At 73.2% G+C, this 54562-nt stretch carries 59 protein-coding genes, 1 tRNA gene and 3 pseudogenes (2 of these 63 cut by a window edge); 25 read left to right on the top strand and 38 right to left on the bottom strand.

The features are described from left to right. The 5 genes from SM452_RS15025 to SM452_RS15005 form a co-directional block, all read right to left on the bottom strand. On the bottom strand, window positions 1-507 hold the 5' portion of the coding sequence (locus SM452_RS15025) for a polysaccharide deacetylase family protein (RefSeq protein ID WP_262015969.1). It extends 282 nt beyond the left edge of the window; the window shows 507 of its 789 coding nt (coding positions 1-507); the start codon lies at window positions 505-507; its stop codon lies off the left edge, out of view. A 76-nt stretch (window positions 508-583) separates the two neighbouring features. Next, entirely contained in the window at window positions 584-1531 is a 948-nt protein-coding gene (locus SM452_RS15020) for a MerR family transcriptional regulator (RefSeq protein WP_463840118.1), read from the bottom strand. Further along, complete coding sequence (idi, locus tag SM452_RS15015) at window positions 1521-2114, bottom strand: isopentenyl-diphosphate Delta-isomerase (RefSeq protein WP_355513465.1); 594 nt, start codon at window positions 2112-2114, stop codon at window positions 1521-1523. Before idi ends, SM452_RS15020 begins: the two co-directional genes overlap by 11 nt. Next, window positions 2111-3592, bottom strand: coding sequence for a phytoene desaturase family protein (gene crtI, locus SM452_RS15010; protein WP_194802179.1), 1482 nt, complete (start codon window positions 3590-3592; stop codon window positions 2111-2113). Before crtI ends, idi begins: the two co-directional genes overlap by 4 nt. A 29-nt stretch (window positions 3593-3621) precedes the next feature. Further along, complete coding sequence (locus SM452_RS15005; RefSeq protein WP_463840117.1) at window positions 3622-4776, bottom strand: polyprenyl synthetase family protein; 1155 nt, start codon at window positions 4774-4776, stop codon at window positions 3622-3624. Between the two features lie 64 nt (window positions 4777-4840). On the opposite strand from SM452_RS15005, the gene SM452_RS15000 reads away from it, so the two are divergent. Together SM452_RS15000 and SM452_RS14995 are read left to right on the top strand one after the other, a co-directional pair. Continuing rightward, a complete protein-coding gene (locus tag SM452_RS15000) occupies window positions 4841-5767 on the top strand; it encodes a phytoene/squalene synthase family protein (protein ID WP_262015965.1) in 927 nt (308 codons plus the stop codon). After that, window positions 5764-7086 carry a cryptochrome/photolyase family protein gene (locus SM452_RS14995; protein WP_355513469.1) on the top strand — a complete coding sequence of 441 codons (1323 nt, stop codon included), beginning with the start codon at window positions 5764-5766 and terminating at the stop codon, window positions 7084-7086. Before SM452_RS15000 ends, SM452_RS14995 begins: the two co-directional genes overlap by 4 nt. A 270-nt stretch (window positions 7087-7356) precedes the next feature. On the opposite strand, the gene SM452_RS14990 is transcribed toward SM452_RS14995, so the two are convergent. Then, complete coding sequence (locus SM452_RS14990) at window positions 7357-8457, bottom strand: serine hydrolase domain-containing protein (protein ID WP_463840116.1); 1101 nt, start codon at window positions 8455-8457, stop codon at window positions 7357-7359. Between the two features lie 92 nt (window positions 8458-8549). Between SM452_RS14990 and SM452_RS14985 the strand changes: the two genes are divergently transcribed. After that, on the top strand, window positions 8550-10034 hold the full coding sequence (locus tag SM452_RS14985) for a dihydrolipoyl dehydrogenase family protein (RefSeq protein ID WP_463840115.1): 1485 nt from the start codon (window positions 8550-8552) through the stop codon (window positions 10032-10034). Between the two features lie 4 nt (window positions 10035-10038). On the opposite strand, the gene SM452_RS14980 is transcribed toward SM452_RS14985, so the two are convergent. The 3 genes from SM452_RS14980 to SM452_RS14970 are packed head-to-tail and all read right to left on the bottom strand — an operon-like array spanning window position 10039 to window position 11475. Further along, on the bottom strand, window positions 10039-10803 hold the full coding sequence (locus tag SM452_RS14980; RefSeq protein WP_262015962.1) for a crotonase/enoyl-CoA hydratase family protein: 765 nt from the start codon (window positions 10801-10803) through the stop codon (window positions 10039-10041). 40 nt (window positions 10804-10843) lie between these two features. After that, complete coding sequence (locus SM452_RS14975) at window positions 10844-11269, bottom strand: PIN domain nuclease (protein WP_194802172.1); 426 nt, start codon at window positions 11267-11269, stop codon at window positions 10844-10846. Continuing rightward, entirely contained in the window at window positions 11266-11475 is a 210-nt protein-coding gene (locus SM452_RS14970) for a type II toxin-antitoxin system VapB family antitoxin (RefSeq protein ID WP_355513478.1), read from the bottom strand. Before SM452_RS14970 ends, SM452_RS14975 begins: the two co-directional genes overlap by 4 nt. A gap of 110 nt (window positions 11476-11585) precedes the next feature. Here SM452_RS14970 and SM452_RS14965 point away from each other — a divergent pair, with 110 nt between their 5' ends. After that, window positions 11586-12437 carry a Rieske (2Fe-2S) protein gene (locus SM452_RS14965; RefSeq protein ID WP_463840114.1) on the top strand — a complete coding sequence of 284 codons (852 nt, stop codon included), beginning with the start codon at window positions 11586-11588 and terminating at the stop codon, window positions 12435-12437. Window position 12438: 1 nt separating this feature from the next. Here the strand turns inward: SM452_RS14965 and SM452_RS14960 are convergent, their stop codons facing one another. The 12 genes from SM452_RS14960 to SM452_RS14905 form a co-directional block, all read right to left on the bottom strand. Then, on the bottom strand, window positions 12439-13455 hold the full coding sequence (locus SM452_RS14960) for a LysM peptidoglycan-binding domain-containing protein (protein ID WP_463840113.1): 1017 nt from the start codon (window positions 13453-13455) through the stop codon (window positions 12439-12441). A gap of 15 nt (window positions 13456-13470) precedes the next feature. Next, entirely contained in the window at window positions 13471-13902 is a 432-nt protein-coding gene (locus SM452_RS14955; protein ID WP_355513485.1) for a pilus assembly protein TadG-related protein, read from the bottom strand. Further along, complete coding sequence (locus tag SM452_RS14950) at window positions 13899-14372, bottom strand: TadE/TadG family type IV pilus assembly protein (protein WP_262015958.1); 474 nt, start codon at window positions 14370-14372, stop codon at window positions 13899-13901. The genes SM452_RS14955 and SM452_RS14950 overlap by 4 nt, the downstream gene beginning before the upstream one ends. Next, window positions 14369-14851 (bottom strand): TadE family protein, encoded by a 483-nt coding sequence (locus tag SM452_RS14945; protein ID WP_228532557.1) that lies wholly within the window; start codon window positions 14849-14851, stop codon window positions 14369-14371. The genes SM452_RS14950 and SM452_RS14945 overlap by 4 nt, the downstream gene beginning before the upstream one ends. Beyond that, window positions 14851-15060 (bottom strand): hypothetical protein, encoded by a 210-nt coding sequence (locus tag SM452_RS14940; RefSeq protein WP_194802167.1) that lies wholly within the window; start codon window positions 15058-15060, stop codon window positions 14851-14853. The genes SM452_RS14945 and SM452_RS14940 overlap by 1 nt, the downstream gene beginning before the upstream one ends. A gap of 25 nt (window positions 15061-15085) precedes the next feature. Next, complete coding sequence (locus SM452_RS14935; RefSeq protein ID WP_436798932.1) at window positions 15086-15931, bottom strand: type II secretion system F family protein; 846 nt, start codon at window positions 15929-15931, stop codon at window positions 15086-15088. Window positions 15932-16001: 70 nt separating this feature from the next. Next, on the bottom strand, window positions 16002-16955 hold the full coding sequence (locus tag SM452_RS14930) for a type II secretion system F family protein (protein ID WP_463840112.1): 954 nt from the start codon (window positions 16953-16955) through the stop codon (window positions 16002-16004). After that, window positions 16898-18439 carry a CpaF family protein gene (locus SM452_RS14925; RefSeq protein WP_262015955.1) on the bottom strand — a complete coding sequence of 514 codons (1542 nt, stop codon included), beginning with the start codon at window positions 18437-18439 and terminating at the stop codon, window positions 16898-16900. Before SM452_RS14925 ends, SM452_RS14930 begins: the two co-directional genes overlap by 58 nt. After that, entirely contained in the window at window positions 18429-19262 is an 834-nt protein-coding gene (locus tag SM452_RS14920; RefSeq protein WP_262015954.1) for a P-loop NTPase family protein, read from the bottom strand. The genes SM452_RS14925 and SM452_RS14920 overlap by 11 nt, the downstream gene beginning before the upstream one ends. Beyond that, entirely contained in the window at window positions 19262-19930 is a 669-nt protein-coding gene (locus SM452_RS14915; RefSeq protein ID WP_262015953.1) for an SAF domain-containing protein, read from the bottom strand. The genes SM452_RS14920 and SM452_RS14915 overlap by 1 nt, the downstream gene beginning before the upstream one ends. Beyond that, window positions 19927-20880: a hypothetical protein gene (locus SM452_RS14910; RefSeq protein WP_463840111.1), complete on the bottom strand. Its 954-nt coding sequence runs from the start codon at window positions 20878-20880 to the stop codon at window positions 19927-19929. Before SM452_RS14910 ends, SM452_RS14915 begins: the two co-directional genes overlap by 4 nt. Beyond that, a complete protein-coding gene (locus SM452_RS14905; protein ID WP_402810508.1) occupies window positions 20874-21440 on the bottom strand; it encodes a hypothetical protein in 567 nt (188 codons plus the stop codon). Before SM452_RS14905 ends, SM452_RS14910 begins: the two co-directional genes overlap by 7 nt. A 559-nt stretch (window positions 21441-21999) precedes the next feature. On the opposite strand from SM452_RS14905, the gene SM452_RS14900 reads away from it, so the two are divergent. Both SM452_RS14900 and SM452_RS14895 read left to right on the top strand, forming a co-directional pair. Continuing rightward, on the top strand, window positions 22000-22776 hold the full coding sequence (locus tag SM452_RS14900) for a prepilin peptidase (RefSeq protein WP_463840110.1): 777 nt from the start codon (window positions 22000-22002) through the stop codon (window positions 22774-22776). A gap of 108 nt (window positions 22777-22884) precedes the next feature. Then, window positions 22885-25260 carry a glycoside hydrolase family 65 protein gene (locus SM452_RS14895; protein ID WP_463840109.1) on the top strand — a complete coding sequence of 792 codons (2376 nt, stop codon included), beginning with the start codon at window positions 22885-22887 and terminating at the stop codon, window positions 25258-25260. Here SM452_RS14895 and SM452_RS14890 read toward each other — a convergent pair. Continuing rightward, the gene (locus SM452_RS14890; protein WP_463840108.1) at window positions 25233-25715 is read right to left on the bottom strand and encodes a hypothetical protein; all 483 of its coding nucleotides are present in this window, start codon (window positions 25713-25715) and stop codon (window positions 25233-25235) included. The two genes, SM452_RS14895 and SM452_RS14890, sit on opposite strands and share 28 nt — an antisense overlap. A 115-nt stretch (window positions 25716-25830) precedes the next feature. On the opposite strand from SM452_RS14890, the gene SM452_RS14885 reads away from it, so the two are divergent. Then, window positions 25831-26604 (top strand): SAM-dependent methyltransferase, encoded by a 774-nt coding sequence (locus SM452_RS14885; RefSeq protein ID WP_315985953.1) that lies wholly within the window; start codon window positions 25831-25833, stop codon window positions 26602-26604. A 6-nt stretch (window positions 26605-26610) separates the two neighbouring features. On the opposite strand, the gene SM452_RS14880 is transcribed toward SM452_RS14885, so the two are convergent. Next, window positions 26611-26904 carry a hypothetical protein gene (locus SM452_RS14880; protein ID WP_355513506.1) on the bottom strand — a complete coding sequence of 98 codons (294 nt, stop codon included), beginning with the start codon at window positions 26902-26904 and terminating at the stop codon, window positions 26611-26613. Between the two features lie 26 nt (window positions 26905-26930). Further along, window positions 26931-27812, bottom strand: a complete 882-nt coding sequence (locus SM452_RS14875; RefSeq protein WP_463840107.1) for an RNA polymerase sigma-70 factor — start codon at window positions 27810-27812, stop codon at window positions 26931-26933. A gap of 167 nt (window positions 27813-27979) precedes the next feature. Here SM452_RS14875 and SM452_RS14870 point away from each other — a divergent pair, with 167 nt between their 5' ends. Beyond that, complete coding sequence (locus SM452_RS14870) at window positions 27980-28465, top strand: carboxymuconolactone decarboxylase family protein (RefSeq protein ID WP_463840106.1); 486 nt, start codon at window positions 27980-27982, stop codon at window positions 28463-28465. Between the two features lie 94 nt (window positions 28466-28559). Then, window positions 28560-29024, top strand: coding sequence for a DIP1984 family protein (locus SM452_RS14865; RefSeq protein ID WP_262015946.1), 465 nt, complete (start codon window positions 28560-28562; stop codon window positions 29022-29024). A gap of 231 nt (window positions 29025-29255) precedes the next feature. On the opposite strand, the gene SM452_RS14860 is transcribed toward SM452_RS14865, so the two are convergent. After that, window positions 29256-30347 carry an epoxide hydrolase family protein gene (locus SM452_RS14860; RefSeq protein ID WP_463840105.1) on the bottom strand — a complete coding sequence of 364 codons (1092 nt, stop codon included), beginning with the start codon at window positions 30345-30347 and terminating at the stop codon, window positions 29256-29258. Between the two features lie 94 nt (window positions 30348-30441). Between SM452_RS14860 and SM452_RS14855 the strand changes: the two genes are divergently transcribed. From SM452_RS14855 to SM452_RS14820, 8 genes are all read left to right on the top strand, one after another. Beyond that, complete coding sequence (locus tag SM452_RS14855) at window positions 30442-30903, top strand: MarR family winged helix-turn-helix transcriptional regulator (protein WP_463840104.1); 462 nt, start codon at window positions 30442-30444, stop codon at window positions 30901-30903. A gap of 78 nt (window positions 30904-30981) precedes the next feature. After that, complete coding sequence (locus SM452_RS14850) at window positions 30982-31584, top strand: helix-turn-helix domain-containing protein (protein ID WP_262015989.1); 603 nt, start codon at window positions 30982-30984, stop codon at window positions 31582-31584. Next, the gene (locus SM452_RS14845) at window positions 31584-31955 is read left to right on the top strand and encodes a hypothetical protein (protein WP_262015943.1); all 372 of its coding nucleotides are present in this window, start codon (window positions 31584-31586) and stop codon (window positions 31953-31955) included. The genes SM452_RS14850 and SM452_RS14845 overlap by 1 nt, the downstream gene beginning before the upstream one ends. Then, on the top strand, window positions 31952-32857 hold the full coding sequence (locus SM452_RS14840) for an ABC transporter ATP-binding protein (RefSeq protein ID WP_463840103.1): 906 nt from the start codon (window positions 31952-31954) through the stop codon (window positions 32855-32857). Before SM452_RS14845 ends, SM452_RS14840 begins: the two co-directional genes overlap by 4 nt. Next, window positions 32854-33648, top strand: a complete 795-nt coding sequence (locus tag SM452_RS14835; RefSeq protein ID WP_355514650.1) for a GumC domain-containing protein — start codon at window positions 32854-32856, stop codon at window positions 33646-33648. The genes SM452_RS14840 and SM452_RS14835 overlap by 4 nt, the downstream gene beginning before the upstream one ends. Before the next feature lie 111 nt (window positions 33649-33759). Next, window positions 33760-34752, top strand: coding sequence for an endonuclease domain-containing protein (locus SM452_RS14830; RefSeq protein WP_355514653.1), 993 nt, complete (start codon window positions 33760-33762; stop codon window positions 34750-34752). Next, complete coding sequence (locus SM452_RS14825; RefSeq protein WP_355514656.1) at window positions 34739-35380, top strand: hypothetical protein; 642 nt, start codon at window positions 34739-34741, stop codon at window positions 35378-35380. Before SM452_RS14830 ends, SM452_RS14825 begins: the two co-directional genes overlap by 14 nt. After that, a complete protein-coding gene (locus SM452_RS14820; RefSeq protein WP_463840102.1) occupies window positions 35380-38544 on the top strand; it encodes an ATP-binding protein in 3165 nt (1054 codons plus the stop codon). The genes SM452_RS14825 and SM452_RS14820 overlap by 1 nt, the downstream gene beginning before the upstream one ends. Here the strand turns inward: SM452_RS14820 and SM452_RS14815 are convergent. Then, complete coding sequence (locus SM452_RS14815) at window positions 38526-39440, bottom strand: alcohol dehydrogenase catalytic domain-containing protein (RefSeq protein ID WP_450066123.1); 915 nt, start codon at window positions 39438-39440, stop codon at window positions 38526-38528. The genes SM452_RS14820 and SM452_RS14815 overlap by 19 nt on opposite strands. A 116-nt stretch (window positions 39441-39556) precedes the next feature. On the opposite strand from SM452_RS14815, the gene SM452_RS14810 reads away from it, so the two are divergent. Together SM452_RS14810 and SM452_RS14805 are read left to right on the top strand one after the other, a co-directional pair. Continuing rightward, the gene (locus SM452_RS14810) at window positions 39557-39988 is read left to right on the top strand and encodes a winged helix-turn-helix transcriptional regulator (RefSeq protein WP_463840101.1); all 432 of its coding nucleotides are present in this window, start codon (window positions 39557-39559) and stop codon (window positions 39986-39988) included. Window positions 39989-40277: 289 nt separating this feature from the next. Then, window positions 40278-41762, top strand: a complete 1485-nt coding sequence (locus SM452_RS14805; protein WP_463840100.1) for an endo-1,4-beta-xylanase — start codon at window positions 40278-40280, stop codon at window positions 41760-41762. Between the two features lie 83 nt (window positions 41763-41845). Here SM452_RS14805 and SM452_RS14800 read toward each other — a convergent pair whose 3' ends face one another. Then, window positions 41846-42364 (bottom strand): cupin domain-containing protein, encoded by a 519-nt coding sequence (locus SM452_RS14800; protein WP_463840099.1) that lies wholly within the window; start codon window positions 42362-42364, stop codon window positions 41846-41848. Between the two features lie 192 nt (window positions 42365-42556). Then, window positions 42557-42845, bottom strand: a pseudogene (locus SM452_RS14795) (hypothetical protein). 31 nt (window positions 42846-42876) lie between these two features. Between SM452_RS14795 and SM452_RS14790 the strand changes: the two are divergent. Continuing rightward, window positions 42877-43368: pseudogene (locus SM452_RS14790) on the top strand (XRE family transcriptional regulator); the annotation flags it as partial. Here SM452_RS14790 and SM452_RS14785 read toward each other — a convergent pair. From SM452_RS14785 to SM452_RS14765, 5 genes and pseudogenes are all read right to left on the bottom strand, one after another. Next, window positions 43369-43936, bottom strand: a pseudogene (locus SM452_RS14785) (NUDIX hydrolase). Window positions 43937-44045: 109 nt separating this feature from the next. Further along, window positions 44046-44417 carry a hypothetical protein gene (locus tag SM452_RS14780; RefSeq protein WP_262015675.1) on the bottom strand — a complete coding sequence of 124 codons (372 nt, stop codon included), beginning with the start codon at window positions 44415-44417 and terminating at the stop codon, window positions 44046-44048. 629 nt (window positions 44418-45046) lie between these two features. Next, window positions 45047-45436, bottom strand: a complete 390-nt coding sequence (locus tag SM452_RS14775) for a hypothetical protein (RefSeq protein WP_355514603.1) — start codon at window positions 45434-45436, stop codon at window positions 45047-45049. A gap of 11 nt (window positions 45437-45447) precedes the next feature. After that, window positions 45448-46383: a methyltransferase domain-containing protein gene (locus SM452_RS14770; protein ID WP_463840098.1), complete on the bottom strand. Its 936-nt coding sequence runs from the start codon at window positions 46381-46383 to the stop codon at window positions 45448-45450. Next, the gene (locus SM452_RS14765; protein ID WP_262015672.1) at window positions 46383-46676 is read right to left on the bottom strand and encodes a hypothetical protein; all 294 of its coding nucleotides are present in this window, start codon (window positions 46674-46676) and stop codon (window positions 46383-46385) included. The genes SM452_RS14770 and SM452_RS14765 overlap by 1 nt, the downstream gene beginning before the upstream one ends. Before the next feature lie 55 nt (window positions 46677-46731). On the opposite strand from SM452_RS14765, the gene SM452_RS14760 reads away from it, so the two are divergent. After that, complete coding sequence (locus SM452_RS14760) at window positions 46732-47376, top strand: TetR/AcrR family transcriptional regulator (protein WP_262015671.1); 645 nt, start codon at window positions 46732-46734, stop codon at window positions 47374-47376. A gap of 353 nt (window positions 47377-47729) precedes the next feature. Here the strand turns inward: SM452_RS14760 and SM452_RS14755 are convergent. Next, window positions 47730-47801: transfer RNA gene (locus SM452_RS14755), tRNA-Lys, on the bottom strand. A gap of 130 nt (window positions 47802-47931) precedes the next feature. On the opposite strand from SM452_RS14755, the gene SM452_RS14750 reads away from it, so the two are divergent. Beyond that, a complete protein-coding gene (locus tag SM452_RS14750; protein ID WP_463840097.1) occupies window positions 47932-49098 on the top strand; it encodes a sensor histidine kinase in 1167 nt (388 codons plus the stop codon). Beyond that, window positions 49095-49757 (top strand): response regulator, encoded by a 663-nt coding sequence (locus SM452_RS14745; RefSeq protein WP_463840096.1) that lies wholly within the window; start codon window positions 49095-49097, stop codon window positions 49755-49757. The genes SM452_RS14750 and SM452_RS14745 overlap by 4 nt, the downstream gene beginning before the upstream one ends. 76 nt (window positions 49758-49833) lie before the next feature. Here SM452_RS14745 and SM452_RS14740 read toward each other — a convergent pair whose 3' ends face one another. After that, window positions 49834-50202 carry a DUF6223 family protein gene (locus SM452_RS14740; RefSeq protein WP_262015638.1) on the bottom strand — a complete coding sequence of 123 codons (369 nt, stop codon included), beginning with the start codon at window positions 50200-50202 and terminating at the stop codon, window positions 49834-49836. Between the two features lie 183 nt (window positions 50203-50385). On the opposite strand from SM452_RS14740, the gene SM452_RS14735 reads away from it, so the two are divergent. Continuing rightward, window positions 50386-50538 carry a hypothetical protein gene (locus SM452_RS14735; protein ID WP_357211042.1) on the top strand — a complete coding sequence of 51 codons (153 nt, stop codon included), beginning with the start codon at window positions 50386-50388 and terminating at the stop codon, window positions 50536-50538. Window positions 50539-50575: 37 nt separating this feature from the next. Next, the gene (locus SM452_RS14730) at window positions 50576-51658 is read left to right on the top strand and encodes an NAD-dependent epimerase/dehydratase family protein (RefSeq protein WP_463840095.1); all 1083 of its coding nucleotides are present in this window, start codon (window positions 50576-50578) and stop codon (window positions 51656-51658) included. 437 nt (window positions 51659-52095) lie between these two features. Here SM452_RS14730 and SM452_RS14725 read toward each other — a convergent pair whose 3' ends face one another. The 3 genes from SM452_RS14725 to SM452_RS14715 form a co-directional block, all read right to left on the bottom strand. Further along, the gene (locus tag SM452_RS14725; RefSeq protein WP_463840151.1) at window positions 52096-53244 is read right to left on the bottom strand and encodes a hypothetical protein; all 1149 of its coding nucleotides are present in this window, start codon (window positions 53242-53244) and stop codon (window positions 52096-52098) included. Window positions 53245-53386: 142 nt separating this feature from the next. Further along, window positions 53387-54136, bottom strand: coding sequence for a ZIP family metal transporter (locus SM452_RS14720; RefSeq protein WP_463840094.1), 750 nt, complete (start codon window positions 54134-54136; stop codon window positions 53387-53389). 39 nt (window positions 54137-54175) lie between these two features. After that, on the bottom strand, window positions 54176-54562 hold the 3' portion of the coding sequence (locus tag SM452_RS14715; protein WP_262015635.1) for a GNAT family N-acetyltransferase. Its footprint extends 813 nt past the window's final position; only the last 387 of its 1200 coding nucleotides appear in the window; its start codon lies beyond the right edge, outside the window — the gene reads right to left on this strand; its stop codon occupies window positions 54176-54178.

Raw genomic sequence — 54562 nt, 5'->3', positions numbered from 1 at the left:
CTTGGGCGCGGCGGCGTGGATGGCCTCGTTCGTCCGTTCCAGGTCGGATCGGATCTCGGCGGCGGAGCGCCGCCCCAGGTTCACGTCGTGGTGCCAGCTGTGATTGCAGAGCTGGTGACCCTCCCGGACGATCCGGGCCACCAGCTCCGGGTAGCGCTTGGCCTGCTTGCCGACGACGCAGAAGGTGGCCTTCACCCGGGCCGTCCGGAGCTGGGCCAGGATCTGCGGGGTGTACCGGGGATCCGGCCCGTCGTCGAAGGTGAGCGCCACGCCGGTGCTCCCGCTGGCCCGGTGCAGGCCCGCCGGCAGCTTCTTCGGCAGCGGGCGCAGCTTGGGCTTCGCGGGGGTGGTGTGTGTCGGTGAGGGCTTCGTCACCGGCGTCGGGGACGGCGACGCCGAGGCCGACGCCGGTGCGGCGGCCTTCTCGGGTGACTTGCCGGCGTCGCCGCAGCCGGTGACGAGGAGCACCAGGCCCAGGGCGAGCGCCGACAGGGCGCGTGGACGCATTCGTCGCTCCCGGAGGGGTCGGGGTCAGACGGACTTTCCGACCGTAGTGGACGCCGACCCGGAACGGGAGAGGGGCTCAGCTTGTCGTCGACTGGTCCAGCGAGTCCCGCACGGCCACGGCCAGCGACAACGCCTCGGCCAGGTCCACCGGCCGGACCACCCCGGCCGGCAGCGAGTCGGCCCGCCAGCCGGGCCCGGCGGCGAGCACCAGCAGCGGCCGGCGCGGCACCGCCAGCAGCGCGGTGAGCTGGCACGGGTCGGCCGTCGCGCGGATGTGCGACCAGAGCACCACCGCCGCCGGACCGGTCCGGTTGACCGCCTCGACCAGGGCCGGCACCGGTACGCGGGCACCGAGCATGCGATAACTCACACCGACCTCGGCCAGCGCGGCGGCGAGCGCCTCCAGCGGCAGCGAGTGCTGCTCCTCGTCGGCGCAGGAGAGCAGGATCCGGGGCGGCCCGGAGGTGGGGTGGGCCCACGCCACCGTGGCGAACGCCTCGGAGACGCACCGGGACATGAGGTGCTCCACCTCGATCAGTGCGGAGGTGGCGGCGTGCCGCTCCCCGATGCCGGCGAGCACCGGCCGCAGCAGCCCCTCCCAGGTCGCCACCACCCCGTCGGTGGCCAGCGCGTCGGCGATGGTCCGGCTGATGGTCACCGAGTCCAGTCGCATGGCGGCACGGGCCAGCCCGCGCGCGGCCGGCCCGGCCCGGCCGACCGGGATGGTGGTACCGCCGCCGTCGCGTACCGTCGAGGCCCTCGCCTTGAGGCCGAGCCGCTCCGGGGGCTGCACGGCCGGCGCCTGCCGGGCCCAGCGGGCGGCCTCGGCGGGCGCGACCCCCTCGGTGGTCAGCCGGCGCATGATCTCCAGGCGGGCGAGGTCGGCGGGCGTGTACCGCCGGTGGTGGCCCGGCACGTGCTCGCTGGGGCCGAGGCCGTAGCGCTGGTGCCAGGTACGCAGCGTGGTGACCGCCACGCCCAGTCGGCGTGCGACGGCCCCCGCGCTCAGCGCCTCATCGGCCACCCGACCGCTCCGGTGCCTCGGTGTCCGGTGCGCCCGGCCGGGACGCGTCGGTGGGGTGCAGCAGCCGGTTGACCACGCCGCCGAGCCACGGGGCGTACTCGCGGGGGTGGGCGTCCAGGTCGGCCACCACCGCGCCGGGGTCGACCCAGCGCAGGTCGGCCACCTCGTCCGGGTCGGGCCGCGTGACCAGGTCGGCGGGTACGTCGGCGCGCAGCACGTGGTCGTACTCGAACTCGACCCGTCCGGTAGCCGGGTCCTCGGCGTAGTAGAGGTACACGCCGACCTCGGTGAGGTCGACGGGGTCGACGCCGAGTTCCTCGGCGAGCCGCCGATTGGCGGCCTCGGCCGGCGACTGCCCGGGCAGCGGGTGCCCGCAGCAGGAGTTCGCCCAGCGCAGCGGGAACCGCGTCTTGACCGCGGCCCGCTGCTGCAGCAGCACCCGCCCGTCGGGGTCGACCAGGAGCACCGAGAAAGCGCGGTGCAGCCGCCCGGGTGGCTGGTGGGCGGCCGCCACGGTGGTCTCGCCGAGCACCCGGCCGTCGTCGTCGACCAGCTCGACCAGGTGGGTCTCCCGCTCGCTCACGACATCGCCCCGGTGACCCGGGCTGCGGCGATCTTGCCGCTGATCAGCACCATCGGCACGCCGACACCGGGCTGCGTGCCGGAGCCGACGAACACCACGTTCTCCAGCGTCCGGTGCAGGTTGGAGGGGCGGAACGGGCCGGTCTGGAAGAGGCTGTGCGAGGCGGCGAACGGGGTGCCGGCGGCCATGCCCTGCGCCGCCCAGTCGGCCGGGGTGACCGCCCGCATCACCTCGATGCCGTCGCCGAAGCCGACGTAGCCGCGCTCCTCCAGCGTGCTCACGAGCTGGTCGGCGTACCGCTGGGTGAGGTCGCCGGTCCAGTCGAACGGCGCCCGCTCCAGGTTCGGCACCGGTGCGAGCACGTAGTAGGTGTGCTTCCCGGCCGGCGCCACCGACGGGTCGGTGCGGCTCGGGTTCGTCACCAGCAGCGACGGGTCGGTCATCAGCTCGCCTCGCCGGATCACCTCGTCGAACGTCCCCTTCCAGGAGCGCCCGAAGTGGATGTTGTGGTGGGCGATCTTGCCATAGCCCTGCGTCGAACCGATGTGCAGCACCACGCAGGACGGCGAGTAGGTCAGCTTGCGCTGCCGGCTGGGCGGCAGCAGGTCCTGGTAGGCGACCGGCAGGTCCGGGTTGAGCACCACCGTGTCGGCGGGGATGAAGTCGCCGTCCGCGGTGACGACGCCGGTGGCGCGGCCGTTGGCGGTCTCCACCCGGGTCACCGTGGTGCCGTACCGGATCTGCACGCCGTGCTTCTCGGCCGCGCCGGCCATGCCGCGGGAGACCGCGTGGATGCCGCCGCGCGGGAAGCACACACCGGCCACCGAGTCGAGGTACGCGATGACCGCGTAGATCGCCAGCGCGTCGTGCGGGGACAGGCCCGCGTACATGGCCTGGAAGGAGAAGATCCGCTGGGTACGCGGGTCGCGGAAGAACTGGTTGATCTTCGTCTGGAGCCGCCGGAAGGCACCGCTGGCGAACAGCTTCAGCAGGTTGCCGGTGAGCAGGTCGGTCGGCGCGTCGAGGTTGCGCTCGATGAAGTCGGCCCGTTCCCACTGCCAGAGGTTGCGGGCGTAGTCGACGAAGCGCAGGTAGCCGTCCGCCTCGCGGGGGCCGCAGACGCGGGCGATCTCGGCGGCCATCCGGGTGGTGTCGGTGATGACGTCGAGCGTCGACCCGTCCGGGTAGTAGGCGCGGTACGCCGGGTCGAGCGGGGTCAGGTCGAGCCAGTCGGTCAGCTCCTCACCCACCGCGCCGAGCGCCTCGGCGATCAGGTCGGGCATGGTGAGGACGGTCGGGCCGGTGTCGAACTCGTACCCGTCGACGCTGAGCCGCCCGGCGCGGCCGCCCGGCACCGGCTCGCGTTCCAGCACCGTCACCTGCCGGCCACTGCCGGCCAGGTGCAGCGCGCACGCCAGCCCACCCAGCCCGGCGCCGACCACTACCACCCGGTCGGTCCGTCCCTTGACGGTACGCATTCCGGCCCCCTTGCTCACGAAGTTGCTCATCATGCCCGCCGCGCCGTGGCGGCGGTGGCGAGGCCGGTCAGCGCGGTGCGCGCGGTCTCGTCGATCGGTGCGGTGCCGAGCGCGGCGAGCGCCTCGGTCACCCGGTCGGAGATCATCCGCTCCACCCGGGCGGTGGCGCCGGTGTCCCGGACCACGTCGGCCAGCCGGTCCACCTCGTGTGCCGCGGTGACCGAGCCGGCCCGCTCCAACGCGCGGTGCTGCGCCGGGTCGGCGAGCTGCCGGGCCAGCATCAGCAGCGCGGTCGGCTTGCCGGTACGCAGGTCGTCCCCGGCCGGCTTGCCGGTGGTCTCCGGGTCGCCGTAGACGCCCAGCAGGTCGTCGCGGAGCTGGAACGCCTCGCCGACGGCCAGCCCGTACCTGGTGTACGCGGCGATGAGCGGGTCGTCCGCGTCGGTGCCGGCCAGGCAGGCACCGAACAGCAGCGGGCGCTGGACGGTGTAGCTGGCGGTCTTGTAGCGGGCCACCCGCAGCGCCCGGTCGACGGTCCAGCTCGCCGAGTCGTTCTCGCCGAGCACGTCCAGGAACTGCCCGGCGACCGTCTCGACCCGCATCTGGTCGTAGCAGCGGCGCACGTCGAGCAGCCGGTCCGCCGGGACCGCCGCGTGTGCCATGAGCCGGTCGGCCCACACCATGCACAGGTCGCCGATGAGGACGGCGACGGCTTCGCCGTACCGGTCGGGGTCGCCCGTGTGCCCGGCGGCCCGGTGCCGGGCGGCGGCGGCCCGGTGCGCGGTCGGCAGCCCGCGCCGGGTGTCGGAGGCGTCCATCACGTCGTCGTGCACCAGCGCGAACGTGTGCAGCAGTTCGAGCGCGGACAGCGCGGGGAGCACCGAGCACAGCGGTTCCTCACCGCCGACCACACCCCGCCATCCCCAGTACGCGAACGTGGGGCGGACCCGCTTGCCGCCGGCCAGCACGCAGTCACGTGCCGTCGCGGCGAAACCACCCATCGCTGCGTCGATCTCGGTGAGCGATTCGACTTCCGCGGCCAGGAACGCCGCCAGCGTCTCATCGACCCCTTTGATCAGGTCTTTCGTGAACGCGGCCAGTACGCCGCGGACCGGATCGTCCGTCGCCCCGGGCTGAGCCGGCGCGACGCGGAGCGCATTACCCGCAACTGCGTCGTTGGCCATGTCGGCGAGCGTACCCTAGGGTTACGAGTTGCGTCGATTACTGCGTCGAAACCGAGGAGGGCCGATGGACACGGATCTGACCGCCGCCTATGACCGTTGCCGCGAGCTGCACCGGCGTCACGGCCGTACCTACTATCTCGCCACCAGGCTGCTCCCCGCCTGGAAACGGCGGCATGTGCACGCCTTGTACGGCTTCACCCGGTACGCGGACGAGATCGTCGACCGCACCGAGGACCTGCCGCCGGCCGAGCGTGCCGCCCGGCTGCGCGAGTGGTCGGATCGATTCGTCGCCGGGCTGCACGGTGCGTCGGTCGACGACCCGCTGCTGCCCGCGGTGCTGCACACCATCGCCGTGTTCGACCTGGACCGCGACGACTTCGCGTCGTTCCTGCGCAGCATGGCGATGGACCTGACGGTCATGTCGTACCCGACCTACGACGACCTGCTCGACTACATGGAGGGCTCGGCCGCTGTCATCGGCACCATGATGCTGCCGATCCTCGGCAGCTCCGACCCGGCCGCCGCCCGCGAGCCCGCCCGCCAGCTCGGCTTCGCGTTCCAGCTCACCAACTTCATCCGGGACGTCTCCGAGGACCTCGACCGGGGCCGGACGTACCTGCCCGACGAGGACATGGCCAAGTTCGACCTCACCCGCGACGACCTGCTCGCCGCCAAGGCCGCCGGCCGCACCACGCCGCGTATCCGCGAGCTGATCGAGTACGAGGTGACCCGCGCCCAGGCCCACTACGTGGCAGCCGCACCGGGCATCCCGCTGCTGGAGCCGGCCTCGCAGGCGTGCATGCGCACCGCGTACGCGCTCTACGGCGGCATCCTCGACGAGGTGGCCGCCCAGGACTACGACGTCTTCGTGCGGCGTGCCCTGGTGCCGCAGCGGCGCCGGATGGCGGTGGCCGCGCGGGCGCTGCTCACGCCGCCCGGCACGCCGGTGCGGGTGCCCGGCCCGGCCCTGGAACCGGCCCTGGCCGGATGACCGGCCGTACGGCGGTGGTGCTGTTCACCCGTGATCTGCGGGTGCACGACCACCCGGCGCTCGCCGCCGCCTGCTCCGCGTTCGACCGGGTGGTGCCGCTCTACGTGCTCGACCCGGCGCTGCAGAAGCTCTCGCCGAACCGCACCCGCTTCCTGCACCAGAGCCTGGCCGACCTGCGCGAGGCGCTGCGCGAGCGCGGCGGCGACCTGGTGATCAGGCGTGGCGACCCGGTGACCGAGACGGTGAAGCTGGCCCGGAAGGTGGGCGCCGAGGGCATCGGGCTCTCCGCCGACGTGAGCCGCTACGCCCACCGCCGGGAACGCCGGCTGCGCGCCGAGTGCGAGCGGCACCGGATGTTCCTGCGCCTGTTCCCCGGCCTGACCATCGTCGAGCCGGGCGCGCTACGCCCCGGCGGCGGCGACCACTACCGCGTCTTCAGCCCCTACTTCCGGGTCTGGCAGGGCGCCCGGTGGCGGGACGAGCTGGCCGCGCCGAAGCGGGTCCGGCTGCCCGACGGCGTCGACCCCGGCCGGCTGCCGGATCCGCCGAAGGGCGACAGCCCGGATGCCGCCGTCGGCGGCGAGGCCGTCGCCAGGCGCCGGCTCACCGCCTGGCTGCCCACCCTCCATCGGTACGACGACATCCACGACGACATGGCCGGCGACGAGACCTCGCGGCTCAGCCCGTACCTGCGCTTCGGGTGCGTGTCGCCGCTGGCCGTGGCGAACCGGGCGGGCGAGCGGGACGGCCCGTTCGTCAGGCAGCTCTGCTGGCGCGACTTCTACCACCAGGTGGTGGCCGGTTTCCCCGACCTGTCCACGGTCGCGTACCGGCGCGGCGCGCGGGAGGACTGGCGCGACGACGCGCACGCGTTCGACGCCTGGGCCGAGGGGCGTACCGGCATGCCGATCGTGGACGCCGGCATGCGCCAGTTGCGCGCCGAGGGGTGGATGCACAACCGGGCGCGGCTGATCACCGCCGGGTACCTGACCAAGCACCTCGGGCTGGACTGGCGGCCCGGCCTGGAGGTCTTCTTCCGGTGGCTGCTCGACGGCGACCGGGTCAACAACTCGGGCAACTGGCAGTGGGTGTCCGGCACCGGCAACGACACCCGGCCGTACCGGGGCTTCAACCCGGTACGGCAGGCCGAGCGCTACGACCCCGACGGCGCGTACGTGCGGCGCTGGGTGCCCGAGCTGGCATCGGTGGCGGGCAAGGCGGTGCACCAGCCGTGGCGGCTGCCCGACGAGGTGCGCCGCACGCTCGACTACCCGCCACCGCTGGAGGTGCCGGGCGCCGACCCGGTCTGGCTCCGCTGACCGCTGCGTCGCCCGCGCACTGTCGGTGATCGCGTGCCGGGCCGGCACCGTCCACCTCCGGTCCCCTTTGCTCTGCAGCCATATCCGCATCGGTTGCGGAACGTCACCACCAGGGCCTCGCGCGGTTTTCGGACCTGCGAGGAAATCACTGCTCAGTGCGGTGCTGCGCCAATGGCTGCAGAGCAAAGTCGGAAAAGGGAAGACAGGGTCGCCCGGCCGGCCGAATGCGCTGCGTGACGACGCCCGGGAATCACGGAGGGTGACCGACTGTCAGAGGCAGGAGTGCAACGCCTCGACCAGGTCCTCCACGCGGTCGTGGTCGGCCAGCCGGGCGGTCGCGTACGCGAAGGTGTAGCCGCGTTCCGGGTCGGCCCAGGCGCTGCTGCCGCCGATCCCGCCCATGCCCCAGCTGCCGTCCGGCTCCCACTGCATGCCGAGCGTCCAGTCCACCGGCCGGTCCAGCAGCAGGTCCGGGCCGGAATACTGCACCCGCGTCGCCTCGGCGACCAGTTCCGGGCTGAACAGGCGTACCCCGTCCAGCGTGCCGCCGGCGAGCAGGCCCGCGTACAGCCGGGCGAGCCCGGCGGCGGTCGCGTGCAGGTTCACCGCCGGGATCTCGGCGGACCGCCACAGGTCGCTGTTCACCATCGCCACGTCGCGCCCGCCCGGCGGGTTGTCCAGCGCCCGCGCCCGCAACGAGCCCGGCTCGCCGCGCATCGCGTCCGGCCAGGCCGGATCGGCGTACGACAGGTCGGCGCACCGCCGTCGGTCCGCCTCGCCCAGCCCGAAGGCCAGGTCCAGGCGCCACGGTCCGGCGATCTCCTCGGCCAGGAACCGGCCCACCGAGCGTCCGTCCACCCGGCGGACCAGCTCGCCCACCAGGTGCCCGTACGTCCAGGCGTGCTCGGCCGCGACGGTACCCGGCGTCCACTCGGGCTCGGCGGCGGCCAGATCGGCGCAGAGCAGATCCCAGTCGGCGACGGCGGCGGCGGGCCGGGGCACCGGGAAGGCGGGCAGCCCGGCGGTGTGGGCGAGCACGTGCCGGACGGTGGCCGGGGTGCGGAACCCCGGCCAGTACGCCGAGACCGGCGCGTCCAGGTCGACCCGGCCCCGGTCGACGAGCAGCAGCAGACAGAGCGCGGCCACCGGCTTGCCGACCGAGTAGACGTCGACGAGCGTGTCCGGCCGCCACGGCCGGTCCGCCCCGGAAACCGGTACGACCACGCCGGGCGGGACCGCCGCGGTGGTGCCACCCACCAGCTCGATCACCGGTACGCCGTCGTGCCACACCGCCAGCGACGCGCCGGTCTCCCGGCCGGTGGCGAACAGGTCGTGGAAGCAGTCCCGGACCGGGGCGAAGCGCGGGTGCATGCGGCCACGGTAGGCGGTCGCGCTCGGGACGAGCGAGGGAATTCCGGGGCGCTGCGGTGGCCGGTGTCCCGAAGGTGCGGAATGCTTGCCCAATGGCGGAGCCGGAACTGGTGGACGTAGTAGTGGTCGGGCTCGGCGTGGGCGGCGAGGAGGCGGCCGGGCGGCTCGCCGAGGCCGGCCTCACCGTGATCGGCGTCGAACGTGACCTGGTCGGCGGCGAGTGCCCCTACTGGGGATGCGTGCCGAGCAAGATGATGATCCGGGCGGCGAACGCACTGGCCGAGGCGCACCGGGTCAACGAGCTGGCCGGGTCCGCCCAGGTGCAGCCCGACTGGGCGCCGGTGGCGAAGCGGATCCGCGCCGAGGCCACCGACACCTGGGACGACAAGGTGGCGGTGGACCGGTTCACCGGCAAGGGCGGCCGGTTCGTCAGGGGCAGCGGGCGGCTCGACGGCCCGAACCGGGTACGCGTCGGCGGCCAGGTGTTCCAGGCGCGCTACGGGATCGTCCTCGGCACCGGCACCCGGCCCTCGGTCCCGCCGATCGACGGGCTGGCCGACACGCCGTACTGGACCAACCACCAGGCCATCGAGGTGGAGGAACTGCCCGAGTCACTGCTGGTGCTCGGCGGCGGCGCGATCGGGCTGGAACTCGCGCAGGTATTCGCCCGGTTCGGCGTCCGGGTGACCGTCATCGAGGCGGCCGACCGGGTGCTCGCGGTCGAGGAGCCGGAGGCGTCAGCGCTCGCCGCCGACGCGCTCCGCGCCGACGGGGTGGAGATCCACACCCGGGTCAAGGCCGGCCGGGTGAGCCACGACGGCGGTACGTTCACCGTGTACGCCGACGGCGCCGAGTTCACCGGCGAGAAGCTGCTCGTGGTGACCGGCCGCAAGGCACACCTGGAGGAGTTGGGCCTGGACACGGTCGGGGTGGACGCCGGGCAGCGCTACCTGCCGGTGAACGACCGGATGCACGTCACCGACGGGATCTGGGCGGTCGGCGACCTCACCGGCGAGGGCGCGTTCACCCACATCGCCATGTACCAGGCCGGCATCGTGGTGGCGGACGTGCTCGACCACATGCGGCGTACCAAGGGCGGCCCGGACGCCAGCGGCACCGCGAGTGTGGTCGGCGGCGCGGCCGGGGTGGTCAGCGCGGTCGGCGGCGCGATGAGCGCGGGCGGGCCGACCGCCGCGCCCGGGAGCGTCCCGGTCGCCGACTACCGGGCGTTGCCCCGGGTCACGTTCACCGATCCCGAGGTCGGCGCGGTCGGCCTCACCGAGCAGCAGGCCCGGGAGCGCGGCGTCAACGTCCAGGTCGGGTACGCCGACCTCACCTCGTCGGCCCGGGGCTGGATCCACAAGACCGGCAACGCCGGGTTCATCAAGCTGATCGCCGACGCCGACCAGGGCGTCCTCGTCGGCGCCACCTCGGCCGGACCGGCCGGCGGGGAGGTGCTCTCCGCCCTCGTCGTGGCGGTGCACGCGGCGGTGCCGATCAGCCAGCTCCGGCACATGATCTACGCGTACCCGACGTTCCACAGGGCCATCGAGGACGCGCTGCGCGCGCTGAAGTGACGCCTCAGCCGGCCGGCGCGCCGTGCCGGCCGGCCCCGTCGGCGAACCGGCCGGCGCCGCGTACCCCGTCCACCGCCAGCGACTCCAGGCCGTAGGCCAGCTCGGTCGCCATCGCCTCCGGCTCCGGCAGCCCCGCGCCGTCCAGCACCGCCGCCCGGTCGTTGCGCAGGCACGTCTGCGGAGACCGGGCGACAGCGGCGGCCAGCTCCTCGGCCGCCGCGCGGGCCGCACCCGGCGCGACCAGCCGGTTGACCAGGCCCATCGCGTACGCCTCGTCGGCGCCCACGGCACGGCCGGTGAGGATCAGGTCCATCGCGCGGCTCTCCCCGATCAGCCGGGGCAGCCGGACCGTCCCGCCGTCGATCAGCGGTACGCCCCACCGGCGGCAGAACACGCCCAGCGTGGCGTCCGGCTCGGCGACCCGCAGGTCGCACCAGAGGGCCAGCTCCAGGCCGCCGGCCACCGCGTACCCGGAGATCGCCGCGATCACCGGCTTGGACAGCCGCATCCGGGTGGGGCCCATCGGCCCGTCGCCGTCGGGCTCGACCCGGTTGCCGCGCGGCGTGCCGACGGCCTTGAGATCGGCGCCGGAGCAGAACGTGCCGCCCGCGCCCCAGAGCACCGCGACCGCCGCGTCCGGGTCGGCGTCGAACGCGCGGAACGCGTCGGCCAGCGCTCGTGCGGTCGGCCCGTCCACGGCGTTACGGGCCTCGGGCCGGTCCAGGATCACAGTGGTCACGGCACCGGCGTGCTCGACGCGTACCCCCATGGGCCCAGCATGCCCGCGACGGCGCCGTCGTGGCTACGGTCTATTTGATCGTGCCGGGCCGGGTCAGCCAGCGCATCGGCTGGCCGGTGACGGCGCCGACCTGGTCGAAGTCCCGGTCGTAGTGCAGCAGCGAGAGCCCGTGGTATTCGGCGGTGGCGGCGATGAGCAGGTCGACGGCGCCCGCCGAGCGGTGCGTGCCCCGCGCGGTCAGCTCGCCCTGGATCTCGGCGGCGCGCTCGTAGATCCGGTCCGGCATCACCACCCAGCCGAAGGCGGCCCGGAGCTGCTCCGCCAGGCGCGTCCGGTCGGCGACGGACCGGGCGGTGTAGAGGAACTCCAGCTCGACCAGGGGGCACACGGCGAGCAGGCCCGCTGTCACCTGCTGGTCCCAGCGCGCCAGCACGTCGGGATCACGCAGGAGCCGGACCAGGGCACTGGTGTCGATCAGGTAGTCGGCCAGCTTCACGAGCGGTAGGCGCCCTTGTCGAGCAGTTCGTCGAAGTCACCGGTCTGCCCGCGCTCGGCCAGTTCCGCCAGCGCGCGGGCGCGGCGCAGTCTTGCCGCGCCCTCGCGGAGCGCGACGTTCACCGTGTCCTTCTTGGTCTTCGTGCCGTACGCCTCGGCGGCATCCGCCAGCGCCTCGTCGTCGACGTCCACCAGGATCTTGGCCATCGCAGCTCCCTATATACAGTCGGCCGCCCGAGTATATCCAGCGGTGGTTCCGTGCGAGGGAATTCCGGGGCGTCCGGTTTGGGGGCTCTCCTGCCGGGAAGTCGGAACAGGTGCGCGAACTACTGACGAAGCTCGAACAGGCCACCGGGCTCGACCGGGTGGGTGACCGGCTGCAGCGCGCCGTCCAGGGCACGCTGCGTTCCCAGCGGGTACGCGACGCGCTGCACGGCGTGTGGCTCGGCCATCCGCTGCACCCCGCGATGGTGCAGGTGCCGGTCGGAGCCTGGATCTCCGCCGCCGTGGTGGACCTGCTGCCCGGCCAGCGCCGCGCCGCCACCGCGCTGGTGGGTCTCGGTACGGTCAGCGCGCTGCCCGCGGCGGTCGCCGGGCTCAACGACTGGGCCACGCTCTCCCGCGACCAGCGCCGGGTCGGGCTGGTGCACGCCGCCGCCAACACGGTCGGCCTGGCATTGTTCGCCGGCTCGCTGGCGGCCCGGCTCAACGGGCGGCACGGCCTCGGCCGGACGCTGTCCTACCTGGGGCTGTCCGCCGCGAGCGGTGGGGCGTACCTGGGTGGGCACCTGGCGTACAAGCAGGGTGCCCAGGCCAGCCAGAGCGTCTCCGAGCTGCACCTGATCAGCGACGGCTGGCACCGGGTCGGCGACCTGAGCAGCCTGCCCCGGCACGAACTGGTCACCAAGAAGATCGACGACGTCTCGGTGATCCTCTACCGGGACGGCGACGACGTCACAGTCATGCTGGAGCGCTGCCCGCACCAGAGCGGCCCGCTCGGCGAAGGCACGATCGAGCGGGTCGACGGCCACGCCTGTGTGGTCTGCCCCTGGCACGGCAGCGCGTTCCGGCTCGACGGCGGCGAGGTGGTGCACGGCCCGGCCGCCAACGACCAGGTCGTGCTGCCCACCCGCGTGGTGTCCGGCCAGGTCGAGGCCCGGCTGCCCTGAGTCAGTCCCGCCGGTGCCGCCCACTGGACAGCGCCCGGGCCGGCACCGGCCGCTTACGCAACCCGAGCAGCGCGCCGATCTGCGCGCCGACGATGCTCGCCACGGCCAGCACCGCCGAGATGGCGAGCGGACGGTTGATGCCCTCCTCGGCGGTGGCCCGGGACGCGCCCGCCGACATGGCCGGCGGCTGACCGACAGGCGCCTCCACGGTGGGCGTCGCGTCGCGCGGCGTGGGCTTGGGCTTCGCCTTCGGGGTGGTCGACGAGGCGCCGCCGCCACCCGGCTTCACCGGTGCCGTCTCGGCCGGCTTGGTGACCACGATCCGTCCGGCGGCGTGCCGCCGGGCACCCGAATCCGTCGCGCCGTCCGGCAGCGTGATGAGCTGACCCGGGCGGATCCGGTCCGGGTCGGCGAGCCGATTCAGCCGGGCCAACTCCTTGTACCTGTCGAAGTCGTCCAGGTAGCGATCCGCCACCTCGCCCAGGTAGTCGCCCTTCGCCACCCGGTACACGGCCGGGTCGTCCGCCTTCGACGCGACCGGGGCCGGCGGGGTGACCTGGCTCGCGGCCACGGCCGGTGAGGTGACGGCGGCGACCGCCGGCTGCGGGGCGGTCAGCGCGGCGGCACTCGCCGCGGCCGGGCTCGCGACCAGGATCAACGCGACCGAACCGACGAGGGCGGCTGCGGCCTTCTGCTGGCGGTGCATGCCGGGCAGCTTCGGCGCCGGCCGCCGTACCGCCGCGGCGAGCAGCTCCACCACGACGGAGAACGCGAACGTGGCCCAGCCGAACCAGCCCACCACCGCCAGCGTGCGCAGGAACAGTTGACCGTCGTCGCGGCTGGTCAACGCCGTACCGACCTCGGCCAGCGTGGGCAGGTGATCCGGGAGCGGGTTGCCGGCGAACGCCAGCAGCGCGACCGGCCCGCCGGCCAGCACGCCGACGAGCACGACGAGGGCGCCGAGGCCGGTGAGAACCTGGCCGGCGCGGCGGACGGGGGAGCGTCGGGGTGCGCCCATGGCGGCCTTCCCTTCCTACGGTGGTCCGGTGAGCGCCCGAGCGGTGGCCTCACCGGTGACGGTGGCGGTCTCTTGCACGCCGAACAGACTCAGCAGGTCCCGGCTGTAGGTGATCTGCACGCTCACCCGGATCTGGGTCTCGGTGCCGACCACGGGGAAGTCGACGTCGTGGTCCTGGACGCCGCCCGCGGCGTCGAGGTAGGCGGCGACAGCGGCGCGGGCGGCGACCTGGTCGATCTGCTTCGGGCCACCCTCGATGGCCCGCGCGCGGTCGATCATCTGGCCGCCGGCGCGGGCCGCCTCGGCGGCCAGGTTGTCCGCGCGCTGGAGTGTGCGCAGTTGACCCGCGCCGTCGTAGGCGAGGCCGATGATCGCCAGTACGCCCGTCATCGCCACGGCCAGGAACAGGCTCACCCGGCCGCTCTCCGCCTCGCGCCGCCCGGTCATCCGCGACTCCGGTAGGTGTCCAGCGGCGAGGTGAACCTCGCCGAGACGGTCTTGCCACCCGGCACGCCGGGCAGGCCGGGCGCGCTCAGGTCGTCGAAGGAGACGGTGCAGGTCACCGTGACCGTCACGGTCGCCGGCACGCCTGCGGCGCTTGCGTACGCGGCGGCGAAGCTCGTCGTCGTCCCGGCCACCGAGCCCGCGAGATCGATCTGGGGTGGGCCGGTGCAGTTCAGTCCCGCCCAGCCGAGCTGGTCCTGGGCCGCCTCCTCGGCGGCCTCCGCGCCGTCGTCGGCGTTGCGGGCGAGCGAGGCGGCCCGGGCGGCGTCGTGGGCGGCCGACTCCACCGCCTCGTCCGCGACAGCGGTCCGCCCGGCGACCCCGGCCAGCACCATCAGCCCGATGAAGGCGGGCGCGAGCACCGCCACCTCGATCGAGACGGAACCCCGGTCCCGCCGCGGCCCGGCGCTCATCCGGTGGTCCAGCGTTCGGCCGGGCCGTGCGCGGTCTGCGTGACCTCGAACGAGACGCCCGGGATGACCGACAGGGAGCGTCCCTGCACCGTGCAGGTGACGCCGGTGGCGCTCTCGACGCAGGTCGGGCCGGTCTGCTCCCAGCCGACCAGCCAGTCCCCGGACTGTTGCAGGAAGCTGATCGCCCGCTGCCGGCCGGCGTCCGGCCCGGCGTCGATCGTGCGCTGCGCGTTCACAGCGGTCTGCGCGGCGTTCAGCGCTGTGGACCGGGCCACGAACCAGACGGCGACCTGGATCGAGCCGAACAACATCACCAGGATCACCGGCATCACCACTGCCAGCTCGACCGGGTTGGCGCCCCGCTCGCCCTCGGCCAGGCGGGCGCGCAGGGCAGCGGCGATCCGCCCCGGACCGGGCGGACCGGCGGGCCGGCCGGCAGACGCCGGCCGGCTCCGGGCCGTACGGACGGGGCGCTGCATCACGGGGCCTGCGGCGCCGTGTTGTCCGGGATGGCGTTCATCCAGTTGTTCGCCTTGGCCAGGGCGAGCCCGGTGACCGCCATGGCCACCGCGACCAGGCCGAAGATGATCACCGCGGTCGGCACCGGGCTGTCGCCGCGCTCGGAGTCCCGGCGCAGCTCGGCGAGGCGGGTGCTCACCGCCACGTACAGGTAGGCGTAGAGGTGCATGGTCGTCTCCTTTTCGAAGGTGGGTTCACAGCCGGGCGAGGAACGGATAGACGGCGAAGCCGAGCAGGACGAACACCAGCAGCGAGCCGGGAATGTCCAACTTGCTGGTGACCCCCTCGGCCCGGGCCAGGTTGTCGGTACGGATCTGGTCGCGCAGCGAGTCGGCGCGGGACCGCAACGTCTCGTGCACCTGGGCGCCCTCGCTGCCGGAGGAGCGCATGATGGCGCCCACGTCGCCCAGCTCCGGGATGCCGATCCGCTCGGCCAGCTCCTGCAACTCGTCCCAGGGCGAGTGCATCTGAAGCTGGGCGAGCCGCAGCGCCTCCCGGATCCGGTCGAAGACCCAGCCGTCGCAGACCGCCGCCGCGCGCTCCAGCGACTGCACCGGGCCGTGCGCGGCGGACAACTGCAACGCCACCAGGTCGAGGTAGGTGCAGACCGCCTGCCGGAACTCGTCCCGGGCGGCGTCGGCCTTGGCGAGGACCGCGCGGTGCGCGAGCAGTCCGGCACCGAGCGCCAGGCCCAGGCTGGCCACCACCGGTACGGCCACCGGCAGCGCCACCCCGCCGACGAAGAGCACCGCCGAGGCGACCGCCGGCGTGGCGAAGCCGATGAGCGCGGACAGCAGCACCGACAGCGCGTACTGCTCGGGGGTGCGGTCGAGCAGGGCGAGTTGCCGGTGCGGCGGGCGCAGCCAGCGGGCGAACCCGCCGAGCCAGTCCGGCCCGGCACCGGCGGCCGGGGCCTGACCGGGCGGCTGGTGCAGCCGGCGCAGCGCCGGGCCGAGCGCCGGGGTGGCCGGCAGCGCCTCGCGTACGACCAGGAACAGCCCGAGCCCGACCGCGCACCCGCCGAGCACCGCGATCGCCATCTGCCAGTTGAGGATCACCGCAGCCGCCTTTCGTTCGCGACTGCGGGGCTCGCAAGCTCACTCCTCGCGCTCACGCGATCGCCTCCTCCGGGTCGGGCGCCGGCAGGAACCGCGCGGGCCGGGGCGGCTGGCTCATCGAGCGCACCCAGACCAGCAGGCCGACGAACGCCGCACCGAGCACCGCCATCACGAGCTGACCGGTCACCGTCCCGTAGGGACGGATGTAGTCGCTGTTCACCAGCCCGTACGCGAGCGTCGCCAGCGTCATGCCGGTGAGGAAGCGGACCGCGAACCGGGGCTGGGTGCGCTTCGCCTCGACCTCGCGGCGGGTCGCCACCTCGGCCGACGCGGCGGTGGCGATCGACCCGAGCACGTCGCCGAGGCGCTCGCCCCGGTCGGTGAGGTGCAGGATCAGCGCGGCCACCACCTGGTCGGCGACCGGGTCGGCGATCTCGTCGGCGAAGGCGAGCAGGGCGGAGCGGGCCAGCCAGCCGGCCTGGAGGCGGGCCGCGAGCGTGCGTACCTCCTCCTGGATCTCCTCCGGCGCGGTGGCGATTGTGCCGATGATCGCCTGCTGGAGCCCCTGGCCGGTGGCCGAGATGTCCTTGAGCCGGCGGGTCCACTCGCCTACGGCTTCGACCCGGGCGATGGCCCGCTGCTCGGCCCGGCCGACGGCGAACAGCCACGGCACGCCCGGTACCGCGAGCGCCACCAGCAGGCCGACCACCGGCAGCCCGGTGAGCAGGAACGCCGCCGCCCCGGCGACCACAGCGGCGCCGAGCAGGAGCTGGTAGCGGCGCTGGTCGGCGCGGCTCGCGCCGGAACCGGTCCAGAGCCGGCTCAGGCCCGGCCCGGAGCCGGGAGCCGGACCCGGCGGGCGGCGGGTGCCGACCAGCGCGACCACTGTGAGCACCAGCCCGGCCACGCAGGCCGCGCCGGAGACCAGGGCGATCAGTTCGATCTGCGTCACGCCGGGCCTCCGCTCGGCCGCGCCCCGAGGCGGGTGTGCCGGGGCCGCCGCCACGCGCCCATGCCCGCCTCGACGAACCGGGTGAGCAGGCGGGCGTCGTAGCCGACGCGCAGCAGCTGGTCGCGGATGCGTTCGGGCAGGTGGCGGGGGACCGCCCGGCCGTCCGGGCCGGGGCCGAAGACGGTCGTCGTGGTGATCCGGTTGCCCTCGCCGACGCCGATGACCTCCTCGACGTGCGAGACGAACCGGTGCTTGCGCCCGCCGATCGCTGTCTCGTCCTCGACCGTGACGTAGACGATCAGGTCGAGCGCATTACCCGCCATCCGGCGGGCCTGGTCGACAGTCATCTCCCGGCCGTGGGACAGCGCCAGCTCGATGATGCGTTCGCTCACCCCCGAGGGGGTACGCGCGTGGATGGTGCACATCGACCCGCGGCTGGTGGTCATCGCCTGGAGCATCGGCACGATCTCCCGGGACCGCACCTCGCCGACGATGATCCGCAGCACGCCCATGCGCAGCGACACCGGGATCAGGTCGGCGATGCTGACCTCACCCGCCGGCCGCCCGTCCGCGCCGCGCTCGCCGTGCCCCTCCCGGGACTCGAAGCTCATCACCGCCCGGTGCTTGTGCCCGCGCCGGGCCGGCAGCAGTTCCCGGCTCTCCTCCAGCAGCACGTACGGCTCGTCGGCCGGGATCTCGTCCATCAGCGCGCGGATGACAGTGGTCTTCCCGGCCCCGGCGAGCCCGGCGACCATGATGTTCAGTCCGGCCCGCATGGACGCGCGGAGGAAGTCGCGCAGCAGCGGGTCGATCATCTCGTCCAGGTCGGGCCGGCCGCCCGCGATGTCCTCCAGGCTCACTTCGAGCGTGTTGTGCTTGCGGATCACCGCGTACGGGCGGTGGCTGACCAGGAACACGGCGGCGAGCCGGCTGCCGTCAGGCAGTTGCAGGTCGAGCGTGGGCTTCGAGGTGGACAGCGACCGCTCGGTGGCCCCGGCGCGGCGGGCCGCGGCCTGGAGGATCTCGACCAGTTCGTCGTCGGTCTCGGCGATCGGCTCGGCCCAGTCGACGCCGCCGCCGTGCCGGGTGATGCGTACCTGGTCGCAGCCGAGGATGTGCACCTCCTCGATGCTGTCGTCGACGAGCAGCGTCTGGAGCCGGCCCAGCCCGACGAGTTCGGCGGTTACCTGGTCGAGCAGCAGCCGCTCCTCGTCGGCGGCCATCGGCGTGCCGGCCCGGCGTACCGAGTCGGCATACGCGGACACCACGGCTACCGCCAGCCGGGCGCGCTCGACCTCCTCGGCGTCGGCGTCGAACTCGCGTCCGCGCTGCCAGTGGGTGAGCCGCTCGCTCAGTTCCCGGCGCAGCTCGCGGACCACTGCGAAGTCGACCCGGGGGCGTGGCGGTGGCGCCGCCGGCGCGGCGGGCATCGGACCGGGTACGTGGTGCCGCCCGTTCGGCGGGGCCAGCGGCGGCACAGTGGAGACGACGCCCGGCTGCTGGACGCGCGGGTCGTGGGAGACCGGCTCAAACCGCACCGGACACCCCCGGCACGCTCGGCGCGGTCACCGCGCGCGGTGTGGCCGCCCCGGGCCAGGCCAGCCGGGCGCGCCGCCGGTCCAGCAGCGCCCGTACCGGCACCTCCAGGGCGCCGGCCGCGCGCATCAGCGGCCGGTTGGCCCGTACGGTGCCGCCGTGGGCGAGCACCTCGGCGGTACGCGGGTCGTGCGGCAGGCGGGCGATCACCGGCAGCCGTAGCGCCTTGCTGATCTCGCTGGTGCCGTGCCCGTCCCCGACGACGAGGAGCCGCAGCGTGCCGGGCGGTACGCGGTGCTCGGTGAGGTCCCGCTCGATCGCGCGGGCGGTGGCCCGGGTGGCGGAGAGGTCGGGCAGGTGCGCACGGGTGACGAGCAGTACCACAGCGGCGGCCCGCAGCAGCGGCCACGGTGGACCGCCCACTGCCAGCCGGCCACAGTCGACGAGCACGTCGTACGGCGGTTCGCCCCGCTCCAGTCCGGTGAAGTAGTCGGCGAAGCGCTGCCAGAGCGGGATCACGCTGCCGGCCTGGGCCGGGTCCACGACGCCTGGTAGCAGCAGCCGCTCGCGGCGGGGCGCGTCCAGGTCGACCAGCTGGGACCAGAACGCGTGTTCCAGGCTGCCGTCGCGCAGCTCACCCACCGCCAGCTCACCGATGCCGCGCGGCCCGTCCAGCGCCCCGCCGAGGTAACCGGCGAGGATCGAGCCGCCCGCCGGGTCGCACTCGGCCAGCACGAGCCGCCGGTGCCAGCTCAGCGCGGCGGCGAGCGCGGCGGTGGTGACGCCCGGCGACCCCTTCGCCGAGACCAGGGCGATGATCGCCATCAGGCTGCCTCGGTGAGCACGAGCGCGATCCGGTCGTCGGCGGCGAGCGCCACGACAGCGGGCACGTCCCGTACGGCAAGCGCCAGGTAGACCACCACGTCGCCGTTCTGCGGCGTGGCGGTGTCGATCACGGTGCCCTCGAACCGGGTGCCGCCGCCACGGGACGCCTCGGAGCCGCCGCCGGTGGCGTTCGACGGCGTGCTGACCAGCAGCACCTTGTCACCGGGGTGCAGCTTGCGGGCCGGCACCTGCTCGGGTTTCAGCCCCAGCGCGATCTGCTGCTGGCCGGCGCCGAGCAGTGGGGCCTCGGTGAGCTGCGCCTCGGTGAGCAACGTGCCCGGGGTGAGCCGGACGGCCGCCCGCAACCCCAGCACCTCGTCCATCCGGTCGGCGGGCACCGGCCGGAGTTCCCGGCCGCCGGAGACGCGTACCGGCACCAGGTCGTCGGCGCTGAGTTGCTGTCCCACGTCGACCGCCCGGGCCACGGCCAGGTACGTGCCGGTGGAGCGGACCGAGGTGACCGCGAACGCGGCGCCCAGACCGCCGAGGGCGATCAGCAGGACCGCCAGGCCGAGCAGGCCGGGGCGGACGCGTCGTTGCCGGACCACCTTCGGCGGCGCGACGGGTGCCTCCACCGGGGTTCCGTTGCGGGCTGCCACGACACTCATCGGGTCACCACCTGAAGCTCGTTGATCTGTACCAGGACGACGCCGCTGGACCGGCTCTGGGCGATCACGCCGCTCTCCCCGCTGCCGGACCACTCGACGGTCCAGAACGTCGTGGCGCTGACCTCGTAGGTGCCGGCCTCCGGATAGCCCTGGTCGAGGCCGCAGTCCGGCGAGGTGGAGCCGGCCCTCGGCCCGTCGGCCCGGTAGGGCGTGCCCGGCCCGTCGCAGGTGACGTCGATGTCGTCGGACATGTGCCAGACGATCCGGTCCACCTTCGCGGTGATCTCCACGGTCAGTCCCCGGTCGGAGGCGGACGCGGACAGCGGCCCGAAGTACGCCTCGCCCGGGCTGGCCCACATCCAGACGGGTAGCCCGACCAGGCCGGGGCCCTGGCTGCGCCGGGGTGCCACGGCGGCCCGGGGCGGGAGCAGCGAGATCGAGGCCAGCGCGCGGCGGGCCAGTTCCTCCGGGTCCGGCGGCGCGCCGTAGCCGGGCGGCGGGGCGTCGAGAAGCGCCCGGCGCAGGCTGCCGAGGTCGCCGCCGTTGCAGGTGAGCTGGTACCACTGCTGGCCGGGAGGGGCCTCGCCCTGCGGCTCCTCGAGCTTGTAGTAGCACCCGTCGGCGTTGTTGAACCAGCCGAGAACCTCGTGGTAGCAGGGGATGGCCCGGCCGTTCCACTGGCACTTCGGGGTGCTTCCGCCGTTGCCGCCCCCGCCGCCGTTGTCTCCGCCGCCACCCGGCCCACCCGGTCCGCCGGGGATGCCGGGGTCGTCGTCCCAGACGTCGCAGTCGGTCTGTTCCGGCGGGCACGAGCCGCCCGGGTCGGCGGCGCGGGCGGGTGCGCCGGTGAGCGTCAGCAGCGCGGCCAGGCCGGCGGCGAGCAGCAGCCGGCGGAGCGTCCCGGCCCGGGCCGGCCGGGCCGGGACACCCCTTCCTCCCCAGGTCAGCACGGCTGGTCCTGGTGCGCGGCGCCGCCGTTGACGCGCCACCGGCCGTCCGGGTACCGGACCGCCGTGGCGGTGGCCAGGTAGCGCCCGCCGCGCGTGCCGGGCACGGCCTTGCGGTCCTTGGCGTAGACGAGCCGGTAGCCGCTCGCGTCCAGGCAGTCCTGGATCTCGACGGTGGGCGGGCGCGCGGTCAGGTCGACCGACACGACCTCGGGGTCGGAGAGCAGTTTCCCGGTACGCATCGCGCCGTGCTCCTTCGCGTCGAGAATCGCCATTCGCACCCGGGTCAGCAGCGGATCAGCCAGAAAACGGGTCAGAGCGGGATGGGACGGATCGCTGCGCGCACTGGCCGCCCGGGACGCGTCGAGATAGCCGGAATAGGCGGCCAGAGCCGCTTTTCCGGCCGCGTTCTCCTCGGCGCTGGAATGGGCGGCGGGTGCGGCGGCGCGGCCGGTCAGCGGACGGGTCGCCGCCTCCGGCTCGGTGCCGCAGCCGGTCGAGCCGACCACCAGCACGAGGCTGAGCAGGAAGATTTCCCATCGGCGGGATTGCCATGTGCGCAACGCCGATCCCTCCTCGGTGCCGGCCCGGGGCGATCACGCCGACCCGCTCCGGGCATGCGGAAGCGCGCCCGGAACTGTCACTCCGGGCCCCCGTCGCCGCCACTTGTATTGACCTGTACTGATCGCTGCGGATTCTGTGCCCTTGCTCCTCCGACGCCAATTGATCGGGGGTTGCGTCGTACCCAAGGGGCGAGCATAGGCTCACGTCCGCCGATGCAACAGAGGCAATTCACGTGAACACGGTGAGTGAAGACGGGAGGTGGTGGCCGGTGTGTGTCACCACGGTGACGAGCGGGCTTCGGCGGGGTTCCGGGCCGGCTGGCGTGTGCTCACCCGTACGCGCCGCGGCGGTGACGACGGGCCGCCGGTATGGGTGGGGAGCATGCCGCTCGTCCGATCCGTCCCGCCGGTCCGCCGGGGTTCACGCCGTGGCTCGTCCCGGCCGGTCGCGCGTCGCGCCGCACGCCGCCGCGGGCTTCCCCCGTCACATTCGCACGATCGATAAATCACTCTGCGTGCTCCACGATGGAACGCACGGCGACCGGACGGGGGATCCGATATGACGGCTGAACGGGTGCGGCGTACCGGACCGGTGGCCGATGCCGGCCGTCCGAGCGCCCGGCTGGCCGCCGCCCTGACTGTCGTACCCCTGCTCCGGCTGGCGGTGGCGCGCTACGCCGTACCGCCGGGGTGTCCGGACCGGACGGCGTGCGACGGCTGCGGCACGCCGATCGGGCTGGACCGGCCGCTGCCGGCGCTCGGCCCCGCGGCCCGGTGCCCGGCCTGCCGAGCCCGGGTCGGCGCGGCGCCCGCGGTGGTGGAGGTGGCGTTGCTGCTCGCGGTGGCCGTGCCGGTGTTCGCCGGCGGCGCGCCCGCCGCGCGGCTGGCGCTGGCGTGGTGGCTGGTCTGGGCGGTGCCGATGACGATCGTGGACGCGATGGCGCACCGCCTGCCCGACCGGCTCACCTGGCCGGCCGCCGCCGGCGTGTGGACGATGCTCGGGGTGGCCGCGCTGACCGGCCCGGGCGTCGACCCGCTGGTACGCGCCGTCCTGGCCGCCCTGGCGCTCGGCGGCGGCTTCGCCGCGACCACGCTGCTGTTCGGGCGGCGCGGCTTCGGTCTCGGCGACGCCAAGCTGGCGCTCGGCGCGGGCGCGCTGCTCGGCTGGTACGGCTGGCCGGTGCTGGTGGCCGGGCTGGTGCTCGCGCTCCTCCTCGCCGGGTCGGCCGGGGTGGCGCTGCTCGCCGCCCGGCGGGTCCGCTGGTCCGGGCACCTGCCGTTCGGGCCGTTCCTGGTGCTCGGCACCGCCGCCACGCTGGTGCTCGTCACCGTGTGATCGCCCACCCGCAGGTGCGGGCGGGTTCGTCACGGGTATCGGAGTCCCAGCCGCCTCCCAGCCGGGTCTGGTTCGGTGGCGGTCCAGGCTTCGGACTCGGGAGGGCACGTGCCGCACGGCGACGACGGTTGGCGGATCCGGCGCACGAGCGCGGACCTGGACCGGCTGGGCGAGACCGAGTCCGTCTTCGCGCTCGCCAACGGCTGGGTGGGCTGGCGCGGGACGCTCGACGAGGGCGAGCCCTGCGGCATGCCCGGCAGCTACCTCAACGGGTTCCACGAGCAGCACGAGCTGACCTACCCGGAGAGCGGGTACGGGTTCCCGGAACGCAGCGACACCGTGATCAGCGCGCCGAACGCCGCCCTGATCCGGCTCTGGGTGGACGACGAGCCGCTGGACCTGGGCACCGGCACGATCCGGCGGCACCACCAGGAGCTGGACCTGCGCGCCGGGGTGGTCCGCCGGGAGACCGAGTGGGTCTCGCCGGGCGGCCGGGGTGTGCGGATCCGCAGCACCCGCCTGGTCTCGCTGACCCGCCGTCCGGTCGCCGCCGTGGACTGGGCCGTCGAACCGCTGGACGAGCCGGTCCGGCTGCGGGTCGGCGCCGACCTGCTCGCCAACCAGCGGGTGCCGGAACGCGCCGACGACCCCCGGGCCGCCTCGGTGATCCACGACCCGCTCACCGGCGAGATCCGCCGCGACGACGGCCTCGACGGGGTGCTCGTGCACCGGACCGGGCGCAGCGGCCAGCGGGTCGCCGTCGCCGTCGCGCACCGGGTGGAGGCGCCCGACGGGATCGCCACCGGCACCGAGCTGACCGCCGACCGGTTCCGGCTGGCGCTGTCCGGTCCGGTGCGCCCCGGCGAGCGGATCCGGGTCACCCGGTTCGCCGCGTACGAATGCGCCGACGTCGACGGCACCCCGGCCGGCGAGCTGGCCGACCTGGTCGTCGCGGAGGCGGACACGGCCCGGGCCGACGGGTTCGACGCCCTGCTCGCCGAGCAGCGCGCCGCGCTCGACGCGGCGTGGGCCACCGCCGACGTCGAGCTGGACGGCGACCCGGAGCTGCAGCTCGCGGTGCGGTTCTCGGTGTTCCACCTGCTCCAGTCCGGCCGCGCCGACGGCGACCGGACCATCCCGGCGAAGGGGCTGACCGGCAACGGCTACGACGGGCACGTGCTCTGGGACACCGAGGGCTACGTGTTGCCGGTGCTCACGTACCTGGCGCCGGAGCTGGCCCGCTCGGCGCTGCGCTGGCGGCACGCCCACCTGCCCGACGCCCGCGACCGGGCGGCCGAGCTGCGCCTGACCGGCGCCACCTACCCGTGGCGGACGCTGAGCGGCCGGGAGTGCTCCGGCTACTGGCCGGCCGGCAGCGCGGGCCTGCACGTCAACGCCGACATCGCCGACGCGGTGCTGCGGTACGTGGCGGCCACCGGCGACACCGCGTTCCTCGCCGAGTGCGGCGCCGAGGTGCTGATCGAGACCGCCCGGCTGTGGCACGGCTACGGCCACTTCGACGACGGCGGCGCGTTCCACCTGACCGGCGTCACCGGCCCGGACGAGTACTCCGCGCTCGTCGACGACAACGTGTTCACGAACCTGATGTCCCGGCGCAACCTGCGTGGGGCCGCCGACGCCGCCGAGCACTGTCCCGAGGTGGCCGCGCGGCTCGGCGTCGACGCGGCCGAGGTGGCCGGCTGGCGGGCCGCCGCCGACGTGATGTTCGTCCCGTACGACGGCAAGCGCGGTGTGCACGAGCAGTCGGCCGGTTTCACCGCGCAGCCGGAGTGGGACTTCGCCGGCACCGGCGAGGACGACTATCCGCTGCTGCTGCACTTCCCCTACCAGGAGCTGTACCGCAAGCAGGTGGTCAAGCAGGCCGACCTGGTGCTGGCCATGCTGCGCTGCCCGGGGGAGTTCACCGCCGAGGAGAAGACGCGCAACGTCGCCTACTACGAGGCGCGGACCGTCCGGGACTCGTCGCTGTCGGCGTCCGCGCAGGCGATCCTCGCCGCCGAGGTCGGGCACCTCGACCTGGCGTACGACCTGTTCGCCGAGACGGCGTTCCAGGACCTCGCCGACCTGGGCGACAAGACCGCCGACGGGCTGCACCTGGCGTCCCTGGCCGGCGCCTGGCTGGTGGTGGCGCAGGGCTTCGGCGGGCTGCGCGACGACCGGGGCGTGCTCGCGTTCGAGCCGCGCCTGCCCCGGCCGATCACCCGGCTCGTGTTCCACCTGCGCCGGCACGGGCACCGGCTACGGGTCACGCTCACCGGGCGGGAGGCCCGCTACGAGCTGCCGGACGCCGGGCCGGGCGACGCGGTGGAGCTGTGGCACCACGGCGAACAGCTCCGGGTCACCGGCGACGGGCCGGTCACCCGGCCGATGCCGCCGGTGCCCGATCCCGGCCCCGAGCCGCAGGCCCCGCCCGGCCGCCGTCCGGAACGGCGCGCTCAGGAAACGGCGGGCGGCGGCGACTGAACCGGCAGGCCGGACATCCGGGCGACGACCTCCTCCAGCGCCCCGAACGCGTACGCCCAGTTGTGGCACTTGAAGCTGCGCAGCCCGGTGATCGGGGTGCGGCAGTCGGCACAGTGGACACCGGGGATCGCGTCCGGCACCTCGGTGTTCACGTACTTGCGCTCGCCGAGGATCACCCGCGCGATCATCGTGTGGTCGTGCACGCCGTGCAGCGCGGACGCGGCGATGTCGTACCAGGTGACCCGCCGCCCGCACTTCGGGCAGTCCGGCTCGTCGCCGCTGACCCACAGCGGCGCGCCGATGCTGCGCGCCGGCATGTTCAGCAGCTTCTCCAGCCGCCGCACGTCCGCCTCCGGGGTGGTCCACCGGTGCCGCCCGGGCAGTGACGCGGGCGAGTCGTACACGGCGCGGAACACCGCCGGTTCGACCTCCACTGTCTCCCGTTCACCTGTCATCGGTACCTCCTCGCGCCGGCGTGTCCCACCGTCGTACCAGGTGGAGACCGGGATCGGCCGCATCGTCGACACGACGGGTCAGCGGTGTGTCGCGCAGAGTGCTAGACATCGAGGCGTGACGGAGGCTGAGAACCGACCCAATGTCGCCCGGATGTACGACTACTACCTCGGCGGCTGCCACAACTTCGCCGCCGACCGGGCCGCCGCCGAGGAGGTCCTGAAGATCTTCCCGGACACCGGCGTCGCCGCGCAGAGCAACCGCGCGTTCCTGCGCCGGGTCGTGCGCTGGGCGGCCGAGCAGGGCGTCCGCCAGTTCCTCGACATCGGCGCGGGCCTGCCCACCCAGGGCAACGTGCACGAGGTGGTCCGCGCGGTACGCCCCGACGCCCGGGTGGTCTACGTCGACCACGACGAGGTCGCCGTCGCGTACGCCCGGCGGTTGCTGCCCACCGACGGCCGCACCGTCGTGCTCCAGGGCGACCTGCGGCGTCCCGGCGAGCTGCTTGCCGACCCGACGCTGCGGGACACCATCGACCTGAGCGAGCCGGTGGCGGTGCTGCTGCTCGCGGTGCTGCACTTCGTGCCGGACGACGACGACCCGTACGCGGCGGTGGCGACGCTGCGCGACGCGACGGTCCCGGGCAGCGTGCTCGCGCTGTCCCACCTCACCCTGGACGGCCTGCCGACGCTGCCCACCGAGCAGGGCACCGCGATCTACCGCCGCAGCAGTTCCCCGCTGGTGCCCCGCACGCGCGACGAGGTGGCCCGCTTCCTCGACGGCTACGAGCTGGTCGAGCCGGGCCTGGTCAGGGTGGCGGACTGGCGGCCCGACGGGGAGCCGCAGGCCGCGGTGTCGCACGGCTACGGCGGGGTCGGCGTCCGCCGCTGAGCGCGGTCAGTCCAGGCCGCCGTGCGCGGCCCAGAGCGCCGCGGCCCGGTCGGCCGCCGCCGCCACGAGCGCGGCCAGCTCCGGCCGGTCCGGCACCCGGAACGACACGTACGCGCCGCGTCCGCCGGATGTGGGCCGGCCGTACGCCTTCGCGGCGAGACGCCCGTCCGGCAGCAGCCTGATGTTGAGCGTGGTCAGTGTGAACTCCTCGCCGCGCCGGGTGTCGGTCCAGCGCAACTCCTCCGGCACTGTGACGTTGATGGCGAGGGCGCTGACGTCGGGGGAGGCGGCGCTGCTCATCGCCCGATCGTCGCACGATCGCCTGCTCACCGGCGCAGCGTCGTTTCGCGGGTCATGTGGGACAGCTTCTCCGGGTTGCGCACCGCGTAGAGGCCACTGATCCGGCCATCGTCGAGGCGTACCGCGACCACGGTGTCCAGCTCACCGTCGAGGCGTACCAGCAGCGCCGGGTAGCCGTTGACCTGCACCGGTTCCATCGATGCCACTGCCGCGACCCGGCGCCAGCCGCCCGCGAGCAGGCGGGCCACCTTGTCGCCGCCGGTGACCGGCCGGGCGATCGCCTGCTTGATCCCGCCACCGTCGCCCACCAGCACCGCGTCCGCGGCCAGGACGCGGAGCAGCCCGTCCAGGTCGCCGGTCTCGACCGCCCGCCGGAATGCGTCGAGCGCGTCGCGGGCCTCGGCCGCCGGGACGGTACGCCGGGGGCGGCGCGCGGTGACGTGGGCCCGCGCCCGGTGCGCGATCTGCCGCACGGCGACCGGGGTGCGCTCGACCGTCTCGGCGATCTCGTCGTAGCCGACGTCGAACACCTCCCGCAGCACGAACACGGCCCGCTCGGTCGGTGTGAGCGTCTCCAGCACCAGCAGCATCGCCATCGACACGCTCTCGGCAAGCGTCACGTCGTCCGCGACGTCGGGTGCGGTGAGCAGCGGTTCGGGCAGCCACGAGCCGACGTACGACTCCTTGCGCCGGCCCAGCGTGCGCAGCCGGGACAGCGCCTGCCGGGTGGCGATCCGGACCAGGTAGGCGCGCCGGTCCCGGATCTCGTCGAGGTCGACGCCGGCCCAGCGCAGCCAGGTCTCCTGCACCACGTCCTCCGCGTCGGCGGCCGAGCCGAGCATCTCGTACGCGACGGTGAAGAGCAGGTTCCGGTGCGCGAGGAAGTCCTCGGTGGCCGGGTCCGCCATGACTGACTCCTTCGCCGCTCGGTTGCGTTCCCCACCAGACGCCGCCCGCCGCCGCCGTGTGACACCGGGTCGCTGTGGCGGTCCTCACCCGGCGTCGCCGTCACGCCGGACGCGTCTCCGGCATCTCGTGTTCGTCAGACACTCACCTGAGCAGAGAGGGCGCCACCATGCAGACCCGATTCAACCTGTTCGAGAACCAGGTCTCGGCGACGTTCATGAAGCGCTTCGCCGGCGCGGGCCTGGTGATCCACCAGTCGTCGCTGCCCCGCACCGTCCAGGAGCTGGTGTCGCTGCGGGCCAGCCAGGTCAACGGCTGCGGCTGGTGCATCGACATGCACACAAAGGAGGCGGTGGCCGGCGGCGAGAGCGCGGTCCGGCTGAACCTGGTCGCCGCCTGGCGTGAGTCGACAGTGTTCACCGAGGCCGAGCGCGCGGCGCTGGCGTTCGCCGAGGAGGGCACCCGGCTCGCCGACGCCCACCAGGGCGTGTCCGACGAGACGTGGGAGCAGGTACGCGAGCACTACGACGACGACCAGATCGCCGCGCTGGTGTGCCTGCTCGGGCTGATCAACGCGGCGAACCGGTTCGCGGTGCTCGTGCACCAGCGCGGCGGCTCGTACGAGCCGGGGATGTTCGCGGCGGCGATGAGCTGAGCGCCGAAGCGGTGGCCCGGCCCGGTACCCCGGGCCGGGCCACCGGCGGAAAACGGAGCGACACCCGTGATCCACTGTCGCCATACTGCTGGCCATGAAGATTGCGGAGGCCCTTGCGCTGCGGGCGGATGCGGCGCGACGCGTGGAACGGCTGCGTTCCCGCATCACCGCGAGCGCCCGCTACCAGGAGGGCGAGGCGCCTGCCGAGGACGCCTCGGCGCTGCTCGCCGAGGCGGGTGAGGTGCTGGGTGAGCTGGAGACGCTGATCCGGCGGATCAACCGGACCAACGCCGTCACGACGGTGGACGGCGGCACCCTCACCGACGCGTTGGCGCGTCGCGACGTACTGCGTCTGCGGCACGGTGTGGTCACCGCCGCGGCGGACGCCGCCGCCGGTGAAGGCCAGCGCGGCTACCGCCAGCTACGGTCGGAGCTGACGATGATCCCGGCTCTGCCGGTTGCCGAACTGCGCCGGCAGGCCGACGACCTGGCCCGGCAGATCCGCGAGGTGGACACCACGATCCAGCGGACGAACTGGGAGGTCGACCTGCTGGACTGACGATTCGCGGAGCAGGTAGCCGACGTGGAGGCGTGCACGCCCCCGAGAGCCGGCGGGCAATCCGGCTCACTCCTGGCGCGCCGAGGGCAGGCGCAGGGGTTCGACTCCCCGGCACACAACGCATGCCCAGCACAGGACACAGGTGACGGCGCACAGGGCACGGCACACCACCAGGTGCAGATCCACGACGGTGAGGGTGGGACAGGGGACTTCCGCGACTCGTCCCAGGCGTCATCGCAGGTTCCAGAAGAACGACCGGACGTCGTCGGCGAACAGCTCCGGCACCTCCAGCGCGGCGAAGTGACCACCCCGGTCGAACTCGCTCCACTGCCGGATCGTGTACGTCAGCGCGGCGATCGGCCGCACGGATCGGGTGATGTCGTGCGCGAACACGGCGACGCCGAGCGGGGGCGGGCAGGGCGCGGGCGGGCCACCGAACGCGCTCTCCCGCACCAGCCGCGCGGACGAGGCGGCAGTGCCGGTGAACCAGTAGACCGAGACGTCGGTGAGGATGCGATCCACGCTGACGGCCGATCCCGGGTCGGTCCATTCGGTGAACTTCTCCGCGATCCACGCGAGCTGCCCGACGGGTGAGTCGTTGAGCGCGTACGACACGGTCTGCGGCCGGCTGGCGTAGAGCACCTGGTGGGGGTGGCGCTGCGTCTTGAGCCGCATGACCCGGGCGAGCCGGTCGCGGTCCTCGCCGGACAGTGCGGCCTCCCCGGTCCAGCCGGGTGGCGGGGGCGTGGGCAGGTAGTTCAGGTGTACGCCGACGACGTGCTCCGGGTCGATGCCGCCGAGCCGGGTGGAGATGACCGAGCCCCAGTCGCCGCCCTGCGCGCCGTACCGCCGGTAGTCGAGCCGGCGCATCAGCTCGGCCCAGGCGCGGGCGACGCGGGCGACGTCCCAGCCGCGTTCCTGGGTCGGGCCGGAGAACCCGAATCCCGGGATCGACGGTACGACCAGGTGGAACTGTTCGGACAGCGGGCCGAGCACGTCGAGGAACTCCACGACCGAGCCGGGCCAGCCGTGGGTGAGGATCAGCGGCAACGCGTCCGGGTCGGCGGAGCGTACGTGCAGGAAGTGGATGTTCTGCCCGTCGATGGTGGTGGTGAACTGCGGGTACCGGTTCAGCTCGGCCTCGGCCGCCCGCCAGTCGTACGCGGTGCGCCAGTGTCCGGCCAGCTCCCGTACCCGGGCCAGCGGGATGCCGTAGTCCCACCCGGCGTCCGGTAGCTCGTCGGGCCAGCGGGTGCGGTCCAGTCGGTCGGCCAGGTCGTCGAGGTCGGCCTGCGGGATGTGGATGCGGAACGGCTCGATCACTGTCGTACTCCGATCGTTGGTGCCACTAACGTTGGCGCGACGAACGATAGCGTAGATCGTTGGGGGCGCCAACGTTTTCGGCTAGGCTGGGCAGGTGGAGAACTCCGAGCCGGACCTCGTACCGACCCGCCTGGCCGGCCTGCCGAGCTGGCTCATCACCCAGACCGCCGTGCGCGCCGGGCGGCTGGTGGGCGACGGGCTCGCCGCGGTCGACGCCCGGGGCTACCACTTCCGGCTGCTCGCCACGCTCGACGAGTTCGGCCCGGCCAGCCAGGCGGCGCTCGGCCGGCGCAGCGGCATCCACGTCAGTGACGTGGTGGCGGCGCTCAACGAACTCGCCGAGCGGGAGTTCGTCACCCGCAGCCCGGACCCGGCCGACCGGCGGCGCAACGTCGTCACCATCACCGCGGCCGGGCGGCGGCAGTTGCGGCGGCTGGAGAAGCGACTCGCCGCCGTGCAGGACGAGCTGCTCGCGCCACTGTCGCCTGATGAGCGCGCGGAGCTGACCCGGCTGCTGGCGCGGGTGCTGGCCCACCACACCCGCCCGCCCGCCTGACGGCTGCTGTCGGCGGCCACCGTCACTACCCGCCCTATCGTTATCGTTATCGATAGTGATAACGTCTGTGGCGTGACGATGTCGATGGAGCGGTGGGCGGAGATCGCGCTGCACCCGGTGCGGATCCGCATCCTGCGCGCGGTCGCCGGTGCCCGGGTGACGACGCACGACCTGGTCGAGTTGCTGCCCGACGTCCCGCAGGCCACCCTCTACCGGCACCTGGCGACGCTCGTGAAGACCGGGATGCTCGACGTGGTGCAGGAGCGCAAGGTCCGCGGGGCCGTCGAGCGGGTGTACGCGCTGCCCGCGCACGGCGCCGCGCTGGACCCGGCGGCCCTGGCGACGGCGACGCCGGAGGACCACGCGCGCTACTTCACCGCGTTCGTGTCGAGTCTGCTGTCCGAGTTCTCCCGCTACCTCGCCCGGGAGTCCGTCGACTTCGTCGCCGACGGCGTCGGATACCAGCAGCTCGTCCTGCACCTGACCGACGCCGAGCTGCACGAGTTCGCGGCCGGGCTCAACGCGCTGGTCGGCCCGTTGCTCGCCCGAGGCCCCGGCGACGGACGGATCCCCCGGCTGCTGGCGACCGTCCTGATGCCCGCCGAGCGCCCGGCGACCCCCGGCGACACGCACACGCACACGTCAGCGCACGACTCCGACACGACGAAGGGCGACGACTGATGGCCTCGGTAACGCTTGACCGCGACGTGATCGACATCCGGTTCACCGGATGGGAACGGATGTGGGTCGGGCGGGAGCGGTTCACGCTGCGCCTGTCCGCCGTGCGGTACGCCGCCCCGGTGGACGAGCCGATCCGGCTGGCCCGTGGCGCCCGGCGCGGGTACACGGTGTCCGGCTTCGCCAAGGTCGGCGTCTGGGGCATCTTCGGCGGTCCCCGGCAGCTCGTGGCGGCCCGGCGCGGTCAGCCCGGTCTGCACCTGGTGCTGGACCGCGCGGCGGCCGGCGGGGAGTTCGACGAGGTCGTCGTCTCCGACCCGGCCGCGTCGCACCTGGCCGAGGCGATCGGGCGGGCGACGGGGAGCCGGCCATGACCGGCGACCGACTGGCGATCGAGGCGTCGGGCCTGACCAAGCGCTACGGCGACGTCACCGCCGTACGCGACCTGACGTTCACCGTACGACCCGGCGCGGTCACCGGCTTCCTCGGCCCGAACGGCGCCGGCAAGACCACCACGATGCGCATGCTGACCGGACTGGTGACGCCCACCAGCGGCGCCGCCACTATCGGCGGGCAGCCGTACGGCCGGCTGGCCCAGCCGTCGCGGACCGTCGGCGCGGTGTTCGACGGCAACGCGTTCCACCCCGGCCACACCGCCCGGGACCACCTGGGTGTCTACGCCGCGATGGCCGGCTGCCCGGACAGCCGAGTCGCGGAACTGCTGGATCTGCTGGGCCTCGCGCAGGCCGCCGACCGTCGTACCCGGGAGTTCTCCACCGGTATGCGCCAACGGCTCAGCCTCGCCACGGCGCTGCTCGGCGACCCCCGCGTCCTGCTGCTCGACGAGCCGTCGAACGGCCTGGACCCGGAAGGCATGTCGTGGCTGCGCGGCCTGCTGCGCCGGCTCGCCGACGAGGGCCGAACCGTGCTCGTCTCCAGCCACGTCCTGCACGAGGTCCAGCAGGTGGTGGACGACGTGGTGGTGATCCGGCGCGGTGAACTCGTCGCCGCCGGGCCGTGGTCCCGGCTCACCGGCCCGCCGACGGTGCTCGTCACCTCGCCGGACGCGGAGGCCCTGGCCACCGCGCTGACGGCCGCCGCCGGGTCCGTCGCGGCCGCCGGGCCCGGCCGACTGCGGGTACGCGGACTGGACGCGCCGCGCGTCGCCGACCTCGCCGCCGACCACCGTCTGCGGATCCACGAGCTGGTCACCGAGACCACAAGCCTCGAACAGCTCTTCCTCGACCTGACCACCGACCCGGCGGAGGCCCGATGAACCTGCTCAGAGCGGAACTACGCCGGGTCCTGGCCACCCGCATGTGGACCGGACTGCTGCTCGCCGCCGTCGCGCTCGGCGGCGGTCTGGTCGGGCTGATGGCGCTCGTCGGGCCGGAGAACTTCGACCCGCCGATGCCCGGCCTGCACACCGAGGAAGGCCTGCGGTCCATCCTCGGCATCCTCGGCTTCACCGCCTTCGTGCCGGCCGCCGCCGGCGCCCTCGCTGCGACGTCGGAGTACCGGCACGGCACCGCCGCCGTCACGTTCATGTTCGCGCCGCGCCGAGGGCGGGTGCTCGCCGCCAAACTCGCCACCCACGCGATCGTCGGCCTCGGCTACGGGATCGCCCTGGCCGGGGCAGCCGCGGTGGCGCTGTTCACCGTCGCCGCCGCGCGTGGCGTGTCGCTGGGCCTGCCCGCTCCCACAGTGCTGGCGCTGCTCGCCCGCATCGGCGTCGCGATGGCTGTGTACCTGCTCGTCGGCACCGGCGTGGGTGCGCTGCTCCGCAACCAGGTAGCTGCCGTGTGCGTCGTGGTCGGCTACCTGTACCTGGCCGAGCCCGTACTGATGATGATCCCCGGCGTCAACGCGCTCTACCCGCTCCTGCCCGGTGGTGCCACCGCCGCACTCACCGACTTCACCTACGTCGCCGACGCGATGTCCGCGCAGCTCGGCAGCGACGCCGTCGCGCTCCTGCCACCGGCGGCCGGCGCGCTGCTGCTGACCGGGTACGCGCTCGCCGCCGCCGCGCTCGCCGTGGTCGTCCCGATGCGCCGCGACATCACCTGAGCGTCGCCGCTTCGTCGCCGTCCGGCGTATCAGGGCTGGCGCCGCCCGAAGACGATTCGTAGTCTGGTCATCCGACGTCCGGGGTCGACGGTGGGGGAGGGCCGACACTGCATGGACCCGGTCCTCGCCGGTCTGCCGACCGACCGCGTCGTCGCTCTGCCCGGCGCGGACGCCGACGCGGTCGCCATGATGATCGCCCGCGACCACGCGGAGCTGGCCGCCGTCGTGCACCGCCCGGTCTCGGCCTGCACCATGCCCGCGGACTTCGTGCACGCCGTGCTGGACCGGCTCGAACGGGTCGCCGTCGAGCTGCTGCCGGCCTGGCTGCCCGAGGCCGCGCACGACGTCCGCCCGGACATCTCCGGGCTCGCCGCCGTACGGGCCGCGGCCGCCGCGCGCTCGCGCCGTGACCGCTACCCCGGTTCGATCCTGTCCGACCTGGCCGTCTTCGCGGTGACCGGCCGACGGCCCGGCACCACGACGCTCCCGCTGCGCGCCCGGGCCGCCGCGCTGGCGCGTCTCGTCGCCGACGCGTTCGGCAGACGGAAAGTGGTGCTGCTCGCCGAGCCGGTCCACGGTGACGGCGCGGTGACGGCGGCCGGGGCCGCGTGGCTCGTGCAGCACGGTGGCCCGGCGGTCTGGCTGGCCGGAGCCGGTGCGGCCGGGCTGGACGGGCTTCCGGCTTTCCGCGTCGCACCGCCGGCCGCGCCCGTCGACCAGGCACCGGTGGCGGGCCGGCCGCACCCGGGCAGCGACGCCGAGAAGCGCCTGGAGGCGGCGCTGGCCGCGCAGAGTTGGGCGGCCGGACGGAGATGGAACCAGAACTACCAGTCGCACCGTCTTTCCGCGCCGGTACGCCTGGATCTAGTGTGGCCGGACGAGCGGTGCGTGGTGGAGATCGACGGCCCGGAGCACTGCCGCCCGGTCCGCTTCGAGGCCGACCGGCAACGTGACGTCCAGCTGCAGCTGGACGGCTACGCCGTCCTGCGCTTCACCAACGCCCGAGTAATCCACGACGTCGGCACCGTGGTCACGCAGATCGGCACGTATCTGCGGGCACGTCGCCGAGACCTGGCGGAAGGACGGCACCATGGCCGGCGATGACCTGACCGCATCCGAGAGCGCGATCCTCGTCGTGCTCATGGCCGAGGCGCGGGAGGTGCTGAGCACCGAACTCCGCGACCGCTACGGCCTGGTCGTACGCAAGCCGCAGCGCGACAAGCTCACCCGCCTGCACTACGTCGCCAGCCGCAAGAGCGGCTCGACGTACGCCCTGCAACTGGACGACAAGGGCTGGGTACGGATGCAGAGCGACCTCGACTTCACGCTGCGGGGAGCGAGCGCGCTCGGCGCCGCGCTCACCGCGGTGCAGGCGCACCTGCGCGATCGTGTCCTGGCCCGCAGCGGCTGTGCGACGCTCGCCGAACTCTTCGCGCTCACCGACGTGCGCGCGCCCGCCGCCGAGCCGGCCGGGTCGCTGGAGGCGCGTGTCGTCGCCGCGTACCGGGCGCTCGCCGACGAGCCCGGCGCCTGGGTGAGCCTGCGGCGCCTGCGACCGTTCTTCGCCGACGTGCCCCGCGACGACCTGGACGAGGCGCTGCGGCAGCTCAGCCGGTCCGAGGGCGTCACCATCGCGCCGGAGTCGAACCAGAAGACGCTCACCGAGGCGGACACCGCTGCCGCGCTCCGCCTCGGCGGGCAGGAGAACCACCTGCTGGCGATCGGCGTGTGATGAACGAGGCGGAACGGAACGCGTTGGCCGCCCTGCGGTTCGACTGGGCGCCGGTGCCCGACGACGTGTGGCGGCCGTTGCCCTTCCACGTCGACGGCCTGCACGTACCAGTCGTCCGGGACGTCCTCGCCGGGGTGGACGAGGCCGCGGCGAACCCGCACGGCAGCCCGCTCGGCCTGGTCGTCCAGGGTCAGCGCGGCTCCGGCAAGACCCACCTGCTGGGTGTGATCCGCCAGCAGGTGCAGGAGCGCGGCGGCTACTTCTTCCTGGTCGGCCTGCTCGACGCCGGCGGCTTCTGGGACGGCGTGCTCGCCGCGATGCTCGACGGCCTGTCCCGGCCGGTGCCCGGCAGCCGCGAGACGCAGCTCAAACTGCTGCTGCGGCGACTGTCCGCCCTGGTCGGGGCACCCCGGACGGCGCGCCGGGCCGTCATGGGCGACACCGAACTGACAAAGGCGGCGCTCGACGCCTTCCTCGACGGGCTCGGAGACTTCGACAGGCACGCGGCCCGCACCTGCCAGGAGACGGCGCGCGCGCTGGCGCTCAGCGCCTCCGAGGACATCTCCCACCGCGACATCGCGGAGAACTACTTCCTCTCCGGTGAGGAGGTGGCCGCCGGGGAACGCGCGGCCTGGGGCATGCGCCGCATTCCGCGCCCGGCCCAGCAGATCGTTCAGGACCTGTCCTGGCTGCTCGCCCTCACCGGCCCGTCGGTGGTGGCGATCGACCAGATCGACACGCTCATCGCCCAGCTGGCGATCCAGAGCGATCCCGCCCTGGCCGGTGCGGCTGCGATGAGCCCGGAGCAGGCGCTGATGCTGGCCCGGATGGCGGACGGCCTGATGGCGTTACGGCAGACGACCCGGCGCACGCTCACCGTCCTGGCCTGCATTCCGAACTCGTGGACCATCATCAAGTCCACCGCCGCCGACACCGTCGCGGACCGGTTCCGGGAGACGCCGCCGCTGCGCCGCATCGACGACGCCGACGTGGCCCGGGCGATCATCGAGAAGCGGTTCACCCTCCGCTACCAGGAGGCGGGGTTCGTGCCGCCGTACCCGTCGTGGCCGGTGTCCCCGCGCGCCTTCGCCGAGGCCGGTGCGTTCACCCCGCGTCAGCTGCTCATCGAGATCGACAAGCACATCCGCGAATGCCTCGCCGACGACCAGGTGCGGGAGATGACGAGCCTCGGCGAGCCGCCCATCGCGGAACCCCGGGCTCCCCGGCCCGCCCCGGTGACCGCCACCGGCGAGGAGATGGACCGCTACGACGCCCGGTTCGCCGAACTGCGGGAGGCCGCCGACGTCACCGGCCCGCTGCGTCGCGCATCCGAGGACGCGGCCATGCCGCCACTGCTCGCCGCCGGGCTCACCGCCTGGATCCTGGAGCGGGGCGACGCGGGCGAGGCGTTCAGCGTCGACCCGCCGCCGAGCACCGACCCGCCGCTGCACGCCCGGCTGCGGCTCACGCTCGACGAGCGCACCGAGGACCAGGTGCACTGGTGTTTCCGGGCGATCGGGGACGACCACCACGGCAATGCTGCACTCGCCCGTCTCCGCAAGGCGTCGGTGGCCGCCGCCCTGGACACCGGATCGGGGCGACGGAAGCTGTTCCTGCTGCGCAACCGCGCCTGGTCGACCAGCGCGGCCACCAGCAAGGCGGTGGGGGCGTTCACCGCGGCGGGCGGCCAGACGCTCGGCGTCGACGAGGAGGACCTGCGAGTCCTCTCCGCGCTGCGGGTCATGCTCGCCGAGGCCACCATGGACCTGCAGGGCTGGCTGGCCGAGCGCCGGCCGACCCGGGAGCTGAAGTTCCTCCAGCACGCCCTGGCCGACGTGGACCGCTGGACCACCGACGCCGGACCGCCGCCGGAGCCCGCCGAGCCGTCGCCGGCCGCCGCCGCTGCCACCGGCCCGGCCGATCCCTCGTTCGTCGTCGGGCACGGGTACGACGACGGGGAACCGGTGCCGCTGGCGCTGGAGGCGCTGCGTAAGCACACCACGATCTTCGCCGGGTCCGGCTCCGGCAAGACCGTCCTCATCCGCCGCATCGTTGAGGAGTGCGCGCTGGCAGGCGTATCGGCCATCGTGCTCGACCCCAACAACGACCTCGCCCGCCTCGGCGAGGGATGGCCCGAACCGCCCGCGCAGTGGCGGCCGGGTGACGCGGACCGGGCCCGGGACTACCTCGCGCACACCGACGTCGTCGTCTGGACGCCGCGCCGCAACTCGGGCCGCCCGCTGAGCTTCCAGCCGCTGCCCGACTTCACCGGCGTACGCGACGACCCGGACGAATTCGCCGAGGCCGTCGAGGCGGCAGTCGCGTCGCTCGCGCCACGCGCCATGGTGACCGGCCGGGCCACCCGGGCGCACCTCGGGCTGGCCGTGCTGCGCAAGGCCGTCGAGCACTACGGCCGGCGCGGCGGCTCCCGATTGCAGGGCCTCGTCGACACGCTCGCCGATCTGCCGGACGGGATCATCGACCTGGACGACGCCGACAAGATCGGCCTCAGCCTGGCGCAGACCCTCACCGCCGCCATGGTGAACGACCCGCTGTTCGGCGGCGAGGGCACGCCGATGGACCCCGGCGTGCTCCTCACCCCCGCACCCGGCAAACGGGCCCGCGTCTCCGTGGTCAGCCTGGTGGGCCTGCCGTCCGACGACGTACGGCAGAGCTTCGTCAACCAGCTCCAGATGGCGTTGTTCGCCTGGATCAAGAAGAACCCGGCCGGTGACCGCCCGCTGCTCGGGCTGCTCATCATGGACGAGGCGCAGACGTTCGCCCCGTCCGGAGCGATGACCGCGTGCACCCAGAGCACGCTGGCGCTCGCCGCCCAGGCCCGCAAGTACGGACTCGGGCTGATCTTCGCCACCCAGGCGCCGAAAGGGCTGCACAACCGCATCCCCGGCAACGCGGCGACCCAGCTCTACGGGCTGATGAACAGCCCGATCCAGATCGAGGCGGCCCGCGAGATGGCCCGGGCGAAGGGCGGCGACGTGCCGGACATCTCCCGCCTGACGGTGGGCGAGTTCTACCTCGCTGCCGAGGGCGCCGCGCCCCGCAAGATCCGCACCCCGCTGTCGCTCACCCACCATCCGCGCAGCCCGCTCACCGTCGAGGAGGTGCTGGACCGGGCGCGCGGCGCTCAGGGGCGCAGCACGTAGCGCCCGCGTACCCCGCCCGCAGCCATCGCCCGGTGCGCGTCCGCGGCCCGGTCCAGCGGCAGGACCGCGTGCACCCGGGCCGGCAGTTCATCGGCCGCGGTGCGGGCGAGCAGGTCGGCGAGGCGTACCCCGTCGGCGCGGGTCTCGATCACGCGGACGGTGACGCCGCGCTCGGCGGCCGGCTGCGCGTTGGGCCGCACGCCGACGAACGCGCCGCCGTCGCGGACCAGGGCGAGCGCCTGCTCCTGCCACGCGGCGGCGTCGGCGACCGCGTCCCAGCCCGGTTCGGCGGCGGTGGTGAAGTCGGCGCCGAGGCTGCGGACGAACTTCTCGTCCGCGGCCCGCGCCAGGCCGGTCACCCGCCATCCCCGGGCCGGGGCGAGCGCGAGGACGTAGCCGCCGACCGCGCCGGCCGCGCCGGTGACCAGCAGCCGGCCGCCGGCGGGCGGCTCGCCGAGCAGATCGACGACCTGCGCCGCGGCCAGGCCGTTGAGCGGCACCGTCGCCGCCGCCACCAGGTCCAGATCATCGGGTACGACGGCGAGGTCGGCCGCGGGCACGACGAGCTGTTCGGCGTACGTGCCGTAGTCGCGGTCGAACCCGACCACCAGACCGGCGACCCGGGTGCCGGCGGTCAGGTCGACGCCCGGGCCGGCGGCATCGACGGTGCCGGCGAAGTCCCAGCCCAGGCCGGTGTGGTGCGGCTGGTCGATCAGCCCCAGCGAGTGGAAGAAGCCGCCCGCCACCCCGAGGTCGACGGGGTTGACCGCCGCCGCGGCGACGGCCACCCGGACCTCGCCGGGCCCCGGCTCGCGCTCCGGGACGTCGACGATCTCGATCGCGTCGGGTCCGCCCGGGGTGCGGACGACGGCGGTGCGGAAGGTACGCGTACCCATGGTCGGGTCTCCTTTGTTCTTGAGGGGTGACCTGCTCCACGATGGAGGGGTAACTTTCTTTCGGGAAGTACGCACTTCGGAGTGCGTTGGGTACCCCGGGGTGGGAGGCGCGGACGATGCCGACGCAGACGGCGGCGCAGAAGCGGGCGCAGGCGCGGGCCGAGTACGACGCGTTCCTCGCCGAATGCCCGAGCCGGCAACTTCTGGACCGGATCTCCGACAAGTGGGTGGCGCTGATCCTGGCCGCGCTCGGCCGCGACGGCCCCGATCACCACGCGGAGCCGCAGGTCATGCGCTACTCCGAGCTGTCCCGCCGGCTGGCCGGGGTCAGCCAGAAGATGCTCACCCAGACGTTGCGCTCACTGGAACGCGACGGTCTGGTCACCCGCACCGTGACGCCGAGCGTGCCGGTGACTGTCACCTACGAGCTGACCGACCTGGGCCTGTCGCTGCACCGCTTGACGTACGGCATCAAGGTGTGGGCCGAGGCGCACATGGACGAGGTGCACGCCAACCGCGAGCGGTACGACGCCGCGGTCGATCGCTGACCGGTCGCGCCGGTATTTTCCGAAACTTTCGGTCCTCGCCGCGGCTCTCGTCGCGCATCGTTCTCACGCACATCTGTGGACTCCCGCGCTGATCAGCCGGTCGAGTCCATGTTCGCGTTGACATCGACATTGACCGATCGTGCCGTCGCGGATATCTTCCCAAGGAAGTTACCGGTACATCTTCGAAAAGTTTCAGGGCAGTGACGCGGGGGTGGGCGCACCGCCGGCTCCCACCCGCGTCCAGCCGGGCATCGCCAGCGCATCATCGTCCGATATGCAGAGGAGTGTCATGAAACATCTACCGAGGCGCAGCCACCGCGTGGTGCTGGCCGCCGTCACCAGCGCGCTGGCACTTGCCGGTGCCGCGCTCGTGGTGCCCAGCCTGGCCCAGGCGGCGGCGAGCACGCTCGGTGCCGCCGCGGCACAGTCGGGCCGCTACTTCGGCACCGCCATCGCGGCGAACCGGCTGGGCGACTCCACGTACAGCACCATCGCGGCACGTGAATTCAACATGATCACGGCCGAGAACGAGATGAAGCCGGAAGCGCTGCAGCCCCAGCGGGGTCAGTTCAACTTCTCCTCCGGCGACCAGATCTACAACTGGGCGACCCAGCGCGGTCTCCAGGTCCGCGGCCACACTCTGGCCTGGCACGCGCAGCAGCCCGGCTGGATGCAGAGCCTGAACGGCAGCAACCTGCGTCAGGCGATGATCGACCACATCAACGGCGTGATGGCCCACTACCGGGGCAAGCTCGCCGCGTGGGACGTGGTCAACGAGGCGTTCAACGAGGACGGCAGCCGCCGCAGCTCCAACCTCCAGGGCACCGGCAACGACTGGATCGAGGTCGCGTTCCGCACCGCCAGGGCGGCCGACCCGTCGACGAAGCTCTGCTACAACGACTACAACATCGAGAACTGGTCGTACGGCAAGACCCAGGGTGTGTACAACATGATCCGGGACTTCAAGTCCCGGGGTGTGCCGATCGACTGCGTGGGTCTGCAGACCCACTTCACCGGCGGTAGCTCGTTGCCGGGCAACTTCCAGACCACGCTGCAGAACTTCGCCGCGCTGGGTGTGGACGTGGCGCTGACCGAGGTCGACGTGACCAACTCCTCGACCAGCCAGTACGCCGGGCTGACTCAGGCGTGCATCAACGTGCCGCGCTGTATCGGCATCACGGTGTGGGGCGTGCGGGACAGCGACTCGTGGCGCTCGAACGAGAGCCCGCTGCTGTTCGACGGCGGAGGCAACAAGAAGGCCGCGTACAACTCGGTCCTCAACGTCCTCAACGCCGCGTCGCCCAGCCCCACGCCGACCACGACCGTGTCGCCGACCGTGTCGCCAACCGTGTCGCCGACCGGCGGGCCGACCACGCCGCCCCCGACCAACGGCGCGAGCCGAATCGTCGGCAGCCAGTCCGGCCGGTGCATCGACGTGCCGAACTCCTCGCAGAGCAACGGCACCCGGGTGCAGCTCTACGACTGCCACGGCCAGACCAACCAGCGGTGGACCTACACCTCCAGCCGGCAACTGACCGTGTACGGCTCGATGTGCCTGGACGCCGCCGGCTCCGGCAACGGCTCGGCCGTCCAGATCTACAGCTGCAACGGACAGACGAACCAGCAGTGGAACGTCAACTCCAACGGCACCATCACCGGAGCCCAGTCCGGGCGCTGCCTCGACGTCTGGGGCACCGGCAACGGCCAGCAGGTGCAGATCTACGACTGCAACGGCCAGGCCAACCAGCGGTTCCAGCTCGTCGCGACGAGCTGACCTCCTCGTACGGCAACCGGCTCACCGTCGTGGTCTCGGCCACGGCGGTGAGCCGTTTGCGTGGTGCTCGCGTGCTGCCGGTGTCAGCCGATCAGCAACTCCGTGCGGTAGTCGGCGGCCAACGCGGCGGCCCGGTCCCGGCGCTCGGCCTGCTCCTCGTCGGTGAGAGCCGGCGGCGGCGAGGTGGGACCGTCCACCCGATCGCCCACCCGCAGGAAATACTCGTCCTGCCCGGCCGGCGTGCACATGCAGAGCAGCCGCGCGGGCTGGTCGAACGAGTTGCGGAAGAAGTGCGGCGCGTTCGCCGGAATGTTGATCGTGTCCCCGGCCCGCGCGACGGTCCGCTCGCCCCGGAACGTGAACTCCACCGCCCCGTCGAGCACCGTGAACATCTCCTCGAAGTCGTGCCGGTGCGGAGGCGGCCCACCGCCGGGCGGAACCCGCATGTCGATCAGGCAGTACCGGCCGGCCGTCTGCTCGCCGGTGACCAGGATCGTGTAGGTGCCGCCCGCGATGGCGAGGTGGGAGAGGGCGGGGTCGTCGGGGCGGGCGTGGACGAGGGTACGGGTCGGATCGTCGGACGGGATCGCACCGCTGGCCATCGGTTCTCTCCTCGATCGTCGGTCTGCGGATCGATCCCCCTCATAGCCATCCGGCAAGCCGCTAAACCTGGCGCTCCCGGCTGTCACTGTCGGGCTCCGCTCGGCGGCGTTGCTCGGGTTGCGAAGGAGGTACTCGGTTTCCCTCGACTCGCCTCCCGCCGGCGCTCATCACGGGCTCCTGGCCGGATCGAGTCATCGTTCCCTCCGCGTCATCGGTGACGCGGACGAGTCAGTGTTCCGTACTCCTGGCTTCGGTAGAGCCGTTTCCCGCGTCCAGCCGAGAAAACGGCGGTGCAGCACGCCGGCCGGCGTCCAGGGCATGTCCTCGGTGGCTTGCACGAGGTAGGAGCCGAGGTAGAGAGCCAGCGACACCGGGGCGTCGGCATACTCCGCGCGCAGTTCCCGCTTGTGTGGGACAGGGCCAGGGCAGGTCGCAGCCGCCACAGCTCCAGACCGGCATGACCGGGCCGTGGGTGGTCACCGCACACCCTCCAGAAAGCGGGCGGTGATCGGTGCTGACCGCGGAAGCACTGGTCATGGAAGCCCACGCCCATGCTGTCGCCCTTCACGAACGCGACTGCGCCGCCGCGCTTCATCAAGCAGAGCAAGCCCTCGACCGCGCCGACCGCAGCAGCGACCCGCAATGGCTCGGCTACTTCGACGAGGCGTACCTGTCAGCCAAGTTCGGCCATTGCTTTCACGCGCTCGGTCAACACCGTCGAGCCGAGCGCTTCGCCGCTCGCTCACTGAAGATGGACGAGCGTTACGTGCGCGGGAAGGCGTTCAACCTCGCCCTACTGGCCAGCGTCTACGCTCGTTACGGCGAGCCGGAACGTGCCAGCGCCATCGGCACCGAAGCCCTCAACCTCGCCACGCAGCTACGGTCGGCCCGTGCCGTCCGTTACGTGCGCGACCTGCAAACCGGTCTGACACCTCACCGCCGTACGCCAGCGGTACGGCAGTTCATCACCCGGGTCGACGCGGCACTCGGCCAGCGGCGCTGACTACAGCTCACCCCGGGCCTTCCGTGCCACCAATTCCAGCACCGCGATCACTGTGCCGGCACCCATGATCTCACCCTCGGACACGAGTCGCCGCGCCTCTTCCAGTGGAATCCAGGCCACCCGCTCGGTCTCGTTGACGTCCACCGGGGCGCCGATGTGCTCCGCCTCGCGGGCGAGGAACAGCAAGTTTCTCCGCGTCCGCGGTCGCCACCCACGGCTGAAACGACAGCAATGGTTCTACTGCCTCGGGACGCCACCCGGTCTCCTCCTCGACCTCCCGGACTGCGCACCTTGCCGGACCCTCGCCCTCGTCGACGTAGCCGCCGGGCAGCTCCCACACCCACCGGTCGAAGACAAACCGGTGCCGTCGCATCAGAAGCAGGCGCTCCTGGCCGTCGAGTACAGCAACCATGGCCGATCGGGGCGCCCGGATCACGTACTGCTCGAAGCGGATCCCGTCTGGAAGCTCCACGTCCGCGATGCTCAACTGGGAGCGCCGGCTGCCGTCGACAACCCGCTCACCATGAATCGTCCACCGCGTCGACCTGTCAGTCAGTTCCTCCGTCACCCGGCCAGTATCCGACCGGTGGCACCGGAACGCTGTCGAGCGGTGCCCTGCCGACTCGACTCGGTCCCGACCGCCCCTTCCTCCGCGCCGGATGTACGAACCCTGCTCATCAGGCTGACAGGCGCGGCCAAGATCGCGGCCACGCCTCCAGGCGCATGACGATTCGCAGGAGGCTAGCCTCAAACGCGGCCTCCTCAAGCTCGCCTCCTCGGCGGCGGGACCACAAGTCGCTCAGGTCATCTTCGATGGCACCAAGTTCGACGAGTCGGTCGGCGCAGTCGTGGCTTCTCTGACGCGCCTCGGCCGGACTGCCGGAGTCGGTGGCCATCTTGTCTGCGGCCACGGCCAGTGTGCAGCGTGCCTCTGCCGTGATGCCACGGCCGGCGGTCTCGACTGCCCGCAGGGTCCCTTCGGGTCCTCGAACGATCTCGACGAACAGGCCGAGCAGCCGCGAATTGCGCACGAGCGGTCCGTCCGTCATCGCCTACCCTCCAGCTGTTCGGTCCGCTGCCGCTTCGGAGAGCACCCCCGACACGGAGGTCGGGCTGGCGGTTGGTTCACTGATGCACTTCGCTGCTGTACCGCCCCCGATCATGCCAACAGCGACCCCGGTCGGGGCCGCTGAACTGTGGGGAGTGGGCCGGAGGCATCACCATGCGAACCGCAACGCCACCATCGCTGGTGAACTACTACCGCTACGTTCGCGCAGATCAGGAGGCTGATCAACCGCGACCCCGGCGGAGCTTGGGCGATCCGGCGGAGGTCGCCACCTTGGTCGAAGATGATCGGCAATCGGGCGCTCAGCGCTCGCGGTGCTCCTCCGGAAGGGAGGGGCCTTGCTGTAGCGGGCCTTGAGCGCCGGGTCGAGGGAGACTCGCCGACCCGGCTCGCGACAGCGTGACTACTCAACGAGGCGTCCGAGCAGCCAGCGCCCGCCCTCTGCCGGCCACTCTCGGCACCCCAGCCGGTCTCCGGGCGGGCGGTAGGCGTCTTCGACCGCGGCGCCGCCCGACCGCGGCGCCGCCCGACCGCGGCGCCGCCCGACCGCGGCGCCGCCCGACGGCGGTTCCGGCGACCGGACGCCGATCGGGCGCGGCCCGATCCCAGCGGCTACAGCCGTTCGAAGCTCTCCATACCGGCGAGTTCGAGCACCTTGGTCCGGGTCGCCGGACATTCCTGCCGGGTCTGGTCGTCGATCTGACGGCCAGTCGGCACGGCACCCTGCTTCTCGTACCACGAGTAGAGGTTCACGGTGAGGTTGGCCATCGTGCCCGTCTCGGACCCGATCCCTTTCAGGGTCGGCAACTGTCCGTCGAGGTAGGCACACACCTCCTTCGCCGACACCGGCGCCGAGCCGCTGGCCGGAGTGGACCCGGCGGTGCTGGACGCGGCGTCGGCTGCTGCGGGGGTGCCTGGCGCAGCGGCCCCGGAGGGCTCGGGCGCGCCCGCGTCGGCACACGCCGTCAGGGCGATCACCACACAGAGGATCGGCGCGAGCATTCGGATCGTTCTCATCGGTTCTCGTCCTGACGTGGTTGTCGGTGGTGGGTGACCGGCGGACAGCCCGCGGCGGATGGTTTGTCAGCCCTGACGGCGACAGCAGAGAGGAGCCACAGGCCGGCGGGCAGTCGGTAGCCGACGCCAGGTTCACGAAACCGTTCGAGCAGCCGGACCGCCCCCGCTCGGGCCGAAGCCTGCCCAGCCGGCGGCGCAGCCCGGTACGCCGCACCGGCGGCGCCGACCTCGATAAGCCATTCGGCCACCGCATCGGCATCGTCCGGAGCGTCCATAGTGATGTCATGCGGCGTGATCGTGACGGCGGTGAAGCCGGCGACGCTGAGGACCCGGGCGAGCCGTGCCGGGTCGGCGAAGGAGAACGGACCGGGCTCGTCACCCACCGGTAGCGGTGGTAGCGGCCCGAGGTGCGGTGCCGCGCCGAGCATCGCCGCGAACAGCCACGGGTTGACGCTGCCGTCGCGGAAGACGGTGGCGGCGAGGCGCCCTCCCGGGCGCAGTGATCGCCGGATCGCGGTGCAGCCGGCAATAGGATCCGCCAACAGCATCAGGGTCATTCGCGAGTACGCCGCGTCGAACGGTGCCCCCGGGACCACATCGAGGGTCTCGATGTCGGCCGTGCGGAACCGGACACTCGGGTACCGGTCCGGAGGGAACCGTTGCCGAGCGGCGGCCACCATCGCCTCGGCGATGTCGATACCGATCGCCGCGCCGGTATCGCCGACCGCCGCGGCGATCTCGGCCGTGGTGCCGCCGCAGCCGCAGCCCACATCAAGGATCCGTTCGGCCGGCCGTGCGGCCAATCGATCCATGGCCGGTGCGCCCAGCGGTCGACCGACCTCGTCCTGCCGATCGGCGTGCCGGATCCAGCCGGCTGCCGCACCCGTCCAGAAAGCGGCGCTGCGGGCCTGCAACGTGACGGTGTCGGCCATCAGAACGGCATCTCGGTGCCGTCGACGCTCATCGATCGGAAACTGGCCGCCTTGGTTGGATCGAAGCCGTCCTCCTGCGCCGCCAGGCCGGCAGCCCGGACCAGCCGTTCCGACTGGAACCGGCGGAACGCATCTTCGTCCTGCCAGATGTTGATGATCCGCCAGCCGCCCGCGGTCGGGCCGGCGACATGCGCGACGAGTCCCGGCGGTCGGTCCGGTCCGAGGTGTCGCTCCACCTGCCGGTACTCCGCCTCGCTGACACCGGGCATCTCCTGCAACACACCGAACGGCATGGCCGCCTCTTTCAATAGAGTTAGCATCTATCCAATAGAGCACTACACTCGCGGTGTGGTTGTCAAGAGGCGCTATGACTCGTCCCGGCGGAAGGAACAGTCCCGACAGACCCGACAGGCGATCCTCGAAGCGGCCAGCCGGCTGTTCGTCGACCCCGGATACGCGGCCACGCCGTTGACCGCCGTCGCCGCGGAGGCCGGCGTCGCGGTCCAGACGGTGTACGCGCTGTTCGGCAGCAAGCGGCAACTACTCTCCGATCTGGTTGACGTCACCCTGGCCGGCGACGATGAACCGGTAGCCCTGCCGGACCGACCCTTCGTCGCCGAGATCCGCGCGCTCGCCCACCCCCGCGCCAAGCTCGCCCGCTACGCCCGCCATCTGGTGGAGGTCAACGCCCGGCAGGCCCAGGTGATGCTCGCGTTGGCCGGAGCGGCCACGGCCGACCCAGACGCCGCCGAGGTCTGGCGCAAGAACATCGAAGAGCGCCGCCGCGGCATGGCCATGTTCGCCGCAGAACTCGTCGGCACGGGAGCACTCCGCCCCGACCTGGACGTCGAGCAGGTGGCCGACATCCTCTGGCTGGCCCAGGACGTCCGCAACTTCGACTGGCTCGTCCGACAACGCGGATGGCCGCTGGAGGAGTACCAGCGGTGGTACGTGGACACCGTCAGCGGCGCCACCATCGCCGGCGGCGAATAGCGGACCGGCTCCGGCTCACACCTCTGGCCGCCTTTCCGACTGGAGATCGACAGTACGATCCGCGCGACCGCAGGCCGCGTTCGCTGAGCCGACGCTTCGCAGCCTCGACGCCATCCACTTGGCCGCCGCCCAAGTGCTGACCAACGAGTTCGGACGGGCACTCATCGCCTTGGTCACCTACGACCGGCGACTGCTCGAGTGCGCCAAGGAAACAAAGCAGGACTGCCCATCGCCGGTCCCGGCCAGAACTGACCCGCGACTCCCAAGAGCCGGGCGTGGCCGCGCGGCCAGGATATCGGCCGTGGCCTGCGTTCTTGTGACCCTGCGCCCCGCCGTTTGGGTATCCGTTCCGGTGGGCCGCCAGGGACTCGAACCCTGAACCTATGGATTAAAAGTCCACAGCTCTGCCATTGAGCTAGCGGCCCGCACGGCACAGGTTACCCGAAGCCGATCAGCCCGGCGTGCGTCGCGCATCGACCCTCCGACCACGCGCCGACACCGCCACGGCGCCGCTTCGGGCCCTCCGCTGCGTCCGCGGACCGCTACGCTTCGACAATGTCGAGCTGGCGCTGGGCGCGGTCCGCTCTGGTGCCACTCGTCGCCCTGGTAGCCCTGCTCGGCCTGGTGGTGCAGTCGGAGGGCATCGACACCACAGCCGAGTTCGTGGCGCTGCCCGTCGTCCTGGCCTCCTCCGGTGCGCTCTACCTGCGCCGGCGATACCCGGTGACTGTGGGCGTCGTGGCGCTCGCCGCTGTCGCCGCGTACGGGGCTCTGCTGCACCGCCCCGGGCCGATCATGCTGGTGTTCGTCCTGGCGCTGTACACGGTCGTCGACGAGGGGTACCTCGCGGTCGCGGTGGGGCTCGGCCTGGCCTCTGTCGTATCGTTCGCCGTCGCCGACAGCTACACCCGGACCGGGGTCAGCGGGAACGGCGCGACGCTGCTGCACGCCGGCTGGCTCGTCGCGGTCATCGTCGGCGTGACCCGTAACCGGCGGGCCTATCTCGCCGAGGTGCAGGCCCGGGTGCTCGCCGCAGAGCAGCGCAAGGAGGAGGAGGCCCGCCACCGGGCCACCGAGGAGCGGCTACGGATCGCCCGCGAGCTGCACGACCTGCTCGGCCACCACCTGTCGCTGATCAGCGTGCAGGCGAGCGCCGCGTTGCACCGGCCCGATCCGGAGCGGTCCGCGGAGGCGCTCACGGTGATCAAGCAGACGAGCCGGGAGACGCTGCGCGAGCTGCGGGCGGCGCTCGGCGTGCTCCGGCAGGAGGGTACGACGCCGAGCCGGCCCGCACCCGGCCTGGACCGCCTCGACGAGCTGGTCACGGGGGCCGGGCGGCGCGGGTTGACGGTGCGTACCGAGGTGACGGAGACCGGGCCGCTCCCGCCGGAGGTGGACCTGTCCGCGTACCGGATCGTCCAGGAGGCGCTCACCAACGTGAGTCGTCACGCGGGCGCGACCTCGGCGGTGGTCCGGGTCGTGCCGGACGGCGACGAGGTGCTGGTGGAGGTGGCGGACGACGGCGCCGGCCCCACGGGCCCGCACGACACAACGCCCGGCAACGGGATCCTCGGCATGGGCGAGCGGGCCCGGGCGCTGGGCGGCTCGCTCACCACCGGGCCCGGGCCGGACGGTGGGTTCCTGGTGCGGGCCCGCCTTCCGCTGCGGCCCGCGCCGCTGCCGGTCCCGGCGCCACGCGCGGAACTGGGGGAGAAGACATGATCCGGTTGCTGCTCGCCGACGACCAGACTTTGGTACGCGCGGGCTTCCGCTCCATCCTCGACGGCGAGGACGGCATCGAGGTGGTCGGTGAGGCTGCAGACGGCGCCACGGCGGTACGGCTGACGCGGGAACTACGGCCGGACGTCGTCCTCATGGACATCCGGATGCCGCTGCTGGACGGGCTGGCCGCCACCCGGGAGATCGTCGCCGGCACCGCCGCCCGGGTGATCATCCTGACCACCTTCGACCTGGACGACTACATCTACGGCGCGTTGCGGGCCGGCGCGAGTGGCTTCCTGGTCAAGGACACCGAGCCGGCGGAGCTGATCCACGGCGTACGGGTGGTGGCGCGGGGCGACGCGTTGATCGCCCCGGCCGTCACCCGCCGGCTGATCGCCGAGTTCGCCGCCCGGACCCGGCATCCGGACCCGGGCCCCAGGCTGAACGCGCTCACCGAGCGGGAGCGGGAGGTGCTCGCCCTGGTCGCCGCCGGCCTGTCGAACGACGAGATCGCGGCCCGGCTCGTGCTGAGCCCGGCCACCGCGAAGACGCACGTCAGCCGGATCATGACCAAGACGCGGGTACGGGACCGGGCTCAGCTCGTGGTGCTCGCGTACGAGTCGGGGCTGACCGTGCCCGGCTGGCTCACCGCCTCCTGAACGAGCCGCCGGGCCGACGCGGCTGACGCGAGCGACCGGGCCGACGCGAGCCGCCGGGACGGAACGAGCGACCCGGTCAGGCGGTGCGCCGGGAACGGGCCAGCGCCACCCCGCCCAGCACCGCCCCGATCAGCCCGAACGCCACCCCGGCGACCGCGCCGGCCCGGCCCTGGCCGCTGCCGAGACCCTCGGTGGTCAGCGCCAGATGCCACGCGCTGAGGACCAGGCCGATCACTCCCGCCGCGGCAGCCACCAGGGCCTGGACGCGCCCCTCGCCCGGCCCGCGACCGGACCGGCTCAGGGCCAGTCCGCCGACGACCACGCTGGCCAGGGCCACCACGGCGAAGACTGTGGCGCCGACCCGGCCAGAGCCGCCGATGCCCCCGGCGGCGAGCGAGGTGTGCGCGGCCGGGGCGACTGCGCCGGCGAGCAGGTGCATGGACATTCTGGGACTCCCTCGGGTCGCGGCAAGTGGTGACGGCGGCAGCGTATGGACGGGCATCGCCGCCGGTCGTCGCCCCGGAGTCGTCGATCGGGCTACCACCCCTGGAGTACGCGCTGCGCCCGCGTACTCCAGGGGTTGTCGTTGCCGGGCGTGAACGGCGGCGGCCGGGGAACCTGGGCGACCATGCGAGTCACGACCACCGCCGCCGTGGCGGCGTCCCGCGAGGTGCCGGGCGACGACGGCGTACGCCGGCCGGGCGGTGAGGTGCACGCCTGGCTGCCGGGCCGGAACCAGACGCTGTGCGGGCTGCCGCTGAGCACGAACCCCCGTCCGTGAGCGGTTGCTGCCCGGTTCAGCGGGTACCGCACCCGTCATGCGCATCGTGATCGTGGGGGCGACCGGCAACGTGGGGACGGCAGTGTTGCGCCGGCTGCGGCGGGAGGCGGGCACCGAACTGGTCGGCGTGGCCCGGCGGCTGCCCGGACCGGACGCCGGTGAACCGTACGACGACGTGGAGTGGCACTCCTGCGACATCGGTGCACCGGGTGCCGCCGACCAGCTCGTGCGGATCTTCGCCGGGGCGCGGGCGGTAGTGCACCTGGCCTGGCAGATCCAGCCCAGCCACGACCGCCGCACGCTCCACCGGACCAACGTCGGCGGCAGCCGCGCGGTGATCGAGGCCGCCGTCCGGGTCGGCGTTCCGGCCCTCGTGTACGCCTCATCTGTCGGCACCTACGCGCCCGGCCCGAAGAACCAGCCGGTCAGCGAGAACTGGCCGGCGACCGGGGTGGAGACGTCGTCGTACAGCCGGGACAAGGCGGAGGTGGAGGCACTACTCGACGGCGTGCAGCGGGAGCACCCGAACCTGCGCGTGGTACGGCTGCGGCCGGGGCTGATCTTCCAGCGGGAGGCCGGTACGGAGATCAGCCGCTACTTCCTCGGCCCACTGGTGCCGGTGCGCCTGCTGCGGTACGGCCGGATTCCACTGGTGCCGTCGAACCGGCGACTCCGGATGCAGGCGGTGCACGCCGACGACGTGGCGGACGCGTACGCCCGAGCGGTTGTCGGGGATGCGAGCGGCGCCTTCAACGTGGCGGCCGACCCGGTGCTGACGCCGGAGCTGGTGGCCCGGCACTTCCACGGCTGGACGCTGCCGGTGGCGGTGCCGGTGCTGCGGGCCGCGGCGGCGCTTACCTGGCGGGCGCGGCTGCAACCGGTCGACACCGGGTGGGTCGACCTGGCGCTGAACGTGCCGCTGATGTCCAGCCACCGCGCCGAGACCGAACTCGGGTGGAGCCCGAGCGTCGACACGGTGACCGCCCTGAAGGAGCTGTTCGCCGGGATGGCCGCTCGGGCCGGCACCGACTCCCCACCGATGTCCCCGGACCCGACGCTCCCCGGCCGGCCCGCCGCCCTGACCAGAGGCCACCTCCCCGGCCACCCCAACCCCTACTGACCCCACCCTTCGCCTGCCCGACCCGGCTCCAGCCTCGGGCCACCCCGCCCTCGCCCTATCTCGCCGCCACCCCGCCTCGCCCTATCCCGCCCTCGCCCTGTTGATCAAGGAGTTTGTGTCGCGCGCAGAGATCAACCAGGACACAAACCCCTTGATCACCGAGCCAAGGGGGGTAGGCGCGAGAGCGCGAGGGCGGAGCGGCCACTCTCCAGGCGGGGATTGCTCGGTGATCATGAAGTTGGCGGGGCGACACGCCGATGACGGAGCCGTCAACTTCATGATCGACAGGGTGGGGTGGGAGCGGCGTGCGCAGGCCGGGTGCTCAGGCGGCGATCATGAGGTTGACGGCGCGACACGCCGGACGGGGAGGCCGCCAACTTCATGATCGACGGGGCGGGACGGGACAGCGCAAGGCGGGGCGGGGAGAGGTCAGACGGTTAGGAGATCTGGGCGCCCAGGAAGAAGATGCCGGGGTGGCCCTTTGTCTCGAAGCCTCGGCTGGGGTTTCGCCGCAGGGTGCTGCTGTCGATCTTCAGGGTGCCGGTGCGGTTGTTGCTGACGAAGAAGATCGCACCACCGCCCTCGTTCGCGCTGTTGTCCTCGATCACCGTGCCGGCGATCCGTACCGCGAACTCGTTGCCGTCGCAGTAGATCGCGCCGCCGCTGCCGCCACCCGGCGTGCCGCCCCGGGCCGGGTTCGCGCCCGTACCGACCGCGCGGTTGTCCCGGAAGACGCTGTTCAGCACCGTCCAGGAGACGCCGATGCTGCTCAGCGCCCCGCCGTTCGCGCACACCCCGCCGGTGAAGGTGCTGCTCACCACGTACACCGGTTTGTTCTCGAACTGGCTCAGCACGCGCAGCGCGGCGCCGCCCAGGTCGGGGCCGGTACGGTCGCAGCGGTTGCCGACGAACCGTGAGTTGATCACGGCGAACCGCCCACCACGTACGAAGATCGCGCCGCCCCCACCGCCCTCGGTGCGATCGCCCGTGGCGTCCCCGTCGGCGAACGTCAGGTTCTGCACGGTGAGCCGCGGGTGGTCCTGGTTCTGGCAGTGCGAGGTGGTCCAGCCCTGCGCCTCGTCGCACGTGTTCATGTAGAGGATCCGGCGCTTGCCGCCGCCGCTCAGCGTGACAGTGCCGCCGCCGTCCAGCACGACGCGCGGGCCGTGCGAGTTCACCACCTTCGCGGTGGCCTTCATCGTGATGGTGACCGGCGCGGGCCCGCAGTCGAACGTGATGACGCCGCCGGCCGCGACGGCCTTCACCACCGCCTCCGAGGTGCAGCTCGCCGGGGTGCCGCTGCCGACGGTACGGGTCGGGCGCGAGGTGTCCACCGGACGCGCCTCGGCCGGTACGGCGGCCCGGCCAGCCGGGTTGCCGGCGCGGAACGTGACGGTGGCCGCGCTGGGGCTCGGCCGGACGCTGCCGAGACCGGCCCGCCCGCTCGACGAGGCCGCCGGGGCGGCTGCCGGACCGGCCGACGAGCCGGCGCCGGCGGCGGGCGCGACAGCCGGATCGTCGTCGCCGCAGGCGGGGAGCGTCGCCGTCGCCAGGGTGAGGACGAGCAGAGTGACAGCCGACTTCACGCGCACCGCCCGATGCTAGGAGGACCGCCCGCCCCGGCACGACTCCACAGCCGATCCTTAACCCGCCGCTAAGCCGGCGGCCGGCGACCGGGCGGAGGCAGCGCGGAAGCAACGCGGCGGCACCGGCGACCGAGCACTCCGGTCAGGCGTGCGAGAGCGCGAACGCGACCAGGAAGCCGAGCACTGTGATCAGCCCGACCAGCAGGTGCGCGTCGGCGAACGCCTCCGGGACCATGGTGTCGGTGATCATCGCGAGGATCGCGCCCGCCGCGAGCGCGGTGATCGTCGCCAGCAGCTCGGGCGGCGCGCCGCCCAGCAGCGTGTACCCGGCCAGCGCCGCCGCGCCGGAGATCAGCGCGATGGCCGTCCACAGCCCGAACACGTAGCGCCGGGTACGCCCGGCCTGCCGCATGCCCGCCGCGCTGGACAGCCCCTCCGGCACGTTGCTGAGGAACACCGCGATGACGGTGACCAGGCTGACCGGGCCGCCTGCGAGCAGGCTCGCGCCGATCACCACCGATTCGGGTACGCCGTCGAGCAGCGCGCCGACAGCGATGGCCGTACCCGAGCCGGGCTGCTCCTGCTCGGAGGGCTGCTCGTCGCCGGAACGCTTGCGGTGCCGCGCGCCGTGCCGGGCCAGCAGCACGTTCGCCCCGGTGTACGCGAGCGCGCTGATCGCCGCGCCGATCACCACCGGCCGCAGGCCGCCCTGCTCGTGCGCCTCGTCGATCAGCTCGAACGAGACGGCGGAGAGCAGCACGCCCGCCCCGAACGCCATCACCGAGGCGGTCATCCGGCGCGGTACGCGCGCGAAGAACCCGACGGCCGCCCCGATCAGCAGGGCCGACCCGGCGAGCAGGCCCCAGAATCCCGCTTCCAGCCACTCCGGCACGCGCTGGACCCTACCCCCGGACGCGTGCCGCCAACCGGGTCAGAAGTCGGCGAACAGGTGCGGAAGTTCGCGGGGGAAGAGGCGGCGCAGCTCACCGGCCGCGTCCACGGGCACCTCGCCCAGTCCGCGTACCACCACCTCGGCCGGGTCGAGCACCCCGTACGCCAGGGCGGACAGCCCGGCGGCGGTGAGCCGCGCGGTCGGCACGCTGCCCTCGGCGGCGGTCTGCGCCGGCAGCACCGTGAGCTTGCCCGTGCTGCCGTCGAGCAGGTGGCGACCGGCGAGCCACCGGTCGCCTACCACCTCGACCAGTACCCGGCCGACCCCGACCGGCTGCTCGGCGAGCGCGTCCAGGCTGAGCAGCCGGGCCATCGGCGCGGTCGGGTCGGGCCGGGCCACCCGCGCCTCCACCTGCACGTCGAGGTC

The organism is Micromonospora sp. SYSU B005 (assembly GCF_055362685.1).
Note: the sequence above shows the minus strand (reverse complement) of the source record. Positions and strands in the feature narration are given on the sequence as shown.

Coding starts and splice junctions, on each gene's coding strand:
- SM452_RS14780 (WP_262015675.1), bottom strand. CDS start 44,417: ATGACGGACGGACCGCTCGTGCGCAATTCGCGGCTGCTCGGCCTGTTC.
- SM452_RS14915 (WP_262015953.1), bottom strand. CDS start 19,930: ATGAGTGTCGTGGCAGCCCGCAACGGAACCCCGGTGGAGGCACCCGTC.
- SM452_RS14900 (WP_463840110.1), top strand. CDS start 22,000: ATGACGGCTGAACGGGTGCGGCGTACCGGACCGGTGGCCGATGCCGGC.
- SM452_RS14960 (WP_463840113.1), bottom strand. CDS start 13,455: ATGGGCGCACCCCGACGCTCCCCCGTCCGCCGCGCCGGCCAGGTTCTC.
- SM452_RS14810 (WP_463840101.1), top strand. CDS start 39,557: ATGCCGACGCAGACGGCGGCGCAGAAGCGGGCGCAGGCGCGGGCCGAG.
- SM452_RS14830 (WP_355514653.1), top strand. CDS start 33,760: ATGGACCCGGTCCTCGCCGGTCTGCCGACCGACCGCGTCGTCGCTCTG.
- SM452_RS14920 (WP_262015954.1), bottom strand. CDS start 19,262: ATGGCGATCATCGCCCTGGTCTCGGCGAAGGGGTCGCCGGGCGTCACC.
- SM452_RS14970 (WP_355513478.1), bottom strand. CDS start 11,475: ATGGCCAAGATCCTGGTGGACGTCGACGACGAGGCGCTGGCGGATGCC.
- SM452_RS14990 (WP_463840116.1), bottom strand. CDS start 8,457: ATGCACCCGCGCTTCGCCCCGGTCCGGGACTGCTTCCACGACCTGTTC.
- SM452_RS14840 (WP_463840103.1), top strand. CDS start 31,952: ATGACCGGCGACCGACTGGCGATCGAGGCGTCGGGCCTGACCAAGCGC.
- SM452_RS14865 (WP_262015946.1), top strand. CDS start 28,560: ATGAAGATTGCGGAGGCCCTTGCGCTGCGGGCGGATGCGGCGCGACGC.
- SM452_RS14870 (WP_463840106.1), top strand. CDS start 27,980: ATGCAGACCCGATTCAACCTGTTCGAGAACCAGGTCTCGGCGACGTTC.
- SM452_RS14730 (WP_463840095.1), top strand. CDS start 50,576: ATGCGCATCGTGATCGTGGGGGCGACCGGCAACGTGGGGACGGCAGTG.
- SM452_RS14745 (WP_463840096.1), top strand. CDS start 49,095: ATGATCCGGTTGCTGCTCGCCGACGACCAGACTTTGGTACGCGCGGGC.
- SM452_RS14845 (WP_262015943.1), top strand. CDS start 31,584: ATGGCCTCGGTAACGCTTGACCGCGACGTGATCGACATCCGGTTCACC.
- SM452_RS14875 (WP_463840107.1), bottom strand. CDS start 27,812: ATGGCGGACCCGGCCACCGAGGACTTCCTCGCGCACCGGAACCTGCTC.
- SM452_RS14880 (WP_355513506.1), bottom strand. CDS start 26,904: ATGAGCAGCGCCGCCTCCCCCGACGTCAGCGCCCTCGCCATCAACGTC.
- SM452_RS14940 (WP_194802167.1), bottom strand. CDS start 15,060: ATGCACCTCTACGCCTACCTGTACGTGGCGGTGAGCACCCGCCTCGCC.
- SM452_RS14850 (WP_262015989.1), top strand. CDS start 30,982: ATGTCGATGGAGCGGTGGGCGGAGATCGCGCTGCACCCGGTGCGGATC.
- SM452_RS14935 (WP_436798932.1), bottom strand. CDS start 15,931: ATGGCGATCGCGGTGCTCGGCGGGTGCGCGGTCGGGCTCGGGCTGTTC.
- SM452_RS14765 (WP_262015672.1), bottom strand. CDS start 46,676: ATGCCGTTCGGTGTGTTGCAGGAGATGCCCGGTGTCAGCGAGGCGGAG.
- SM452_RS15000 (WP_262015965.1), top strand. CDS start 4,841: ATGGACACGGATCTGACCGCCGCCTATGACCGTTGCCGCGAGCTGCAC.
- SM452_RS14955 (WP_355513485.1), bottom strand. CDS start 13,902: ATGACCGGGCGGCGCGAGGCGGAGAGCGGCCGGGTGAGCCTGTTCCTG.
- SM452_RS14980 (WP_262015962.1), bottom strand. CDS start 10,803: ATGGGGGTACGCGTCGAGCACGCCGGTGCCGTGACCACTGTGATCCTG.
- SM452_RS14775 (WP_355514603.1), bottom strand. CDS start 45,436: ATGCTCGCGCCGATCCTCTGTGTGGTGATCGCCCTGACGGCGTGTGCC.
- SM452_RS14835 (WP_355514650.1), top strand. CDS start 32,854: ATGAACCTGCTCAGAGCGGAACTACGCCGGGTCCTGGCCACCCGCATG.
- crtI (WP_194802179.1), bottom strand. CDS start 3,592: ATGCGTACCGTCAAGGGACGGACCGACCGGGTGGTAGTGGTCGGCGCC.
- SM452_RS15005 (WP_463840117.1), bottom strand. CDS start 4,776: ATGGCCAACGACGCAGTTGCGGGTAATGCGCTCCGCGTCGCGCCGGCT.
- SM452_RS14890 (WP_463840108.1), bottom strand. CDS start 25,715: ATGACAGGTGAACGGGAGACAGTGGAGGTCGAACCGGCGGTGTTCCGC.
- SM452_RS14740 (WP_262015638.1), bottom strand. CDS start 50,202: ATGTCCATGCACCTGCTCGCCGGCGCAGTCGCCCCGGCCGCGCACACC.
- SM452_RS14800 (WP_463840099.1), bottom strand. CDS start 42,364: ATGGCCAGCGGTGCGATCCCGTCCGACGATCCGACCCGTACCCTCGTC.
- SM452_RS14770 (WP_463840098.1), bottom strand. CDS start 46,383: ATGGCCGACACCGTCACGTTGCAGGCCCGCAGCGCCGCTTTCTGGACG.
- SM452_RS14995 (WP_355513469.1), top strand. CDS start 5,764: ATGACCGGCCGTACGGCGGTGGTGCTGTTCACCCGTGATCTGCGGGTG.
- SM452_RS14820 (WP_463840102.1), top strand. CDS start 35,380: ATGAACGAGGCGGAACGGAACGCGTTGGCCGCCCTGCGGTTCGACTGG.
- SM452_RS14825 (WP_355514656.1), top strand. CDS start 34,739: ATGGCCGGCGATGACCTGACCGCATCCGAGAGCGCGATCCTCGTCGTG.
- SM452_RS14945 (WP_228532557.1), bottom strand. CDS start 14,851: ATGCAGCGCCCCGTCCGTACGGCCCGGAGCCGGCCGGCGTCTGCCGGC.
- SM452_RS14985 (WP_463840115.1), top strand. CDS start 8,550: ATGGCGGAGCCGGAACTGGTGGACGTAGTAGTGGTCGGGCTCGGCGTG.
- SM452_RS14815 (WP_450066123.1), bottom strand. CDS start 39,440: ATGGGTACGCGTACCTTCCGCACCGCCGTCGTCCGCACCCCGGGCGGA.
- SM452_RS14805 (WP_463840100.1), top strand. CDS start 40,278: ATGAAACATCTACCGAGGCGCAGCCACCGCGTGGTGCTGGCCGCCGTC.
- SM452_RS14950 (WP_262015958.1), bottom strand. CDS start 14,372: ATGAGCGCCGGGCCGCGGCGGGACCGGGGTTCCGTCTCGATCGAGGTG.
- SM452_RS14750 (WP_463840097.1), top strand. CDS start 47,932: ATGTCGAGCTGGCGCTGGGCGCGGTCCGCTCTGGTGCCACTCGTCGCC.
- SM452_RS14735 (WP_357211042.1), top strand. CDS start 50,386: ATGCGAGTCACGACCACCGCCGCCGTGGCGGCGTCCCGCGAGGTGCCG.